We start from the raw sequence: 54,990 nt of genomic DNA on the forward strand, positions 1-54,990 counted from the left end.
CGAGAGTTACTCAGCCGTCAGCAGGTTTGCCACGGTACGAACGCCCAGGCCGGTCGCGCCTGCGGACCACTGCTCAACCGCCGCTTTACGGTAGGTTGCGGAACAGTCGATGTGCAGCCAGCCTTCGTGGTAGTTCTCAACGAAGTGCGACAGGAACCCGGCGGCGGTGCTTGCCCCCGCGGTATTCGCGCCCGCGGTGTTGTTCAGCTCAGCAAAGTTAGACGGCAGCTGGTGGCGGTGGATTTCGGCCAGCGGCAGACGCCAGAACGGTTCGTTTTCCGCGGCTGCGCTTGCCATCAGGCGGGCTGCCAGCTTGTCGTCGAAGGTGAACAGCGCGTGGTAGTCATTGCCGAGCGCCATTTTCGCCGCCCCGGTCAGGGTCGCCATGTCGATAATCAGCTCTGGCTTCTGCGCGCAGGCGTCGATCAGGCCATCGGCCAGCACCAGACGGCCTTCGGCGTCGGTGTTCATCACTTCAACGTTTTTGCCGTTGCGATAGCGAATGATGTCGCCCAGCTTGAACGCATTGCCGCTCACCATGTTGTCCGCGCAGCACAGGTAGAGCTTCACGCGCTTGTTCAGACCGCGGGTGATAGCGAACGCCAGCGCGCCGGTAATGGTTGCCGCGCCGCCCATGTCGGACTTCATGGAGTCCATAAACGCGCTCTGCTTGAGGCTGTAGCCGCCGGTATCGAAGGTGATGCCTTTACCCACCAGGCAGGCAAACACAGGGGCTTCTTTATCGCCGGTTGGGTTGTAGTCCAGCGCCAGCAGCACCGGAGGACGCTCGGAGCCACGGCCCACGGTGTGGAGCCCCATGTAGTTCTGCTCGCGCAGATCTTCGCCTTTGGTGATGCGGTAGGACATGTTGTCCCCCGCCACGCCGCACAGCAGGTCAACGGCGCGCTGCGCCAGCTGCTCAGGGCCCAATTCTTCCGCCGGGGCGTTGATGGTGTCGCGCACCCAGTCGATAATTTTCAGGCGGCTTTCCAGCTCTTTCTGACCGGCAGCGTCCAGGTTCGCCCACTCGATTTTGCGGGTGCCTTTCGGGCCTTTGTAACCCGTCCAGAACGCCCAGCTGCGGTCGGTATCCCAGCCTTCGCCGTCGAGTAACACATGCTTAATGCCCAGCCCGTCGATTTTACGCGCGGCGCGCTGGATCAGCCCCAAATCGTCTTTGCCCGTCAGGTGCAGGGTAATGCCGTCGTTGTTGATGCTGTAGGTGGCTTTCTCGCCCCAGCGTGCGTCTGCGGGCTGGTTCGAGAGCGTAATCTTCATCGCTTCGGTCATTTTATTTATCCTTATTAGCAACTAGCAAACGGGCCGCCTGAAGGCAGCCCGTTATGTTTTTTATTCTGCTTCATCTAACCAGACTAACAGAATCGCCTCCAGAATTTTTTCATTGGATGCGTTGGGATCGTCGTCAAAATCCTCTAAATCGCAGATCCACTGATGCATGTCGGTGAATCGTACGGTCTTCGGATCGAGATCCGGGTTCGCGTCGTAAAGCGCTTCGCCGATTTCACGGCTGTCTGTCCACTTCAGTCCCATATCAATGCTCGCGTGCGTGGTTGATGGTGTAGCGCGGGAATTCCACGACCAGATCTTCGTCGGTCACCAGCGCCTGGCAGCTTAAACGGCTGTCTGGCTCCAGACCCCACGCTTTATCCAGCATGTCGTCTTCGTCTTCGGTGCTCTCGGCAAGCGAGTCGAAACCTTCACGCACGACGCAGTGGCAGGTGGTGCAGGCACAGGATTTTTCACAGGCGTGTTCCACTTCGATACCGTTGCGCAGGGCAACGTCGAGAATGGTTTCACCGGTTTTGGCTTCCAGAACAGCGCCATCCGGACACAGGTCCGCATGAGGCAAAATAACAATCTTTGGCATATTAAACCTCGTCCACGGACTGGCCTTTCAGCGCGACGCGGACAGATTTGTCCATGCGGCGAGCAGCAAAGTCCTGGGTTTGTTTATCAACGTTTTTAATGGCTTCTTCTATTGCGTCAGCGTCATTGCCTTCCGCCACGGCGCTCAGGTGCGCGGCAGCCTCGTCAATAACCTGGCGCTCGGCGGCGCTTAACAGCGCGGCATCGGCAGCGAGCGCGCCGTTCAGGCTTTCTAGCACGCGTGCGGCTTCAACTTTTTGTTCCGCCAGCATACGCGCCTTCACATCCTGCTCGGCGTAGCTCATTGAATCCTGAATCATGGAGGCGATCTCGCCGTCGGTCAGGCCGTAGGACGGCTTCACCTGGATGGACGATTCAACCCCGGTCGATTTTTCCATCGCCGTGACGCTCAGCAGGCCGTCGGCATCCACCTGGAAGGTAACGCGAATATGCGCCCCGCCCGCCGGCAGCGCCGGAATACCGCGCAGCGCAAAACGTGCCAGGGAGCGGCAGTCCTGCACCAGCTCGCGCTCGCCCTGCATCACGTGGATGGACATCGCGGTCTGGCCGTCTTTGAAGGTGGTGAACTCCTGCGCGCGCGCCACCGGAATGGTGGTATTACGCGGGATCACTTTCTCCACCAGCCCGCCCATGGTTTCTAAACCGAGGGACAGCGGGATAACGTCCAGCAGCAGCATTTCGCTGTCCGGCTTGTTGCCGACCAGAATATCGGCCTGGATAGCAGCGCCCACGGCGACCACTTTGTCCGGGTCGATGGCGGTCAGCGGCGTGCGGCCAAAGAACTCGCCCACGCGCTCGCGCACCAGCGGCACGCGGGTTGAACCGCCGACCATGACCACTTCCAGCACGTCGCCTGCATCAACGCCCGCATCTTTCAATGCGCGACGACAGGCCAGCAGCGTGCGTTTAACCAGAGAGGCGATCAGGTCGTTGAACTGGTCGCGGGTGATGTCGCCCTGCCAGCCCGCCACGTTCACACGAACCGACTGCGCATCGCTGAGCGCAATCTTGGCGTCGATAGCCGCATCCAGCAGTTCGCGCTGTACGCGGGCATCGCTGCGGTCGGCAATGCCCGCCTGCTCGCGGATGAAGTCTGCCAGCAGATGGTCGAAGTCATCGCCGCCGAGCGCGGAATCCCCGCCCGTCGCGAGCACTTCGAACACCCCGCGGCTCAGGCGCAGGATGGAGATATCAAAGGTGCCGCCGCCGAGATCGTAAACCGCAATCACCCCTTCCTGACCGGAGTCGAGGCCGTAGGCAATGGCGGCAGCTGTCGGTTCGTTCAGCAGGCGCAGCACGTGCAGGCCCGCCAGACGCGCGGCGTCTTTGGTGCCCTGACGCTGTGCGTCGTCAAAGTAGGCCGGAACGGTGATCACCACGCCGTCCAGATCGCCGCCAAGCGTGGCGGTCGCACGAGCGGCGAGGGCTTTGAGGATATCGGCGGAGACGCGGATTGGGTTGAGCAAACCCGCCGCGGTAGCCATCATCGGCAGGCCGTTTTCACTGGCCTGCAGCTGATACGGCAGATGCGGGTAACGGGTCTGAATATCGCTCAGCGAGCGGCCCATCATGCGCTTAACAGAGCTAATGGTGTTGGCCGGATCGCGTGCCGCGTTGGCGCGCGCATCGTAGCCGACCACATGGCCCTGCTGCTGGTAGTGGACCACGGAAGGCAGCAGATGGCGCCCCTGCTCGTCAGCCAGCGTTTCCGCCTGGCCGCTGCGCACGGTCGCCACGAGGGAATTGGTGGTGCCAAGATCAATACCCACCGCCAGACGACGCTGGTGCGGTGCGGCACTTAAGCCAGGCTCACTAATTTGTAATAAGGCCATAATTGCTTCCGAAATTAAAAATCGAGCAGCTTTTCTTCGAGTTGTTCAGCACTGCTTCGCAGTTTATCGAGAAAACGGAGTTTGCGCACAGTGTCTGCGGCCACGTCCCAGGTCTCGTTGTTCAGTTGCTCCACCATCTGCTGATGGCGGGTATCGTACATGCCCTTCACGCGCTTGATGAAGCTTTCCAGACGCGCTTCGTATTTGGCCTGTTCAATCTCATCCAGCTCTTCACGCAGCTCAAGCTGCTCCATCAGGAAGGCGGTATCGCGCACGGTGTGCTGTTCGCTCGCCAGATCGAAGCCGTGGAGGGAGAGCAGGTATTCTGCGCGGGATAACGGATTACGCAGCGTTTGCCAGGCCTGGTTGATGGTCGCAGATTGCGATACCGCAGCCAACTGCTCTGACGGAGTACCGCTGGCGAATTTATCCGGATGGTACTGTCGCTGCAGATCCTGAAAACGAACCGTCAGCGCCTGGATATCAATCGGGTACTCGGCGGGTAAACCGAAGAGGGTGAAGTAATCCATAACAATCTCAGGGGTAGCCGATTAAAACAAACCCCACGCACAGGTTCCTGCGGTGGGGTTCATCGGATGACGCACGATCAAACGTGGAAGCTTTCGCCGCAACCGCACTCGTCTTTTACGTTCGGGTTCGTGAATTTGAACCCTTCGTTCAGGCCTTCTTTTACAAAGTCCAGCTGAGTGCCGTTGAGGAATTGCAGGCTTTTGCCATCGACCACCACCTTCACGCCCTTGTCTTCAAACACGGTATCGTCAGATGCCGGCTCGTCAACAAACTCCAGTACGTAAGCCATACCAGAACAGCCGGAGGTACGTACGCCCAGTCGCAGGCCAAAGCCTTTACCACGGTTCGCCAGAAAAGAGCTTACTCGCGCGGCAGCGCTGTCGCTAAGGGTAATCGACATACTCAAACCTCAATTATTTTGCTTCACGTTTACTTTTGTAATCCGCAATGGCGGCTTTGATCGCGTCTTCTGCCAGGATAGAGCAGTGAATTTTCACCGGCGGCAGTTCGAGTTCGTCAGCAATATCGGTGTTTTTGATTGCCTGTGCTTCGTCCAGAGACTTGCCCTTAACCCACTCGGTCACCAGGGAGCTGGACGCGATAGCAGAACCGCAGCCGTAGGTCTTGAAGCGCGCGTCTTCAATGATACCTTCATTGTTGACTTTAATCTGCAACTTCATCACGTCGCCACACGCCGGCGCACCGACCATGCCGCTACCTACAGATTCGTCGCTGTTGTCAAAAGAGCCAACGTTGCGCGGGTTCTCGTAGTGATCAATAACTTTTTCGCTGTATGCCATGATTGAATTCTCCTTATGTACCGATTAGTGATGTGACCATTCAATGCTGTTCAGATCCACGCCCTGCTTGAACATTTCCCACAGCGGAGAAAGGTCGCGCAGACGGCCGATGGAGTTACGAACCAGCTTGATGGTGTAGTCAATCTCTTCTTCGGTAGTGAAACGACCTAAAGAGAAACGGATAGAGCTGTGCGCCAGCTCGTCGGTCATGCCCAGCGCGCGCAGCACGTAGGATGGCTCGAGGCTTGCGGACGTACAGGCAGAACCAGATGAAACCGCCAGGTCTTTCAGGGCCATGATCAGCGATTCGCCTTCAACATAGTTGAAGCTGACGTTGAGGATGTTCGGTGCGCCCTGCTCCAGATCGCCGTTCAGATACACTTCTTCCATATCTTTCACGCCGTCCCACAGACGGTTACGCAGCGTGCGCAGGCGCGCCATCTCGGTTTCCATCTCTTCTTTTGCAATGCGGTAAGCTTCGCCCATGCCCACGATCTGGTGAACAGGCAGCGTACCGGAACGCATACCGCGCTCGTGACCGCCGCCGTGCATCTGTGCTTCGATGCGGATACGTGGCTTACGACGAACGTACAGCGCGCCGATGCCTTTCGGGCCATAGATTTTGTGGCCGGAGAAGGACATCAGGTCAACTTTCAGCTGGCTCAGGTCGATAGGCAGTTTGCCCACGCTCTGAGTGGCGTCAACGTGGTAGATGATGCCGCGCGCGCGGCACATTTCGCCGATGGTCGCGATATCTTGTACAACGCCGATTTCGTTGTTGACGTGCATGATGGAGACCAGAATGGTGTCGTCGCGCATTGCCGCTTCGAGCTCTTTCAGGTCGATGATCCCGTTGCTCTGAGGCGCCAGGTAGGTCACTTCAAACCCTTCGCGCTCCAGCTGGCGGCAGGTATCCAGCACGGCTTTGTGTTCGGTTTTGCTGGTGATGATGTGCTTGCCTTTTTTCTGATAAAAGTTGGCAGCACCTTTGATCGCCAGGTTGTCGGATTCGGTCGCACCGGAGGTGAAAACAATTTCACGCGGGTCGGCGCCAACCAGGTCGGCAATCTGATTGCGGGCGATATCGACCGCCTCTTCAGCATGCCAGCCAAAACGGTGTGAACGGGAAGCTGGGTTACCAAAGTTTCCGTCCAGGGTCAGACACTGCATCATTTTCTCGGCAACACGCGGGTCCACCGGCGTGGTTGCGGAGTAGTCGAGATAAATCGGTAATTTCATTGCTCTATAAACTCCGTACATCGCTTCAATGCAAGGAATCAGGCAACCGGCTGGATGTACGACCGAGTACACGGGGTGTTCCCACCCCGGCCTGATTCTGAAATTCTTATCGTTTTACTATGCGCGTAACTTAACGTCGATTGCGTCTTGCGCGCGGGTACTGCGCTGTGATTCATGGCTGTGCTGACGACCAGAAACATCCAGAACTTCCTGGTTATTGACCAGTTCACCCAGGGTGATGTTGTTCAGGAAGCCGGTCAGACGGTCGCTCAGATCGCGCCACAGCGCGTGGGTCAGGCACTTATCGCCGCCCTGGCAGCCGCCTTTACCCTGGCAACGGGTCGCGTCTACAGATTCATCAACCGCGCTGATGACTTCGCCAACCGCAATACTGCCCGCGTCTTTACCCAGCAGATATCCACCGCCCGGGCCGCGAACGCTGGAAACCAGTCCATTTTTACGCAGTCTGGAGAACAGCTGTTCCAGATAAGAGAGGGAGATCCCTTGTCGTTCAGAAATATCAGCCAACGGAACCGGGCCCGCTTCGGAGTTGAGCGCAACGTCCAGCATCGCGGTCACGGCATAACGCCCTTTAGATGTCAGTCTCATGTCTTACTTAACCTCAAACTCGCCCCTGCCCGGGGTTTTTATTGTAAAATTGGGGGTATTGCATAGCAGGGCCAAGTCTGACATTCCTGACTAAAATGGTCAACTATTTACTTGACTGTTTTAGTCAGGTATTTAACCTTCTGTGCCTTCATAACATGGGGCGGTCTGATGCCCTCACCCCGGCCCTCTCCCACAGGAGAGGGGGGAAAACAGACGGCGCTACTCTTTATTCTTCTGCTCAATCGACGCCAGAATTCCGCGCAGGATGTTCAGCTCCTGGCTTTCCGGGCGCGCGCGGGTGAACAGACGGCGCAGCTTATTCATGACCTGGCCCGGGTGGTCGGCGCGAATAAAGCCGGTGGCGAGCAGCGTCTGCTCCAGATGGCCGTAGAAACGCTCAAGGTCGTCCACCAGCGGGTAGGCGGCCTCTTCATGCGGCTCTGCGGTGCCTTTTTCCTGCGCGGCCAGCCATGCCATACGCACTTCGTAGGCGATCACCTGTACCGCCATCGCCAGGTTCAGCGAGCTGTATTCCGGGTTAGCGGCAATCGCGACGTGGTAGTGGCACTTTTGCAGTTCATCATTGGTCAGGCCAACGCGCTCGCGGCCAAACACCAGCGCCACCGGCGCCTGTTCAGCTTCTGACACGCTTTTCAGACCGCATTCGCGCGGGTCGAGCATCGGCCACGGCAGCGTGCGGGAGCGCGCGCTGGTGCCCACAACAAGGCTGCATCCTGCAAGGGCTTCGTCCAGGGTATCCACGATTTGCGCGTTGCCGATAACGTCGCTGGCACCCGCCGCGAGGGCGATGGCCTGAGAGTCAGGTTTGACCAGGGGATTTACCAGCCAGAGGTTGGTTAACCCCATGGTTTTCATAGCGCGGGCGACGGAGCCCATGTTGCCGGTGTGCGATGTTTCAACCAGTACGATTCGAATATTTTGCAGCATAGTTTTTTTGCGTCTGAGGTCAGTGTCGAAGAATATTCGGGCATATTATCATAAACGGGAGACATAATCCGATCCCGCTGCTATACTCTGCGCCGATTTTCCCGTTCTTTAACATCCAGTGAGAGAGACCGATGCATCCGATGCTGACCATCGCCGTGCGCGCAGCGCGCAAGGCGGGTAATGTAATTGCCAAACACTACGAAACCCCAGACTCCGTAGAAACCAGCCAGAAAGGCAGCAATGATTTCGTGACTAACGTCGATAAAGCCGCAGAAGCGATTATTATCGAAACAATCCGCAAATCTTACCCGCAGCACACCATCATCACCGAAGAAAGCGGTGAACATGAAGGTACAGACCAGGATGTTCAATGGGTTATCGATCCACTGGATGGCACCACCAACTTCGTTAAACGTCTGCCACACTTCTCCGTATCTATCGCAGTACGCATTAAAGGCCGTACTGAAGTCGCCGTGGTTTACGATCCAATGCGTAACGAACTCTTCACCGCAACCCGCGGTCAGGGCGCACAGCTGAACGGCTACCGTCTGCGCTGCAGCAATGCACGTGACTTGGACGGCACCATTCTGGCGACCGGCTTCCCGTTCAAGGCGAAGCAGCACGCACCAACCTACATTAAAATCCTGGGCAAACTGTTCACCGAATGCGCGGACTTCCGTCGCACCGGTTCTGCTGCGCTGGATCTGGCCTACGTGGCGACCGGTCGCGTTGACGGTTACTTCGAGCTGGCGCTTAAGCCGTGGGACTTTGCTGCGGGCGAGCTGATCGCACGTGAAGCAGGCGCGCTGGTGTGCGATTTCACCGGCGGTCACAACTACATGTCTACCGGCAACATCGTTGCGGGTAACCCGCGCGTTGTTAAAGCGATGCTGGCAAACATGCGTGACGAACTGAGCGATGCGCTGAAGCGTTAAGCCCGGTAATGCCCTCTCCCTGTGGGAGAGGGCATAATATTTAAAACGGCCTCAACCCTCTTCCCACCGGCACCGCGCTGACCCACATCGTCACCGCCGCCACCAGCAAAATCACGCCGCCTGCCAGCGCAAGCGTTGTCCACCCTACCTGCCGCCAGAGCACCGGCGCTTTGTTGCCGCTGAGTTTTACCGCCAGCTGACGGAAGCTGTGAACCAGCAGCGCCAGCGAGGAAATGGTCAGGGACGTTCCCGCCGCCATCGCCAGCGCCGACGCCATTCCCCAGCCAAATACCCCGATAACCTTACTGAACAGCAGCACCATGATTGCACCTGAACACGGGCGCATCCCCATCGACAGAATAATCATCAGACGCGCGCGCCAGTCGTCGCCGTTCTGGAGCTGCGCCTGCGTCGGCACATGCTGATGCCCGCAGCCGCAGTGGGCATCGTGCACGTGATGCAGGGTGAAGGTTTTGAACTTCGGCTTTTGCAGCAGGACGCGCAATTTTTTCAGCGCCCGCCAGCAAAGAATCAGCCCCAGCACGCCCACCAGCGCGTAGCTCCCCTTCTCCAGCCAGAAGCTGCTCATATGGAGCTGCCGGGCAGGAAGCTGCAGTAGCGACAGCACCACTACCACCAGCCCTATTGCCACCAGCCCTTGCAGCAGCGAGGACGCCAGCGTCAGGCCAATGCTCGATTTCAGCTTTGACGGATGCGTGGCAAGCCAGGTCGCGATCACAATCTTGCCGTGCCCGGGGCCCAGGGCGTGCAGCACGCCATAGATAAAGCTAAACGCCAGCAGCGACCCGCCCGCCTGGGCCGGGTTCTCTGCCACGGCTTTGAGCAGGCCGCTCATCTGCTGGTTAACGTCGCGCTGCCAGACAATGCTTTTCATCATGACCTGCGGCCAGGCCTGCCACAGCCAGAGCGCGCCGCCAGCCGCCAGCAGTAAAAAGAGCGCCAGCGGCCACAGGTGCAGCCAGCGGCGCGGTTTTCGGGTAGCGGACGCGATTACTGACATTGCAGCGTTACCTCCTGCGCAAACTGTTTACCCAGCTCCATGTCCTCCGGCGGCGCGTCTTCCTTATCGAGCGAGATGGCGAAGTTGAGCGTTTCATCGCTCGGTTTAGGAGTATGAACGGAGAGCGTGCAGCTCTTTTGCAGCGCGGGCGGAAGCTGCACGTCGCGGTCTTCTGCGTAGCTCATGTCCACGTAATAAGAGGGATCATAGGTTGAGAAGCGGTAGGTCTGCCCCGCCAGAGGCTGCGGATGGGCCAGCGGCAGGATAAACGTCAGCACCGCCTGATGCCCCTCGCGGGACATGCCGTACTCGGTCGGGCGATTCAGAAACTTAACCTTGTCTCCGTTGTGCCAGAACTCTGTGAAGTAGTGCTGGCCGAGCACGTTCGCCATCACCTCCGCGGCCAGTTTTTTCCAGATCTCGTCCCCGGGCTTTGCGTTTCCGGCATCGTAAAGCAGATCCGCTGACGTTATTTCGTCCATCGTCCAGCGCATTTTCAGGCCGCTGAGCTGCGTACCGTCCGTAACCAGCTCCGTTTTCAGGCTGATAAAACTGTGAGGATGGGCGTGGGCAGTAAAGGTGAAAACCGCCAAAAATAGCGCCCAGGCGCATTGTTTAACTATTTGCATCAATTCCTCACGTCAAAAATTCTGTGATGTTCGCCAGCAATCCTGAAGGAAAGCCCTTCCGCTGCGCTTTCTTGCGCACATCCTTTAGCTATTCTTACCAGACACTCACACTGGATACCCGACAGATGATGACGACGCTTGAAACCCCATCTGTGCTTTCCAGTTCGCAGCGCCGCTGCCAGGTGCTTTTGATGCTTTACCTGCCCGATGCTGCCGTCACCGCACAGAGCATAATGGCGATAAACGGGATGGACGCCGCCGTCGCACGGCAAGATATAGCCGAGACACGCGATGAAATCCAGCGCTATCATCGGCTTGATATCGTCACGCACCCTGATGGCCGCTACCGAATTGAAGGCACCGCCCTGAATCAGCGTTTATGCCTGCTGCACTGGCTGCGCCGGTCGCTTCGCCTTTGCCCGCATTTTGTTGCCCAACAGTTTACCCCGGCGCTTAAAACCGCGCTTAAACGCCACGGCATTGCGCGCCCGCTTTACGATGACACCAACCTGCGCGCGCTGATTAACTTCTGCTCGCGCCGCCTTCAGCGCAATTTCGAATGCCGCGACGTGCAGTTCCTGCAGCTGTTTTTGCAGTACTGCCTGATTCAGCACCATCAGGGCCAGACGCCGCAGTTTTCTCCCGTCCAGCGCAGCTGGGCGCAGTCGCGGGGCGAATACTTTACCGCCCAGGAAATTGTGCGCCACTGGAAACGCCGGGTGCCTCAGCCGCCGCATACCGATGAGCAGCTGTTTCTGGCGCTGCTGTTTATGATGCTGCGCACCCCGGATCCGGTGCTCGATAAGCACCAGCAGGATCAGCGCCTGCGGCGCACGATTGTGCGAATGATTGCCCGCTTCCGGGCGCAGACCGGGATGAACTTCAGCGACGAGCAGGGGCTGACCGATCAGCTTTATATCCATCTCGCGCAGGCGCTTGACCGCTCGCTGTTTGATATTGGCATCGACAACAGCCTGCCGGAAGAGATCCACCGTCTGTACCCGCGCCTGCTGCGCACCACCAAAGCCGCGCTGTTCGAGCTGGAGGCCGAGTTTGGCCTGCGTTTTTCCGATGAGGAGATGAGCCTGGTGGCGGTGATTTTTGGCGCGTGGCTGATGCAGGAAACCGATCTGCATGAAAAGCAGGTGGTGCTGCTGACGGGGGAGGATAAGGCCTGTGAAGAGGTGATTGAGCAGCAGCTTCGGGAGCTGACCCTGCTGCCGCTGAATATTCGCTATTTGGCGCTGCAAACGTTCCAGAAAGAGGGCGCGCCGCGCGAGGCCGCGCTGGTGATTACCCCCTACGCCACTGCCCTGCCGCTGTTCTCGCCGCCGCTGATCCACGCCGTTGAAGCGTTGAACGCGCAGCAGCAAGAACATATCCGCGCCATGCTGGAATCCTGATTACGCCCGCGCGGCCACTTTGGGACGAACGACGATCGCAGGCAGCGCCACCAGCGCCATCACCCAGAACACCCCGTGTCCCAGATGCTGATACAGGAAGCCCGCGAACACGGTCATCACCGCGATGCTACCGCCCATCGCCACGGCGGAATAGACCGCCTGCAGGCGGATAACGTCCCCGCCTTCGCGCGCGGCGATATAGCGCATGGCCGCCAGGTGGCACACGGTAAAGGTACCGCAGTGCAGGATCTGCGCCACGATCAGCCACGGCAGCTCGGTCGTCCAGCCCATAATGCCCCAGCGCGCCACGCCGCAGACCGCGGAAAGCAGCAGCAGGTCACGCGCGCCGAAGCGGCGGAACAGCTTTTTGCTGAGCGCAAAGATAACCACTTCGGCCACCACGCCGAGCGACCACAGATACCCCACCGCCGAGGCTGAATAGCCCGCTCCCTGCCAGTAAATCGCGCTAAAGCCGTAGTAGGCCGCGTGGGCGCCCTGAAGCAGACACACGCAGGCCAGAAAACGCCAGCTCTGCGCGACCAGTGAACGCCAGGCTGGCCAGCCGGCGCTTTCATGATGGCGACTTTCGCCCTGGGGCATGACCGATGGGCGCAGCAGCATTCCCAGCAGCATGGAGGCGATCCCGACGCTCAGCAGCGCAAGAATGGCCTCATAATCGTAAAGGGTGACCAACTTGCCCACCAGCGCCGAGCCAATCACAAAAGCCACCGATCCCCACAGGCGCACGCGGCCATAGTCCATGGTTATCTGCTTCTGCCAGGTATTCGCCAGCGCATCCGTCAGCGGCACCAGCGGCGAGAAGAACAGGTTGAAGCCGACCATCACCACCATCAGCCAGGCAAACTGCTGGCTGACCCAGAAGCAGGCGACAAACACCAGCGTGAGCAGGGCAAGAATACGTACCGCTTTAATCAATAAGGAGGGATCGCTGACGCGCGGCGCAATCAGTAAACTCCCCAGAAAACGCGCCACCAGGCCTGCGCCCAGCAGCACGCCGATAGACTCGGGCGTTAAACCAATTCCCTTGAGCCAGACGCTCCAGAAAGGCAAGAAAATGCCGTAGCTAAAAAAGTAGGTGAAATAGCTGAGCGCCAGCCAAAGCGTGGAATGCAAGACCATGAATCCCTCCTGAAATGGTGGCGATAGTCTGTCGGTAATCCCTGACTTTAGCAAGTCATTAGCGCGCTATAAATTAACGTAAAATTAACATCGCTGACGGCCGGACGGCGTATGGCGGGAGCGGCAAATCTGTATTACGTTTAAACTACATTGCCTGAAGAGGTTGTTTCCTATGAACAGCTTACGCTATTTCGATTTTGGCTCCTCACGCTCTTTTCTGTTATTGATTGCCCGTATTGCGATTGTTGCTCTGTTTATTATTTTTGGCTTTCCGAAAATAAGCGGCTTTAGCGGCACCGTTCAATATATGGCCTCCCTCGGCGCGCCGATGCCGACGCTGGCGGCCATTATTGCGGTGATTATGGAAGTGCCCGCCGCGATCCTGATTGTGCTGGGCTTCTTTACGCGCCCTCTCGCCGTGCTCTTTGCTTTATATACGCTGGGTACGGCGGTGATTGGCCACCACTACTGGAATATGACCGGGGATGCGGTGGTGCCTAATATGATTAACTTCTACAAGAACGTGAGTATCGCTGGCGCGTTTATTTTGCTGGCCATTGTCGGGCCGGGGGCAATATCCCTCGACAGGCGATAAGCCATAAAAAAAGGCCGCAAGCGCGGCCTTTTTTATTTCTGCAAAACAGAAGGATTATGCGTAAACCGGGAAGCGTGCGCAGATATCCAGAACTTTACCTTTAACGCGCTCGATAACCGCGTCGTCATTGATGTTGTCCAGAACGTCACACATCCAGCCAGCCAGCTCTTTCACTTCCGCTTCTTTGAAGCCGCGACGGGTTACCGCCGGAGAACCGATACGGATACCGGAGGTCACGAACGGGCTCTTCGGATCGTTAGGCACGCTGTTTTTGTTCACGGTGATGTTGGCGCGGCCCAGGGCTGCGTCAGCTTCTTTACCGGTCAGGTTCTTATCCACCAGATCCAGCAGGAACAGGTGGTTTTCAGTCCCGCCGGAAACCACTTTGTAGCCACGGTTCAGGAACACTTCCACCATCGCTTTGGCGTTCTTGGCAACCTGCTGCTGGTAAACCTTGAACTCAGGCTCCATTGCTTCTTTCAGCGCCACCGCTTTTGCCGCGATAACGTGCATCAGCGGGCCGCCCTGCGCGCTTGGGAACACGGCAGAGTTCAGTTTCTTATACAGATCTTCGTCACCGCCTTTCGCCAGGATCAGGCCGCCGCGCGGGCCCGCCAGGGTTTTGTGGGTGGTGGTGGTCACAACGTGAGCGTGTGGAACCGGGTTAGGGTAAACGCCCGCGGCGATCAGGCCCGCAACGTGTGCCATATCAACGAACAGGTACGCGCCGATGCTGTCTGCGATTTCACGCATTTTTGCCCAGTCAACGATACCGGAGTAAGCGGAGAAGCCGCCGATGATCATCTTCGGCTTGTGCTCTTTGGCCTGCTTAGCCATGTCTTCGTAGTCAATCTTGCCGGACTCATCAATACCGTAAGGGATGATGTTGTACAGCTTGCCGGAGAAGTTAACCGGGGAGCCGTGAGTCAGGTGGCCGCCCTGCGCCAGGTTCATGCCGAGAACGGTATCGCCCGGCTGCAGCAGCGCGGTGTACACCGCGAAGTTTGCCTGGGAGCCAGAGTGCGGCTGCACGTTTGCGTAGTCTGCGCCGAACAGCTCTTTTGCACGGTCAATCGCCAGTTGTTCAACGATATCAACGTACTCGCAGCCGCCGTAGTAGCGCTTGCCCGGGTAACCTTCCGCGTATTTGTTGGTCAGCTGAGAACCCTGCGCCTGCATTACGCGAGGGCTGGTGTAGTTCTCGGAGGCGATCAGTTCAATGTGCTCTTCCTGACGTACTTTTTCCTGCTCCATAGCCTGCCACAGTTCGGCATCATAATCGGCAATGTTCATTTCACGCTTTAACATCCGCATCTCCTGACTCAGCTAACAAGTAAATTTTTGCCCTGAAAAGGCAGTCCGGTTGGACAACGCGCAACAGTATAACTGAATCGTTCTGTGATAACAGGTCTTGACAAACGATTTTACGCAAACGTTTACCTCCACGCCACGCAAGGGTTTGAGGAATAAAGCTCTCCCCCGATTCAACGGAATTCTTTTCAGGTTTGTGATGCATATTTTTCAAGATGCAAAGAACCATTTACATTGCAGGGGTATTTTTATAAGATGCATTTAAAATACATCATTACAGTAACATTTTAAGGAAGATGCTATGTTAGACGCTCAAACCATCGCGACCGTTAAGGCAACCATTCCCCTGCTGGTTGAAACGGGCCCTAAGCTTACCGCCCATTTTTACGATCGCATGTTCACGCACAATCCGGAGCTCAAAGAGATTTTCAACATGAGCAACCAGCGCAACGGCGATCAGCGCGAAGCCCTGTTCAACGCGATTGCGGCCTACGCCAGCAATATCGACAACCTGGCGGCCCTGCTGCCTGCGGTAGAGAAAATCGCGCAGAAACATACCAGCTTCCAGATTAAACCCGAGCAGTACAACATCGTCGGCGCTCACCTGCTGGCGACGCTGGACGAGATGTTCAGCCCGGGTCAGGAGGTGCTGGACGCCTGGGGTAAAGCCTACGGCGTGCTGGCGAGCGTATTTATCAACCGTGAAGCGCAGATCTACAGCGAAAATGCGAGCAAGAACGGCGGCTGGGAAGGCACCCGCGCGTTCCGCATCGTCGCGAAAACCCCGCGCAGCGCGCTGATTACCAGCTTTGAATTCGAGCCTGTCGACGGCCAGCCGGTAGCGGACTATCAGCCGGGTCAGTATCTGGGCGTGTGGCTCAAGCCGGAAGGCTTCCCGCATCAGGAGATCCGCCAGTATTCCCTTACCCGCAAACCCGACGGTAAAGGCTACCGCATTGCGGTTAAACGCGAAGACGGCGGTCAGGTATCGACCTGGCTGCACAATGAGGCGAACGTGGGCGACGTGGTGCATCTGGCGGCGCCAGCGGGTGATTTCTTTATGGCGGTTGAGGCGAATACGCCGGTCACGCTGATTTCCGCGGGCGTGGGCCAAACGCCAATGCTGGCGATGCTGGACACGCTGGCGCACGCGCGCCACGGTGCGCAGGTGAACTGGTTCCACGCGGCGGAGAACGGCGACGTTCACGCGTTTGCCGATGAGGTGAAGGCGCTGGCGGGGAGCTTGCCGCGATTTAGCGCGCATACCTGGTATCGCCTGCCGACGGAGGCGGATCGCGCGGCGGCTCGCTTTGACAGCGAAGGGCTTATGGATTTACGCCAGCATGAAGGGGCGTTTAGCGCACCGGACATGCAGTTTTACGTCTGCGGGCCGGTGGCGTTTATGCAGTTTGCCGCGAAGCAGCTCGTGGAGCTTGGAGTGAATAAGGACAACATTCATTACGAATGCTTCGGCCCGCACAAGGTGCTGTAATAAAAAAGCCCCTCTTTGAGGGGCTTTTTTTTCGCCGGGAGGCCGCTGCGCCTTGCCCGGCCCGTAAAACCGCGGGCAATGTTAGATCGCGGCGTCGTCTTCTTCACCGGTACGGATACGAATGACCCGCGCCACGTCGAAGACGAAGATCTTGCCGTCGCCAATCTTACCGGTCTGCGCCGTGCGGATAATCGTATCCACGCAGGTATCCACAATATCGTCACTCACCACGATTTCGATTTTCACTTTTGGCAGAAAGTCGACCATATACTCTGCACCGCGGTACAGTTCGGTATGCCCTTTCTGGCGACCAAAACCTTTCACTTCCGTCACTGTCATCCCGGTGATGCCAACTTCTGCCAGCGCTTCACGTACATCATCCAGTTTGAAAGGTTTAATAATCGCATCAATCTTTTTCATGGTGGGTCCTTAAACTCTTGCCAGTAAGCTGCCTCGTAATCGGTTGCTCACAGTATCATATTCATTCTGATTTTGCGGTACTACTCTTTAAAATCGTTCGCTTCCAGCTCGTGGCGGGACAGCAGTTTGTAGAACTCGGTGCGGTTGCGCCCGGCCATCCGCGCGGCGTGGGTCACGTTGCCTTTGGTTATTTGCAGCAGCTTGCGCAGGTAGTTCAGCTCAAACTGGTTTCGCGCTTCGGCGAAGGTCGGCAGCGCGGTATTCTCCCCTTCCAGCGCCTGCTCCACCAGCGCATCGCTGATTACCGGCGAGGAGGTGAGCGCCACGCACTGCTCAATAACGTTCACCAGCTGGCGCACGTTCCCCGGCCAGCCGGCGGTCATCAGGCGCTTCATCGCATCCGTTGAGAAGGCGCGCACGAACGGCTTGTGGCGATCGGCGGCCTGGCGCAGCAGATGGTTCGCCAGCAGCGGGATATCTTCCGCACGCTCGGCAAGGGCCGGAATTTTCAGGTTCACCACGTTCAGGCGATAGTAAAGATCTTCGCGGAACTCGTTGCGCGCCATCACCTTCGGCAGATCCCGGTGGGTCGCAGATATGATTCGCACGTTGATGTCGATGTCGCGGTTGCTGCCGAGCGGGCGCACCTTGCGCTCCTGCAATACGCGCAGCAGCTTGACCTGCAGCGGCGCGGGCATATCGCCGATCTCATCCAGGAAGAGCGTGCCGCCCTCTGCCGCCTGGAACAGCCCTTCCCTGCTGCTCACCGCGCCGGTAAAGGCGCCGCGGGCGTGGCCGAAGAGTTCGGACTCCAGCAGCTGCTCCGGCAATGCCCCGCAGTTGATGGCGATAAAGGCATTTTTACTGCGCGGGCTGGCGTTGTGAATCGCCTGAGCGAGGATCTCTTTCCCCGTCCCGCTTTGGCCGTTAATCAGCACGCTGACGTCGGACTGCGCCACCATCCGCGCCTGTTCGAGCAGGCGCAGCATGATAGGGCTGCGGGTGACGATGGATTCGCGCCAGGCCTCGTCAGAGGAAGGGGCGGCGTGTTCCAGCGCGCTGTCGATCGCCTTGTAGAGCGCGTCTTTATCCACCGGCTTGGTGAGGAAACTGAACACCCCCTGCTGGGTCGCGGCGACCGCGTCCGGGATCGAGCCGTGGGCGGTGAGGATGATGACCGGCATTCCCGGCTGCTGCTTTTGGATCTCGGTAAACAGCTGCATCCCGTCCATCTCGTCCATGCGCAGGTCGCTGATCACAAGGTCGATCTTCTCGCGATTGAGCACCTTCAGCCCTTCCTGCCCGCTTTCGGCGGTCACAACGCTGTAGCCTTCGCTGACCAGACGCATCCCGAGCAGTTTTAATAATCCCGGATCGTCGTCCACCAGCAGGAGATGGGCAGGTTTGCGGCTTGTCATGGCTTCTCGTCCTCTTGTTTCTGCGCGTCCGCGTCCGGCGCCGGGGCGGCGCTGCCTTTCGATCCATCAGGCAGATAGTTGCCTGCCGGCTTACGCGTTGAGAGCTGTCTTTCGATATCGGTCAGGTTTTCCAGCTTGCGCGTGGTGGTGTCAAGCTGCGCGCGCAGGTGCTCCTGCTGCTGGCGAAGGGTATCCAGCTCGGCATCGGAAGACTGCTGCAGCTTGCTGTAGCGCGAGCGCTCCTCGGCCAGCTGAAGCTGCTGCACCTGTCCGTCGCGCCAGAGCTGATACACCGGGCGAACCTGCCCAGGGATGCTCGCGGCAAGCGCGTCCAGGCGCGACGTGTTGTTCCGGCGCTCAACGGGGGTGATTTTGGCGTCAGCCATTAATATCGCCCGCTTGAAAACAGCCTGCCAGGTTTCGTCGTCCCACATCGCCGCCTGCGCCCGGGCGGTGGCAGGCGAAAGACGCTTCGAGCAGTCCATGCCGCGCAGCCAGAACAGCGGGTTCGATTCAACGTCGTGTCCCGATAAATTCCAGATATCGTCGCAGCGGGTGGTCAGAAAATCGGCCAGCTGATTCTCAGGCCACGTGGCTTCTTTTTTGTCGCTAATTGCACTCGAGGGTGCATGGGTAACACAGCCTGCCAGCAGCAGAGCGGGCAAACCGAGGCGTAATTTTTTGCTGGAAAACACCGCGCGCGCTGCGCGGAAAAAGACGTGTGACATACTCACCAGACATAGATTCATTTCATTGATTTTTCCGGCTCAAGAGGCAGTTCGATACGGAAGCAGACGTCCGAGCGATCGTCACGGGCGATATGAAGCTCGCCCTGCATCCGTCTTATGCAGTCCCGGGCGATACTCAGGCCCAGACCGCTTCCTTTTACCGCACCTTTTCGCTGATGACTCCCCTGGAAAAATGGCTCAAATATCATCGCCTTTTCCTCATCAGGGATCGGGGTTCCCGTATTCGCTACATCTATTAACACCCGCGAGCCATGGGTATAGCTACGAATATAAATGTTACCGGATTCAGTACCATAGTGCACCGCATTGGAATAAAGATTATCCAGCACGCTCATCAGCAGCATCGGCTCTGCCAGGCAGGCGGGCTCGCTGAGTTCCACGTCGGTATGCATCATTTTAGCTCGTGCTGGCAGGCTATGGGCGGAGATCACCATATCCACCAGCGGTGCAATCTCGACTTTTTCCAGCACCACCGCGCCGTCCGCCAGCTTGCGGTTGTAATCCAGCAGCTGCTCAATGAGCTTTTGCAGATTGCGGCTGCTGGCGTCGAGGATCTCGACAATCTCTTTTTGCTCCGCCGACAGCGGCCCCGCCACCTCGTCCGCCAGAAGCTCCGTGCCTTCGCGCATGCTGGCGAGCGGCGTTTTCAGCTCGTGGGAGATATGGCGTAAAAACTGATGGCGCTGCGATTCCAGCCAGGCAAGGCGTTCTGACAGCCAGATAATGCGCTGCCCCACCGAGCGCAGCTCGCGCGGGCCTTTGAAGGTGACCGTATCGCCGAGGGATTTGCCCTCGCCCAGGCGGTTAATCATGCGCTGAATGCCCTTTACCGGGCCGATGATCATGCGGGTGAAGAGTAATACCAGCCCGAGGCTGACCAGGAACAGCACCAGCGCCTGCCAGCCGAAGAACTGGCCGCGTTCGGCAATCTCCTGCTGCAGCTGCTGTCCACGCGAAAAGACCACCGTGCGCGTGGCCTGCACCATGTCGGTATTGGCGTTGGCGAAGGCCTCAAGACGCGCGGCGGCGGCGGCATCCGGCCCGCTGTTTTTACACTGGAGCTGGGCAAGATCGTTCAGATCCTGACGCAGCGCCTGATAGAGCTTGTCGTCGGGCAGCACGCCCGCGTGCGCATCCAGCATTTCGCTGTAGCGCTTGCGCTGATTTTGATAGACCTTTTCCAGGGTGCGGTCGTCCAGCACGCAGTACTGGCGATAGCTGCGCTCCATCTCCAGCGCGGCGTTGGTCATCGCTTCGCTGCGCCTGGCGTCAATCAGCGTGGTGCGGTTGGTCAGCGCCGCCTGGGCGCTCAGCGCGTTCAGGCTTTGCCACGCCTGCCACGCCAGCACCAGCAGCGGGAGCAGGATCAGCAGGAACGCCATCATAACGAGCTGTCGCAGCGAGCGGGGGAAAACGGGCCAGCGTTTCAACACATTACTCTCTCAATGTGGGTTTCAGGAGAGCGTAACGAGTCTGCCCTTCAGATACAACAAAGCCGGGTAAAAACCCGGCTTTGCTATGGAATGAGGCGGTGCCTAACTCGACGTTTCGCCCGGGCCTGATAAGCATACGCTTTTATCAGTAGTTGGACGGCAGGCACCTTTTTGTGCGTCATTCGAAGTTTATGTAGCACGTCCCGAAGGGGCTGACATAAGAAGGTGAATGAGCCACTGCTCAGTATTATGCAACAGCTGTGCCACAATTGAAAACAAATAATTATCTTTATGATATTTAATGATTTTTATAGTAAATGACGTTAATTAGCGGTTGAACGATTTTCAGCCTAAGTGTCGCTAATCAGCAACACCTTAAAAGCAACTTAACCACTACTATACAAATCAATAACTTAAGTGTCTCCATTTAGAGACAGGGCAATTATCCGTTTGTCGCGTTTTTGCGACAGGCATAAAAAAGCCCGGCCAGCGCGAACGCTGACCGGGCCCGGGATCGCGGGGTAAGAACCTTAGCCCAGCTGCTTACGCGCGTTGCGGAAAATGCGCATCCACGGGCTGTCCTCGCCCCAGTTTTCCGGGTGCCAGGAGTTGCTCACCGTGCGGAACACGCGCTCCGGGTGAGGCATCATGATGGTGACGCGACCGCTTTCGGTGGTGACCGCCGTGATACCGTTCGCCGAGCCGTTCGGGTTCGCCGGATAGGTTTGCGTGACCTTACCGAAGTTATCGACAAAGCGCAGCGCCACCAGGCCTTTGCTTTCAAGCTCGGCCAGGTGTGCGGCGTTACGCACTTCAATCTGGCCTTCACCGTGGGACACCGCGATAGGCATCTGCGAGCCCATCATTCCCTGCAGCAGCAGAGAAGGGCTTTGCGTCACTTCCACCAGGCTGAAGCGAGCCTCGAAGCGGTCGGACTGGTTGCGCACGAAGCGCGGCCAGGCCTCGCTACCCGGGATCAGCTCGCGCAGGTTAGACATCATCTGGCAGCCGTTACACACGCCCAGCGCCAGCGTCTGCGGACGGTGGAAGAAGGTTTCGAACTCGTCGCGCACGCGGCTGTTGAACAGGATGGACTTCGCCCAGCCTTCACCCGCGCCCAGCACGTCACCGTAAGAGAAGCCGCCGCAGGCCACCAGCGCCTGGAAATCTTCCAGACCGGTACGCCCCGCCAGCAGGTCGCTCATGTGAACGTCGATGGCGTCAAAGCCCGCGCGGTGGAAGGCAGCCGCCATCTCAACGTGGGAGTTCACGCCCTGCTCGCGCAGAACCGCCACCTTCGGACGGGCGCCGGTCGCGATGTACGGCGCGGCGATGTCTTCGCTGATGTCGAAGGAGAGCTTCACGTTCAGGCCCGGATCGCTGTCGTTCGCCTTGGCGCTATGCTCCTGGTCGGCACATTCCGGGTTATCGCGCAGACGCTGCATCTGCCAGGTGGTTTCTGCCCACCACATGCGCAGCGTGGTGCGGCTTTCGCTGAAGACCGCATGGCCGTCCGCTTCAATCACGAAGCGATCGCCCTGCACCGCTTTACCCAGATAGTGCACGCAGTCGGCCAGGCCGTGCTGCGCCAGCAGCGCTTCCACCGCCTCACGATCCGCCGCACGCACCTGAATCACCGCGCCCAGCTCTTCGTTGAACAGCGCCGCCAGGCGGTCGTCGCCGAGCGTGGCAATGTTGGCTTCCACGCCGCAGTGGCCGGTGAAGGCCATTTCTGCCAGCGTCACCAGCAGGCCGCCGTCGGAGCGGTCGTGGTAGGCCAGCAGCTTGCGCTGCGCCACCAGCGCCTGGATCGCGTCGTAGAAGCCTTTCAGCTGCGCGACGTCGCGCACGTCGGCAGGCTTGTCGCCAAGCTGACGGTAAACCTGCGCCAGCGCGGTCGCCCCCAGCGCGTTGTGGCCCTTGCCGAGGTCAATCAGCAGCAGGGCGTTGTCTTCGGTAGACAGCTGCGGCGTGACGGTGTGGCGCACGTCTTCCACGCGCGCAAACGCGGTGATCACCAGCGACAGCGGAGAGGTCATCTCGCGCTGCTCGCTACCTTCCTGCCAGCGGGTTTTCATCGACATAGAGTCTTTACCCACCGGAATGGTCAGGCCGAGCGCAGGACACAGCTCTTCCCCTACCGCCTTCACGGCTTCGTACAGGCCAGCGTCTTCGCCCGGGTGACCGGCAGCGGCCATCCAGTTTGCGGAGAGCTTAATGCGTTTGATATCGCCAATCTGCGTGGCGGCAATGTTGGTCAGCGCTTCGCCCACGGCCAGACGCGCGGAGGCGGCGAAGTCCAGCAGCGCCACCGGGGTGCGTTCGCCGAGCGCCATCGCTTCGCCGTAGTAGCTGTCGAGGCTGGCGGTGGTCACGGCGCAGTTTGCCACCGGGATCTGCCACGGGCCGACCATCTGATCGCGCGACACCATGCCGGTAACGGTACGGTCGCCGATGGTCACGAGGAAGGTTTTCTCTGCCACCGCCGGGAGGTGCAGCACGCGGTTAACCGCGTCGGCCACGGTAATGTCCTGACGATCCAGCGCCTTGCCCGCCGCTTTGCGGGTGGTGACGTCGCGGGTCATCTTCGGCGTTTTGCCGAGCAGCACGTCCAGCGGCAGATCGATCGGCTGGTTGTCGAAATGGGTGTCGCTTAAGGAGAGATGCTGCTCTTCGGTGGCTTCACCGATCACCGCATACGGCGCGCGCTCGCGGCGGCACAGCTCGTCAAACAGCGGCAGCTGGTCAGCGGCAACCGCCAGCACGTAGCGCTCCTGGGATTCGTTACACCAGATTTCCAGCGGGCTCATGCCCGGCTCATCGCTCAGGATGTCGCGCAGGTTGAAGCGCCCGCCGCGCCCGCCGTCGCTCACCAGCTCCGGCATGGCGTTAGATAGCCCGCCCGCGCCCACGTCGTGAATAAACAGGATTGGGTTGGCATCGCCAAGCTGCCAGCAGCGGTCGATCACCTCCTGGCAACGACGCTCCATTTCCGGGTTGTCGCGCTGAACGGAGGCGAAGTCGAGATCGGCATCAGACTGGCCGGACGCCATAGACGACGCCGCGCCGCCGCCCAGGCCGATGTTCATCGCCGGGCCGCCGAGCACGATCAGCTTCGCGCCTACGACGATCTCGCCCTTTTGCACGTGATCTTCACGGATGTTGCCGATCCCGCCCGCCAGCATGATTGGCTTGTGGTAGCCGCGCAGCTCTTCGCCGTTGTGGCTGTCGACCTTCTCTTCGTAGGTACGGAAGTAGCCGTTCAGCGCCGGGCGACCAAATTCGTTGTTGAACGCCGCGCCGCCCAGCGGGCCTTCGGTCATGATGTCCAGCGCGGTCACGATGCGCTCCGGCTTGCCGAAGTCTTCTTCCCACGGCTGTTCGAAGCCCGGAATACGCAGGTTAGACACGGAGAAGCCCACCAACCCGGCTTTTGGTTTCGCACCGCGGCCCGTTGCTCCTTCGTCGCGGATTTCACCGCCGGAGCCCGTCGCCGCGCCCGGCCACGGAGAGATCGCCGTCGGGTGGTTGTGCGTTTCTACCTTCATCAGGATATGCGCAGGCTCCTGATGGAAGTCATAGCGCGCTGCTTCACGGTCGGCGAAGAAGCGGCCCACCTCGGAACCTTCCATCACCGCGGCGTTGTCTTTATAGGCAGACAGCACGTGGTCAGGGGTTTTCTCCATGGTGTTTTTGATCATTTTGAACAGCGACTTCGGCTGCTGTTCGCCGTCGATAATCCAGTCGGCGTTGAAAATCTTGTGGCGGCAGTGCTCGGAGTTGGCCTGCGCAAACATGTAGAGTTCGATGTCGTTCGGGTTGCGGTTCAGCTTAACGAACGCGTCCTGCAGGTAGTCGATTTCGTCTTCTGCCAGCGCCAGGCCCAGACGCAGGTTGGCGTCAATCAGCGCCTGACGGCCTTCACCCAGCAGATCCACGCTCTGTACCGGCGCAGGCTGGTGATGGGAGAAGAGCTTCTGCGCGTCGTCCAGAGAGGTGAACACGCTCTCCATCATGCGGTCGTGCAGCTCAGCGGCCACCGCCTGCCACTGTTCAGCCGTCAGCGTTGACGCTTCGACGTAGTACGCCACGCCGCGCTCCAGACGGGTAATCTGGTTCAGGCCGCAGTTGTGGGCGATGTCGGTGGCTTTAGAAGACCAGGGGGAGATGGTGCCAGGGCGAGGCGTCGCCAGGATCAGTTTGCCGGTCGCCGTATGGCTGCTCAGGCTTGGGCCGTACTTGAGAAGGCGTTCAAGCTGGACGCGTTCCTCTGCATTGAGCGGAGCATTCAGGTCAGCAAAATGGACATACTCAGCGTAAATATTGCTTACCGGAAGGTCGGCTGCCTGAAAACGTGCCAGCAGTTTGTTGATACGGAAGGCAGACAGTGCAGGCGAACCACGCAGAATTTCCATCATAAGTCTCTCGTCTTCGAAGCGCCGGGGCGCTTACAGTGTGCGCAAGGGGGGAAAACGGGCGTCATTATAGAGAATCCTGAGCGCCGACGAAACCGTTTGCGTCGAAATAAAATCTGCGGCGCCGTTTATCAATAGATGTGACCTGTCTCTCTTATTGGTTGCCAACTGGCGCAACTTTGCGCAAAATGCCGCACATTCAATGGCAAACCCTATTCTTAACATGGCTACAGCATACTGAGGCAACCGGCGTCGCAGAGAATTAACTAATTGAAAAAATTAAAGATTAATTATCTGCTCATCGGCATAGTGACGTTGCTGCTGGCAGTGGCCCTCTGGCCTTCTATCCCCTGGTTCGGCAAAGCCGAAAACCGCATCGCCGCCATTCAGGCGCGGGGAGAGCTGCGCGTCAGTACCCTGGTCTCCCCGCTGATTTACAGCGATATCAACGGCAAAGTGATTGGCCTGGACTACGAGCTGGCCCAGCAGTTTGCCGACTACCTGGGCGTGAAGCTCAAAATCACCGTTCGCCAGAACATCAGCCAGCTGTTCGACGATCTCGACAACGACGATGCCGATATCCTCGCCGCCGGGCTGGTCTATAACAACGAGCGCAGCAAAAACTACCAGCCGGGGCCGACCTACTACTCGGTGTCGCAGCAGCTGGTCTATCGGGTCGGCAGCCTGCGCCCGCGCACGCTTGCCGATATCACCGAACAGCAGCTCACCATCGCGCCGGGCAGCGTAGCGGTTGGCGACCTGAGCGCGCTTAAAGAGAAGAAATACCCCGACCTGAGCTGGAAGGTTGATCCAAAGCTTGGCACCACCGCCCTGCTGGAGCAGGTCAAAGACAAAAAACTGGCCTACACCATCGCGGACTCTGTGGCCATTAGCCTTTTCCAGCGCGTTCACCCGGAAATCGCCGTGGCGCTCGACGTGACCGACGAGCAGCCCGTAACCTGGTTTAGCCAGCTCGACGACGACCAAACCCTGTCAGCCGCGATGCTCGATTTCTTTAACATCATGAATGAAGACGGCACCCTGGCGCGCCTGGAGGAGAAATATCTGGGCCACGGGGATGACTTCGACTATGTCGATACCCGCAGCTTCCTGCGCGCGGTGGACAGCGTGCTGCCCGACCTTCAGCCGCTGTTTGAGAAATACGCCCAGGAGATCGACTGGCGTCTGCTGGCGGCCATCTCGTATCAGGAATCCCACTGGGATACCCAGGCCACCTCCCCGACCGGCGTGCGCGGCCTGATGATGCTGACCAAAAACACCGCCCAGAGCCTCGGCCTGACCGACCGCACCGACGCCGAGCAGAGCATCAGCGGCGGCGCGCGCTATTTACAGGACATGATGACCAAAGTACCGGACACGGTGCCGGAAGAAGAGCGCATCTGGTTTGCGCTGGCGGCCTATAACATGGGCTACGCGCACATGCTGGATGCCCGCGCCCTGACGGCAAAAACGAAGGGAAATCCCGACAGCTGGTCAGACGTAAAGCAGCGCCTGCCGCTGCTCAGCCAGAAGCCCTGGTACAACAAGCTGACCTACGGCTACGCGCGCGGGCACGAGGCCTATGCCTATGTGGAGAATATCCGTAAGTATCAGATAAGCCTGGTGGGGTATTTGCTGGAGAAAGAGAAGGAAGCCGCCGAGGCGCAGCAGCTGGCGCAGAGCTATCCGGTGGTGGCACCGGACGAGCTTAATCGCCCGCCTGCTTCAATTCTGCCTTTTGTTGCTTTTTCTGCTGCCGGCGCATTCGAAAGAAGTCACTCAATAGCCCCGAACACTCTGGTGCAAGCACCCCACCGATAGTCTTCACCTGGTGGTTCATTCCAGGATGCCCAAGCACGTCCATCAGCGACCCCGCCGCGCCGGTTTTTTCATCCCGCGCGCCGAAAACTAATGTTCCAATACGGCTGTGCACCATCGCGCCTGAGCACATTACGCAGGGCTCAAGGGTGACGTACAGCGTGGTGTCGAGCAGTCGGTAGTTTTGCAGCACCAGTCCGCCCTGACGCAGCGCCATGATCTCCGCGTGCGCGGTAGGATCGTGGCGGCCAATCGGGCGGTTCCACCCTTCCCCGATCACCTGATTGTTATGAACGAGAACCGCGCCCACGGGCACTTCGCCCTCTTCCCAGGCACGTTGAGCCAGCGTGAGCGCATGGCGCATCCAGTATTCATGATTCAGTTCGGGGATGGACAAGGGTTGATACTCCAGTCTAAAAGCGGGCGGCATTATACACATCCGCCCCTGATAAGACTATTCGAGCTGCTGAAGTTCCCCTGCGGGAGTAACGCGCCAGCGGTGCTGGCAGAAATAGAGCAGCGGGTTGTCCTGCTTGCTGTCGCTGTAGCCGCTGTACAGGCGCAGCGGCGTGCCGATACGCTTTTCCAGCTGCACCACCTTTTCATGCCCGAGGCAGCGCATCGTCAGCACCCAGCCGCCGTACCCGCGCGTGACCTGAGTGGCGATGAGGTTAACCCGCGGCAGCCAGGGCGTATCGAAATAGACCTGTTCCACCAGCGGCTGCGGCGAGCCGGTAATGAGCCAGATATCCGCATCGTTTTCGGAAAGGTAGTTGGTGAGCCTTTGCTGGACAACGGGAAACGCGGTCACGTGACCGCGAAACCACTGCACAAAATCCTGCTCCAGCTGCTTGAGGCGCGCCTCGCTGTGTCCGAAGGTGCAGCCCCACAGCAGGAGGCTCATCGGCCAGCGGGCGGCGCGGCCTTTAATCAGCAGCGCCAGGCCAATCGCGGGTAACAGAGGCAGTACGAGCAACGCATTCAGTGGCTGTCGCCGCAGCAGGTAACGCATAAACGTTCCGAACATATCCTGCTGGTGCAGCGTTCCATCCAGATCGAAAAAGACAACGCGACGCTCGTGATTAGCCAAACCTTACTCCTCTGGGTCGTTGAATCCTAACAGCCAGGTAAACATGAACCCGGCGATCACCGCTACCAAATAGCCTAACAGATAGAGCATGACTTTTCCGGTCACGATGGTTAATGCCAGCGGTAAACCGGAGATCCCGAAGGTAATAACCGTTGCCACTTTCCAGTAGCTGATCAGCGCACCGCCTACCGCGCCGCCAAGACAGGCCGCGAGGAACGGTTTACCGAGCGGCAGCGTCACGCCGAAAATCAGCGGTTCGCCAATGCCGAGTAATCCCACCGGCAGCGCACCTTTGATGACCTTTTTCAGCCGCGCGTTGCGGGTCTTCATCAGAACCGCAATCGCCGCGCCCACCTGCCCCACGCCCGCCATCGACAAAATCGGCAGCAGTGCGTTGTAGCCGTGCGCCTGCACCAGCTCGACGTGGATCGGCACCAGCCCCTGATGCAGCCCGGTCAGCACCAGCGGCAGGAAGGTGCCCGACAGCACCGCCCCCACCAGCAACCCGCCGCGATCGATCGCCAGGGACGCCCCGTGGGCAATCGCCTCGGAGATCCAGCCGCCCAGCGGCTGCAGGGCAACAATCGCCACGCTGCCGGTGATGAGCGTGGTAAGCAGCGGGTTGAGGATAAGCTCAATCGAGCCGGGCAGCAGGGTGCGCAGCTTTTTCTCAATCCAGCACATCAGGATCACCACCAGCAGCACCGCGATAACGCCGCCGCGGCCCGGCTGGAGCGCCTCGCCAAACAGCGTAATTTGCGCCAGCTGCGGGCTGGAGAGGATCCCCGCCATCACCCCGCCCATCGCCAGCGAGCCGCCAAACACCTTCGCGGCGTTGACCCCCACCAGAATGTTCATGATGGCAAACACCGCGCTGCCGAATATCCCGAGAATGCCCAGCATGTTCGGATACTGGGTGGCAAAATCCCCGACGATATCCGGGCGCTTGAGGATATTAATAATTCCGGTAATTAGCCCCGAGGCAATAAACGCCGGGATCAGCGGAATAAAGACGTTGGCCAGCTGTCGCAGCGCATCGCTCATCGGAGCCTTGTACTTTGCTTTAGCCTGGGCTTTGGTACGCTCGGCGTCGTCAAAGGTGGCCGCTGCTTCACCGCCCATCTGCGCGCGCATGGCATCTACCACCTGCGCGGCCTTGCCCGGGCCGACAATCAGCTGGTGCTGCTGCCCCTGCTTCACGTACCCGCTCACGCCGGGGAGCTGCTTCAGGCGAGCCAGATCGAGCTGGTCGTCGTCATGCACCTCGACGCGCACGCGCGTCATGCAATTCTCCAGACGCTGAATGTTCTTCTTCCCGCCGATCCCCTGCAAAATCCCGCTGGCGAGCGCTGCTGTTTTTTCCATAGACGCCTCTGTTTTAGTTTTCTAATGCCGCCCGTAAGAATCCCTGATGCGCATCGAGCTTCGCTTTCGCAGCGGCTGCATCCAGCCCGCTTAAGATCATCAGAATGGCCGGTTTTACGCTGTAATCGGTCTGTTTAAGTACGCTTTCGGCCTCGTCGCGGCTGGCACCCGTGGCTTCCACCACCATGCGGCAGGCGCGGTCCACCAGCTTGACGTTGGTGGCCTGCATGTCCACCATCAGGTTCTGGTACACCTTGCCGAATTTAACCATCGCGCCGGTTGAAATCATGTTGAGCACCAGCTTTTGCGCGGTGCCGGACTTCAGGCGCGTGGAGCCGGTCAGCGCCTCGGGCCCGACCACTGGGGAGATGGCAATTGCCGCCACCTGCGCAATCGGCGAGCCCGGGTTGCAGGAGATCGCAACAGTGGTACAGCCCGTACGGTTGGCGTACTCCAGGCCGCCAATCACGTAGGGCGTGCGCCCGGATGCCGCCAGCCCAACCACCAGATCCTGCGCGGTCAGGTTCAACGCCCGTAGATCGTCTTCACCGAGCTGTTTGTTGTCTTCCGCCCCCTCGACGGCTTTCAGCAGCGCGCCCGGGCCGCCGGCAATCAGGCCAATCACCAGACCGTGCGGCACGCCGAAGGTTGGCGGGCATTCGGATGCGTCCAGCACCCCAAGACGCCCGCTGGTGCCCGCGCCCATATAGATAATGCGACCGCCGGCTTTCAGCGCGGTTGCCGCGGCATCCACGGCTTTTGCCACATCCGGTAATGTCTCTTTCACTGCCTGCGCGACCAGCGTATCCTGTTGATTAAAACGGCTAACCAGCTCAAGGGTGGATAGCGCGTCCAGATCCATCGTTTGGGGATTACGCGTTTCAGAAACCAGGGAACCAAGATTCATCTTTTTTACCTCAAGAATTTTTAATTCATAATAATCACACTATAATGGAATATAAAATTCATTCAGGCGAGCAAAACTCTTATTTGCAGCAGCAATCACACTTTCGCCAGGAGAACGTATGAACTGTTTGATCCGCATTCGCCAGCGCTACGCAGGCTTTGCCCAGAGCGACAAAAAGCTGGCGGATTTTCTGCTGTCGCAGCCCGATCGTGCCCGCCATCTCAGCTCCCAGCAGCTGGCGAGCGAGGCCGGCGTAAGCCAGTCGAGCGTGGTGAAATTTGCCCAGAAGATTGGCTTTAAGGGCTTTCCGGCGCTGAAGCTGGCGCTGAGCGAAGCGCTGGTCAGCAACCCGAATCCCCAGTCAATGCCGGTGCATAACCAGATCCGCGGCGATGACCCGATGCGTCTGGTCGGCGAGAAGCTGATTAAAGAGAACGTGGCGGCGATGCACGCCACCCTCGACGTCAACACCGAAGAGAAGCTGCTCGAAAGCGTGGCGATGCTGCGCGGCGCGCGGCGCATCGTGCTGACCGGGATCGGCGCGTCCGGCCTGGTGGCGCGCAACTTTGGCTGGAAGCTGACCAAGATCGGCTATAACGCCATCGTCGAGCTGGATATGCACGCCCTGCTGGCAACGGTGCAGGCGATGGATCCTGACGATCTGCTGCTGGCTATCTCCTATACCGGCGAGCGCCGGGAGATCAACATGGCCACCGACGAAGCCCTGCGCGTGGGCGGGAAAATCCTCGCCATCACCGGGTTTACTCCGAATGCGCTGCAGCAGCGCGCGACGCGCTGCCTGTATACCATCGCAGAGGAGCAGGCCACCCGCAGCGCGGCGATTTCGTCCACCAGCGCGCAGATGATGCTGACGGATCTGCTGTTTATGGCGCTGGTTCAGCAGGATCTGGAACATGCCCCGGAACGCATTCGCCACAGCGAAGAGCTGGTAAAAAAGCTGGTTTGAGCAGGGATTGAGCGTATAATGCCCGCCCTGTTTGTGTTGTTTCTGAGAATTTCCCGATGGCGCTGTTAATCACCAAAAAATGCATCAATTGCGATATGTGCGAACCCGAATGCCCGAACCAGGCGATTTCGATGGGTGACAGCATTTATGAGATTAACAGCGACCGCTGTACGGAATGCATCGGCCATTACGAAACGCCGACCTGTCAGAAAGTGTGCCCGATCCCCAATACCATCCTGAAGGATCCGGCACATCCTGAAAACGAAGAGCAGCTGTGGGATAAGTTTGTGCTGCTGCACCACGCCGACAAACTCTAGCTTTCGATAATCACCGTCGCGCTGGCGTAGTGGCGCTCGTCGGCGATGGTGACGTGGATATGCGCCACGCCGAGTTTTTCCGCCAGCTTTTGCGCTTCGCCCCATAACCGCAGGCGCGGTTTGCCCAGCTCATCGTTAAACACTTCGAACTGATTAAACGCCAGACCGTTACGGATGCCGGTGCCAAAGGCCTTGGCTGCCGCCTCTTTTACCGCAAAGCGTTTTGCCAGAAAACGCACCGGCTGCTGATGCGTTTCCCAGATGGCCCATTCGTTGTCGCTCAATACGCGCCTTGCCAGGCGATCGCCGCTGCGGGCGATCACCGCTTCAATACGGGCTATTTCAACGATGTCCGTGCCTAAGCCCAGAATAGCCATTACTGACGCGCTTCCAGCATCAGGCGCTTCATCTCAGACACCGCCTCTTTCAGGCCGCTCATCACCGCACGGCCAATAATAGCGTGGCCGATATTCAGCTCGTGCATTTCCGGCAGCGCGGCAATGGCTTTGACGTTGTGGTAGGTCAGACCGTGTCCGGCGTTCACTTTCAGCCCCAGGCTGGCGGCGTAGGTCGCGGCTTTAGCAATACGCTCCAGCTCTTTGGCCTGAGTGGCTTCGTCTTCGGCGTCAGCGTAGCAGCCGGTGTGAATTTCGATATAAGGCGCGCCCACTTCCGCCGCAGCTTTGATTTGCTCAGCATCGGCGTCAATAAACAGGGAAACCAGAATGCCCGCATCGGCAAGACGCTTGCAGGCATCGCGCATTTTGTCGCGCTGACCGGCCACGTCCAGCCCGCCTTCGGTGGTCACTTCCTGACGCTTTTCCGGCACCAGGCAGCAGAAGTGCGGCTTCGTGTCGCAGGCAATCGTCAGCATCTCTTCGGTGACCGCCATCTCCAGATTCATGCGGGTATCCAGCGTCTGGCGCAGGATACGCACGTCGCGATCGGTGATGTGGCGACGATCTTCGCGCAGGTGAACGGTAATGCCGTCGGCGCCAGCCTGCTCGGCGATAAATGCCGCCTGAACCGGATCGGGATACGCCGTGCCGCGCGCGTTGCGCAGGGTGGCGATGTGATCAATGTTGACGCCTAACAGTAATTCAGCCATGACAGTCCTCGGTATTTTGGTTCGTTACCCTCCCGCCGGGGAGAGCGTTAATTCTTTGGTTTCGGCATAAACTGCCGGAATAATTCGCGGCTCTTTAAGGGCTTACCGCCAAGATACGGCTTGAGCGCAATTCGGGTAAAGCGTTTTGCCGCACGCAGGGTGTCCAGATCGGGAAACTCGCGCTCGTACAGCGCCCTGAGCTGGCGGCCGGTAAAGGTGTTGTTATCAATGACCACGCTGGCGATAAAGCCTTTTTCTTCCCGGTAGCGGTAGGTCATGGTGTCGTCCACCTCGTCGCCGCTGCCCGCGCAGTGCAGAAAATCCACGCCGTATCCCAGATGCCCCAGCAGGGCCAGTTCAAAACGGCGCAGCGCCGGTTCCGGCGTGCCCGTTGCGCCAGCAAGCGCCTGGATACAGTGCAGATAATCGAAGAAAAGTTCAGAGAAGCGAGTCTCATGTTCAAGAACGCGTGAGATAAGTTCGTTGACGTAAAGACCGCTGTAAAGCGTGATGCCGGAAAGGGGAAGTGCCAGAGAAACGGCTTCAGCGCTGCGCAGGGTTTTGACCTCCCCTCGCCCACCAAAGCGTACCAGCAGAGGCGTAAAAGGCTGCAGAGCGCCTTTCAGGTTAGAACGTTTGGAACGTGCGCCTTTAGCCACAAGGCGCACGCGACCCGACTCTTCCGTGAAGACGTCCAGCATCAGGCTGGTTTCGCTCCAGGGACGACTATGAAGAACGAAGGCGCGCTGCCAACCTTCCATCATATTCGCCGTCTTGAATTACTGATCTTCGCCGTAACCGAGGCTGCGCAGAGCACGCTCGTCATCGGCCCAGCCAGATTTCACCTTCACCCACAGCTCCAGGTGAACCGGCGCTTCAAACATCTCGATCATGTCTTTACGGGCTTCAATACCGATGGTTTTGATTTTGGCGCCTTTGTTGCCAATAACCATCTTCTTCTGCCCTTCGCGCTCAACGAGGATCAGGCCGTTGATGTCGTAACCGCCGCGCTCGTTGGCCTGGAAGCGTTCGATCTCAACGGTCACCGAGTACGGCAGCTCCGCCCCGAGGAAACGCATCAGTTTTTCACGGATGATTTCTGAGGCCATAAAGCGCTGGGAACGGTCGGTGATGTAGTCTTCCGGGAAGTGATGAATCGCTTCCGGCAGATGCTTACGCACGATGCCCGCGATGGTGTCGACGTTCAGGCCGGTCTCAGCAGACAGCGGCACGATATCGAGGAAATTCATCTGGCTGCCCAGCCACTGCAGGTGCGGCAGCAGGTCGGCTTTTTCCTGCACGTTGTCGACTTTGTTCACCGCCAGAATCACCGGGGTTTTGCCGTCGCGCAGTTTGTTCAGCACCATTTCGTCGTCCGGCGTCCAGCGGGTGCCTTCAACCACGAAAATCACCAGCTCAACGTCGCCGATGGAGCTGCTCGCCGCCTTGTTCATCAGGCGGTTAATGGCGCGTTTCTCTTCCATATGCAGGCCCGGGGTATCGACGTAAATCGCCTGATACGCGCCTTCGGTATGGATCCCCACGATGCGGTGACGCGTGGTCTGCGCCTTGCGTGAGGTGATCGAAATCTTCTGACCCAGCAGATTATTCAGCAGGGTGGATTTGCCGACGTTCGGACGTCCGACGATGGCAATAAATCCGCAATATGTCTTGTCGTTGCTCATTCCAGCTCCAGTATTTTTAACGCCTGTTCGGCGGCAGCCTGTTCCGCCTTGCGACGGCTAGAACCTGTGCCAACCACCGGTTCACTCAGGCCACTGACCTGGCAATGAATGGTAAATTCCTGATCGTGTGCTTCGCCACGCACCTGCACCACCAGATAAGACGGCAGCGGGAGATGACGACCCTGCAAATATTCCTGCAGGCGAGTTTTCGGATCTTTTTGCTTATCGCCCGGGCTGATTTCGTCCAGACGCGTCTGATACCAGTTCAGGATGAGCTTTTCTACGGTCTGGATATCGCTGTCCAGGAAAACGCCACCGATTAATGCTTCGACCGTATCGGCAAGAATAGATTCACGGCGGAAACCGCCGCTTTTCAGTTCGCCCGGCCCAAGACGCAGACATTCGCCCAGTTCAAATTCGCGCGCGATTTCCGCAAGGGTATTACCCCGAACCAGCGTGGCGCGCATGCGGCTCATATCACCTTCGTCCACACGCGGGAAACGATGGTAAAGCGCATTTGCAATCACGAAACTTAAAATCGAGTCGCCGAGAAATTCAAGACGTTCGTTATGTTTGCTGCTGGCACTGCGATGGGTTAATGCCTGTTGCAACAACTCCTGATGAGTAAAAGTGTAGCCCAGCTTCCGTTGAAGCCGATTAATTACGATGGGGTTCATGCGATACCAATAAATGAATGCGTCAAAAATGCAGCACACGAAACCGACCTGAGAAAACCAACGCGGTTTCGTGTGCCGTGGCACCCTTGCAGGGCCAACCTTAAACTTCGGGGGAATATTCTATACACAACGACAGGGGATGTCGTTAGTTCGAGGAGATTTATCGCTTAAATAATTCACGTAGCCACTAATTAAAGTGGCTACGCGTCTATTTAATGAGAATTAATGGATTCCGCCAATACGATTCAGGCGAACGCCGGTCGGCCATTCGCCTTCCTGCTTCTCAAAACTCATCCAGATTGCGGTCGCTTTACCCACCAGATTCGCTTCCGGCACAAAGCCCCAGTAACGGCTGTCCGCGGAGTTATCGCGGTTGTCACCCATCATGAAGTAGTGTCCCGGCGGCACAATCCAGCTCGCCAGCTGCTGGCCCGGCTGTTTGAAGTACATACCGACCTGATCCTGCGCAATCGGCACGGTCAGAATGCGGTGCGTGACGTCACCCAGCGTTTCTTTGCGCTCAACCAGACGAATGCCGTTATCTTTAGATTCGTCTTTCGGCACCTGGAAGAAACCGCTGGTCGCTTCGCCGCCGTTACGACGGGCAAAGGTCTGCACAAAATCACTTGGCTCGACGTTTGAGTAAGTGATTGGCAGCGCGTTTTCACACGCCGTGCCGGAGCTGCAGCCTGGCTGCACGGTCACTTCTTTCGCCACCGGATCGTAAGTGACTTTGTCACCCGGCAGACCGACAGCGCGCTTGATGTAGTCAAGGCGCGGATCTTCCGGATATTTAAAGACCACAATGTCACCGCGTTTCGGATGACCGGTTTCGATCAGCGTTTTCTGGTAGATCGGATCTTTAATGCCGTAGGCAAACTTCTCGACCAGAATAAAATCACCGATCAGCAGCGTTGGCATCATTGAACCTGACGGGATCTGGAAAGGTTCGTAAATGAACGAACGCACAACCAGCACAATCGCCAGCACCGGGAAGACCGATGCGCCCGTTTCCAGCCAGCCCGGTTTAGGGCCGACTTTTTTCAGGGTCTTCGCATCAATGCCGTCGCCCGTGGCTGCCTGGGCGGCAGCCTGACGTTCACGGCGCTTTGGCGCGAAAATAAACTTATCCAGACACCACAGCAGCCCCGTCACCAGGGTAGCGATGACCAGGATCAGGGCAAACATGTTCGCCATGCCAACTCCTTAAGGTTATTTGCCGTCTTTACCAACGTGAAGAATGGCAAGGAATGCTTCCTGCGGCAGCTCAACGTTACCGACCTGCTTCATACGCTTCTTACCTTCTTTCTGCTTCTGCAGCAGCTTTTTCTTACGGCTCACGTCACCGCCATAGCATTTCGCCAGAACGTTTTTACGCAGCTGTTTTACGGTAGAACGCGCGATGATGTGGTTGCCGATAGCCGCCTGAATCGCGATGTCGAACTGCTGACGCGGGATCAGCTCTTTCATCTTCTCAACCAGCTCACGGCCGCGGTACGGCGCGTTGTCGTTGTGGGTGATCAGCGCCAGCGCATCAACACGCTCGCCGTTGATCAGCACGTCCACGCGCACCATGTTGGAAGCCTGGAAGCGTTTGAAGTTGTAATCCAGCGACGCATAGCCGCGAGAGGTTGACTTCAGACGGTCGAAGAAGTCGAGCACCACTTCCGCCATCGGGATTTCGTAAGTCAGCGCAACCTGGTTACCGTGGTAAACCATGTTGGTCTGCACGCCGCGTTTTTCGATACACAGGGTGATCACGTTGCCGAGGAACTCCTGCGGCAGCAGCATGTGACACTCCGCGATAGGCTCGCGCAGCTCGTGGATGTTGTTCAGCGGCGGCAGCTTGGACGGGCTATCGACATAGATAACTTCTTTCGAGGTGGTTTCAACTTCGTACACTACCGTTGGCGCGGTGGTGATCAGATCCAGATCGTATTCACGCTCCAGACGCTCCTGAATGATCTCCATGTGCAGCAGGCCGAGGAAACCACAGCGGAAGCCGAAGCCCAGCGCCGTTGAACTTTCTGGCTCATAGAACAGGGAGGCATCGTTGAGACTCAGCTTGCCGAGGGCGTCACGGAAGTTCTCGTAATCGTCAGAGCTGACCGGGAACAGACCCGCGTAAACCTGCGGTTTCACCTTTTTAAAGCCAGGCAGCGCTTTGTCCGCCGGGTTACGCGCCAGCGTCAGGGTATCGCCTACCGGCGCGCCGAGGATGTCTTTGATTGCACACACCAGCCAGCCTACCTCGCCGCATTTCAGCTCGGTACGGTCAACCTGTTTTGGCGTGAAGATGCCCAGACGGTCAGCGTTGTAGACCTGCCCGGTGCTCATCACCTTAATCTTGTCGCCTTTACGCATGGTGCCGTTTTTAATACGCACCAGCGAGACTACGCCCAGGTAGTTATCAAACCAGGAGTCGATGATCAGCGCCTGCAGCGGTGCATCCGGGTCACCTTCCGGTGGCGGAATGTCACGCACCAGGCGTTCCAGCACATCGGGCACGCCCACGCCGGTCTTCGCCGAGCAGCGCACGGCGTCGGTCGCATCGATACCTACGATGTCTTCAATCTCTTCTGCAACGCGCTCAGGATCGGCTGCCGGCAGGTCGATTTTGTTCAGAACCGGAACCACTTCCAGATCCATTTCCATCGCGGTATAGCAGTTGGCCAGAGTCTGGGCTTCTACGCCCTGCCCGGCATCCACCACCAGCAGCGCGCCTTCACAGGCCGCCAGCGAGCGGGAAACTTCATAGGAGAAGTCAACGTGGCCTGGGGTGTCGATAAAGTTCAGTTGGTAGGTTTCACCATCGGAGGCTTTATAGTCGAGCGTCACGCTCTGGGCTTTGATGGTAATACCGCGTTCGCGTTCCAGGTCCATGGAGTCCAGAACCTGGGCTGCCATTTCACGATCAGACAGGCCACCGCAAATCTGGATAATACGGTCAGACAGCGTCGACTTACCGTGGTCAATGTGAGCAATGATCGAAAAGTTACGTATGTTCTTCATATAGTTAAATAATTATGCCTTACGAATTCCTGGAGGCCGCTGTTCTTAGCCTGACGTTTTTCAGTGCGAAAACGCAGCATTCTACACTACATCCCCGTAACCTGGAAATGCACTTAGAGGCAAGCATAGCGTGAAGAAACGGCGTTTTCTTACTGGAGATGTAAATAATGATAAAGCCCGGTGAAATCACCGGGCTTCTGAAGAGAGCGTTTCGACGCGAAGCTGGTCTGGCGCGAGCGCCACGCTGAGAATGACGGGCTGCCACTCTTCGCGTGCGGCAAGCTTGTGGGAAAACCCGCGCGCCAGCCCAAAGCCCCCCACGCCACCGAGTGCCGCGCCGCACATTGCGGCCAGGTCGGTGCCGAAAAGCATCTGGAAAACGCCGCCCATCACAAACAGACCCATCAGCGGAGAGAGATACACCAGCATGGCGGAAGTGAGGAGGCTGCCTTCAGTAATCCCCAGCTCGACCTTCTGCCCCGCCACCAGCGGCAGATCGCTTGGCACTGAAATGGTGTGCGAGGTCTGCGGCCCAAGCTTGTTCAGCACGCGGCTGCCGCAGCCGGCTCTGGATGCACAGCTATTGCACGAGGCTTTTACGTCGCAGCTCACCAGCGCGACGCCATCCTGCCACGAAACCACCGTGGCCCACTCTTTAATCATTGTGCAGCCTTGAATTTGATGCTGTCGGAAATGCGCTTCGCCGTTTGCGGCGGCAACTCACCGACAATGGTAATTTCTGCGTTATCGCGCACCGTGGTACTCACCGTGCGGCGCCCGGTACGAAGCATTTGCTCCGCGCTGTTCGCCGTTGCCCGGTTGATGTTTACCGAGAAGCTGAACAGACCATCGGAATAGAGGCGAGACTCCACCGGCGTTTCAATCGTCGGCAGCTGGCGGCGGCTGCTGGACACTTCGCTGAACCCTTGTGGGATCCAGGAAGGCACCCAGTTGAAGTTCACCGAATCACCCGCGGGCACGGACAGGAGCGGCGGCAGGCTGGCTTTCGCCAGATTCTGCATGCTGTTACCGACCTGATTGTTGACGGTGAAGGAGATCACGCGGAACTGTTCCAGCGTTTCGCCGTCACGGTCGAGCAGATCAACGCGCATCGGCAGCTTGGTTTCAGCATCGATCCAGACAATATAGCTGTAGCGCGTGCCATCGCGCGCCACGACGCGGATCACTTCGCACAGGCGGTCGGCAATGCGCGTCCGTCCTACCGAAATAAAATCGTAGAAAGGCGCAAGACGCTTAAAATCTGTGTAGATAAGCGACGGAAGGGAATCAACGATGTAGTCGCCATTAAGCGTGAAAGGCTCAAGACCAGGCTCGAAATAGCTGATTTCGTTGCCACGCTGAACCACTTCCCGGCGCGGGCCATCCATCTGTAAAAGCTGGGCAAGCGGCTGATTATCAAGGCGGGCATGGCGATAGCGTAATGACTCTACGCCCTGCTTATTGATGCTGATAAATGCCAACTCGTAATTGAGTGACTGGCTGGCCAGATTCATTTGCTGCAACAACGCCCCGGATGAAACATCAGCCGAGGCGTTGGCAGAGAAGAACAGGCTACCCGCCATCAGAGACATGGCGAACCAAAGTTGCTTCATTACTGCGATTGCGTTCCTAAAGTTTGGTTTCCTGGCACCTGCACAGCGGCTTGCTGGGTTTGTGCCTGCTCAAACTGAAGCTGTTCGGAGTGCAGACGACGCTGCAGCTCGTAGTCCTGCAGCATCGCATTAATGCGACGGCGCTGCTCCTGCACCTGCTGCTGTTGGCCGCCACTTGCGGACGCATCAGCCGGTACGCCCAGGCTAACCGGGCTGGCTTTACCCATCATCGGCAGTGTGTTAAACACTGGCGCTTCAGGCTGCTGATTGGCTTCAGACTGAGTGTTATAGTGCTGGACGCCAACAATAACTGCAAGCGATACACATGCAGCCACACCCATTTGGGTAAGTTGACTGGCCCAAGGACGCACTTTTTGCCAGAACGGCATTTTCTGCCACTGGTGCGGTGCAGGTTGAGCTTCAGGAATCAGCGGAGTGGTCTGATGAACAGGCTCATTCTCAATCGCCGCCATTACGCGCGCTGAGATGTCGAAATGGAGAACCTCTCCGGTATCACCACGCAGGGTGTCACGGATGAGATGATAACTCTCCCAGGTCTCTTGCATTTCGGGAGATTGAGACAGCTCGTTGAGCAGCTCAGTATCCAGCGTTTCACCATCCATTAAAGCGGAAAGTTTTTCTTTCTGCATGCCTAATACCTTTTCCAGTATCCCGCTATCGTCAACGCCTGATAAGCGGTTGAACTTTATTATCAATAGCTTCTCGCGCACGGAAGATTCGTGACCTTACCGTGCCGACCGGACAATCCATGATAGCGGCTATCTCTTCATAGCTCAGACCATCAAGCTCCCGTAACGTAATTGCCATGCGTAAATCTTCCGGGAGCGACTCGATCGTGCGAAAAACGATTTGTCTCAGTTCTTCTGACAACATTAAGTTCTCAGGGTTCGAAATTTCTTTCAATGCGCCGCCGCTTTCGAAGTTTTCGGCGTCGATTGCGTCCACGTCAGTAGAAGGTGGACGACGGCCCTGAGCGACCAGATAATTCTTTGCTGTATTCACTGCAATACGATACAGCCAGGTATAAAAAGCACTATCTCCCCGGAAAGAATCCAGCGCACGATAGGCCTTAATAAAAGACTCCTGTACTACATCAGGGACGTCCCCTGACGGTACATAGCGGGAAACCAGACTCGCCACTTTATGCTGGTAGCGCACCACCAGTAAGTTAAAGGCTTTCTGATCTCCCTTCTGGACCCGTTCAACCAGGACCTGGTCCGTTAACTGCTCGCTCATCCGAGGTAATGTCTCCCCAAACCTAAATTCCACGCGTTATCGAAACGCCACTCTACAACCATGCACTTTTGAGCAAGCACCGAGTTAGAGCGTCTGTTCTTCAATAAGTTCCGTAACGCCTTTGTTTTTGTTCATCGCGCCGCAGACTGGTCATTTTCTATCATTATAAGTCTGTTCACGATACGCACGCACGTTATGACAAGAATCTGCCTTTTTAACCGTCAGAAGAGTAACGCAACACAGGCTTTATTTCACCACAAAATCTGAAGCTAACGATCTGCTTCGCAAAATATTTTCATAGATTTACCCGCTTTTAACCCCGCAAACGAAGTTTAGTCATTGCAACACGAATTAAAAAAAACGTGCGACATCTCGCATCAGGGTGCTATTCTGACCAAACAATGTTTAGTAAATTAAACAAACATCATGAACACAACACCAGAACTGAATTGCGACGTCCTGATCATCGGTAGCGGTGCCGCCGGGTTATCGCTGGCCCTGCGCCTCGCTGAAAATCAGAAAGTTACCGTGCTCAGCAAAGGGCCAATGAGCGAAGGCTCAACCTTTTACGCGCAGGGCGGTATCGCCGCCGTTTTTGATGAAACTGACAGCATCGCCTCGCACGTGGAAGATACGCTGATTGCCGGGGCGGGAATTGTGGATAAACATGCCGCCGAGTTCGTCGCCAGCAATGCGCGGCATTGCGTGCAGTGGCTCATCGATCAGGGCGTGCTGTTTGATACCCAGATCCAGCCTAACGGCGAAGAGAGCTATCACCTGACCCGCGAAGGCGGGCACAGCCATCGCCGCATCCTTCACGCCGCGGATGCGACGGGGAAAGAGGTTGAAACCACGCTGGTCAGTAAGGCCCTTAGCCACCCGAATATCCAGGTGCTCGAACGCAGCAACGCGGTGGACTTGATCATTTCCGACAAAATTGGCCTGCCCGGCACGCGCCGCGTCGTGGGTGCCTGGGTCTGGAATCGCAATAAAGAGAAGGTTGAAACCTGCCGGGCAAAGGCCGTTGTGCTGGCCACCGGCGGCGCGTCAAAAGTGTATCAGTACACCACCAACCCGGACATCGCCTCGGGCGACGGTATTGCGATGGCCTGGCGCGCGGGCTGCCGCGTCGCTAACCTCGAATTCAATCAGTTCCATCCAACCGCCCTCTTCCACCCGCAGGCGCGCAACTTCTTATTGACCGAAGCCCTGCGCGGTGAAGGCGCTTATCTCAAGCGCCCGGACGGCTCGCGCTTTATGCCGGACTTTGACGAGCGCGGCGAGCTTGCCCCGCGCGATATCGTCGCCCGCGCCATCGACCACGAGATGAAGCGTCTTGGCGTTGACTGCATGTATCTGGACATCAGCCATAAGCCGGCAGAGTTCATTCGCCAGCACTTCCCGATGATTTACGAAAAGCTGCTCGGTCTGGGTATCGATTTAACCCGCGATCCGGTGCCGATTGTTCCCGCAGCGCACTATACCTGCGGCGGCGTAATGGTGGACGATCACGGGCGCACCGACGTTGACGGCCTGTATGCCATCGGTGAAGTGAGCTATACCGGGCTGCACGGCGCTAACCGCATGGCGTCGAACTCGCTGCTCGAGTGCCTGGTTTACGGCTGGTCAGCGGCAGAGGATATTGCGAAGCGGATGCCGTACGCCCGCGAGGCTGAGCATTTACCGGCGTGGGACGAGAGCCGCGTTGAAAATCCAGACGAGCTGGTCGTTATCCAGCACAACTGGCACGAGCTAAGGCTCTTTATGTGGGACTACGTCGGGATTGTGCGCACCACGCGGCGTCTTGAGCGCGCGTTGCGCCGCATCACCATGCTACAGCAGGAAATCGACGAGTATTACGCCAACTTCCGCGTGTCGAATAACCTGCTGGAGCTGCGAAACCTGGTGCAGGTGGCGGAACTGATCGTGCGCTGCGCGATGATGCGCAAAGAGAGCCGCGGCCTGCACTACACCCTGGATTACCCGGAGCAGCTGGCCGAGTCCGGCCCGTCAGTGCTCGCTCCGCTGGCTCACATAAACAGGTAAAACGCCTGGGTCAGGGCAGTGTAATCGTCTGAATAACGCTGGTCTGGCCCGCGGATCACCATCCGGTCGTTAAAGCATTCCCCCTCTTTGGGCGAAAGCGCCAGCAGCACGCGATGGGGCATTCGCCCTTCGGTATCCGCGATATCGGTACGCAAACGCAGCGACCAGCCAATCTCACGGGCAATGTCGATAAACCGATTGCCCGTGCTTTCAGGCAATACCACGCAGAAAAACCCTTCTTCAGAGATTAAATTTGCCGCGCTGGTTAACAGCGCACGATGGTCGAGCGACCCGGTATAGCGGGCCTGTTCGCGCTCGGGCGTGCCGCACTCTACGCCGGGTTCGAAATAGGGAGGGTTGCTGACGATAAGATCGTAACGCGCCGTCTGCTCAACAGCCCAGGTCAACACGTCCGCGCATTGCACCGTAATACGGTCAGCCCAGGGAGACTCCGCCGCGTTTTCACCAGCCTGCTCCGCCGCCTGTGCGTCCAGCTCAACGGCATCAATAGTGACGTGCTGCTCGGTGCGCTGGGCCAGCATCAGCGCCTGCAGCCCGCTTCCGGTGCCGATATCAAGAATGCGTTTTACGCCCGCAACCGGCGCCCAGGCACCCAGTAAAATGCCGTCAGTGCCGACTTTCATGGCGCAGCGGTCGTGAGCGACAAAGAATTGTTTAAAGGTGAAGCCATCGCGGCGCAGCTGCGCTTTGAGTTGAGACATGTGGGAGCAACCTTCTGAATGAAACTGGAGTAGCATAGGGGAAAGCGAAGTGGCCGAAAAGCGATATCCATACAAACAGATGAAGATTACAGCCGTAACGTCTATAATCAGCGCCCCACACAGAGGTAGAACATGACTGTAACGACTTTTTCCGAACTTGAACTCGATGAAAGCCTGCTCAATGCACTTGAGAGCAAAGGCTTTACACGCCCGACCGCCATTCAGGCAGCGGCCATTCCGCCTGCGCTTGAGGGCCGCGATGTGCTCGGTTCTGCGCCAACCGGCACCGGTAAAACAGCAGCCTACTTGCTGCCTGTCTTGCAGCATCTGATCGATTTCCCACGTAAAAAATCAGGCCCGCCGCGCATTTTGATCTTAACGCCAACGCGCGAGCTGGCGATGCAGGTTGCCGAACACGCGCGCGAGCTGGCGGCGAATACCCATCTGGATATCGCCACAATCACTGGCGGCGTTGCGTATATGAACCACGCCGAAGTGTTCAGCGAAAACCAGGATATCGTGGTCGCCACCACGGGCCGTCTGCTGCAATACATTAAAGAAGAGAACTTTGACTGCCGTGCGGTAGAAACCCTGATTCTCGACGAAGCCGACCGTATGCTGGATATGGGCTTCGCGCAGGATATCGAACACATTGCGGGCGAAACGCGCTGGCGTAACCAGACAATGCTGTTCTCCGCCACGCTGGAAGGGGACGCAATCAAAGACTTCGCCGAGCGCCTGCTGGAAGACCCGGTCGAAGTTTCTGCCACCCCGTCAACCCGCGAGCGCAAGAAGATCCACCAGTGGTATTACCGCGCGGATAACTTCGAGCACAAAGTTGAGCTGCTCAAGCACCTGCTGAAGCAGGAAGATGCTACCCGTACCATCGTCTTCGTGCGAAAGCGCGAGCGCGTGCACGAGCTGGCTGAGCTGCTGCGTAACGCCGGGATCAACAACTGCTACCTCGAAGGCGAGATGGCACAGATTAAGCGTACCGAAGGCATTAAGCGTCTGACCGAAGGCCGCGTCAACGTGCTGGTCGCAACGGACGTTGCGGCGCGCGGCATCGATATTCCGGACGTGAGCCATGTGATTAACTTCGACATGCCGCGCAGCGGGGATACCTATCTGCACCGTATCGGTCGTACCGGTCGTGCGGGCCGCAAAGGGACGGCGATTTCTCTGGTCGAAACGCATGACCATCTGCTGATGCTGAAAATTGGCCGCTACATCGAGGAGCCGCTGAAGTCGCGCGTTATCGCTGAGCTTCGCCCAACCACGCGTGCGCCAAGCGAAAAAATGACCGGCAAGCCGTCGAAGAAAGTGCTCGCGAAACGTGCCGAGAAGAAGAAAGAAGAGAAAGAGAAGCCGCGCGTTAAGCAACGCCACCGCGATACCAAGAACATTGGTAAGCGCCGTAAGCCAAGCGGAACGCCGCCAACGTCGCAAACTGAAGAGTAAAAAAAAGCCGGGTCTTAACCCGGCTTTTTTATTTCAGCTCCCGTGACTCAAAGCCTTACAGGCTTTCAGTAAAGGTACGCGCAATAACGTCGCGCTGCTGTTCTGGCGTCAGAGAGTTGAAGCGTACCGCGTAGCCAGACACACGAATGGTCAGCTGCGGGTATTTTTCAGGGTGCTCAACCGCATCCATCAGCGTTTCACGGCGCAGGACGTTTACGTTCAGGTGCTGACCACCTTCAACGCGAACTTCTGGTTTAACTTCCATCGGAATTTCACGGTATTCAATTTCGCCCAGCTTGTTGACCGGAACGATTTCGTCTTCTGCAAAACCCGCTTTTGCTACTACACAGCGCGCTTCGCCTTTCTCGCTGTCCAGCAGCCAGAAAGAGTTGAGCAGATCGTCGTTTGCAGCTTTAGTAATCTGGATACCTGTAATCATGTGATGCCTCCCTAGGCTACATTAACTGGTGTCGGCCTCACGCGGCCAATTGGTAAAACCATTGTTGCTTGTGTGTATATATATCAGTCAGGCACCCGGCATTCATTGATTTAAATCAACAAAAACACCAACCACATAAAGAGTGTGGTTTGAATTTATTGTTTTAGATCAATTTAACCCAGTCAGAATCTCAATCATTTTTGTATTTTTTCAAATTAAATTTAATGACTTAGGGACATTTTCCGCGAGGATTTTGCTCGCCGGGCGTAAACGGGTAAGCTAGGCGCAGATAAAATTCGCAGGAGAGCGAGATGACGACCCCTTTGACATGGCACGACGTGCTGGCCGATGAAAAACAGCAGCCCTACTTTGTAAATACGCTTAGCACCGTGGCTATGGAGCGCCAGTCAGGCCAGACGATTTACCCGCCGCAGAAAGATGTGTTCAACGCCTTCCGCTATACCGAACTGAATGACGTAAAAGTGGTTATCCTCGGGCAAGACCCCTATCACGGCCCGGGTCAGGCGCACGGTCTGGCGTTCTCCGTGCGTCCAGGCGTTGCGATCCCGCCCTCTCTGTTGAACATGTATAAAGAGCTGGAAGGCACCGTTCCCGGCTTTACCCGTCCAAACCACGGCTACCTTGAAAGCTGGGCGCGTCAGGGCGTGCTGCTGTTGAACACCGTGCTGACCGTGCGCGCAGGCCAGGCGCACTCTCACGCCAGCCTAGGCTGGGAAACTTTTACGGATAAAGTGATAAGCCTGATCAACGAGCACCGTGAAGGCGTGGTGTTCCTGCTGTGGGGATCTCACGCGCAGAAGAAAGGGGCGATCATCGACCGCCAGCGTCATCACGTGCTGAAAGCACCGCACCCGTCCCCGCTGTCTGCACACCGCGGTTTCTTTGGCAGTAATCATTTTGTTCTGGCGAATGAGTGGCTTGAAAAACGCGGCGAGACGCCGATTGACTGGATGCCCGTACTGCCGGCAGAGAGTGAGTAAAAAAAAGGCCGGGTCAGGCGATAGCGCCCCCCGGCCCGTTCAAGGCTTACGCCTTATTCTGACGCCACCATTCAGCCAGCAGTACGCCGGTTGCAACGGAAACGTTGAGACTTTCGACATTGCCCGTCCCGTCAATGGACACGCTCAGGTCGGCGCTCGACAGCGCTGCCTCAGACAGACCGTCGCGCTCCTGACCCAACACCAGCACCATCTTGCGCGGCAGCGTCGCTTTAAACAGCGGCGTACCTGCGTGGCTTGAGGTGGTGACGATGGAGTAGCCCGCTTTGCGGAACTGCTCGATGGCGTCCAGAACGCTCTCGCCGGTGATCGGCTGAACGTGCTCGGCACCGCCTTCCGCGGTACGGATAGCCGCACCGGATTCCAGCAGCGCAGCGTCCTGCAACAGCACGCCTTTCACGCCGAAGTGCGCGCAGCTGCGCATCATCGCGCCGAGGTTGTGCGGGTTACCGACGTCTTCCAGCGCCAGCACGCAGTCGTCGGCGTCCGCCTGGCTAACCCACTGCTGAACGGTGGTTCCGTTACGCTTTTTGATCAGGAAGCACACGCCGCCGTGGTGTTCGGTGCCGGACGCTTTGGTCAGTTCGGCATCATCAACCACGTGGTAGGCTTTGCGGTTTGCCGCCATCCAGCGCAGGGCTTCTTTGAAGCGCGGGGTGACGCTCTGAATAAACCAGGCGCGAACGATACACTCAGGACGGCTCTGGAACAGGGCCTGGCACGCATTCTCACCGTAAACGCGGGTCTCTTCCGCACGCTGACGACGCAGCACTTCAGGGTCGATAAAGCTCTTACCGCTGATACCGCCGTGATCGGCTTTTTCTGGCGTTTCGTCGCCCGGCGCGCGGGACACGGTACGCCATGGGGATGAACCCTCGCGTGAGAAGTCATCGCGTTTGCGATCGTCACGCTTACGGTCATCACGTTTGCGGTCATCACCGCGGTTATTTCTGTCATCGCGGGCGGGGCGACGGCCACCGTCTGCACGAGAAGAGGCCGGACGCCCGCCACCTTTTCCGGTACGCGGATTTTGGGTGCGTTTGTCGGAATCCTCATCACTGCGGACATACATCACTTTGACCTTGCCGCTTTTGTTTTTTAATTCGTCGTTCATGCTTTTCTCCACCAGCGCTGCGCGAAGCGCGCAGATTACCCGATGTGCAAGCTCATAGCCATTATTTCGTACAAAAGCCTGCGACTATTGTTCTCATTGAATAAAACGCATTGTCGTTTCAAACAGGCTCATTGATAATGTGTAACATATTGGAAACAAAATCGGCATAGTGCCGCTCTGTCCCACTGCTCTATCAGAGGTTAGTTATGAATACCGTATGTGCCAACTGTCAGGCTCTTAACCGCATTCCAGAGGACCGGATTGATGATGGTGCGAAATGCGGACGTTGCGGTCACGAGCTGTTCGACGGCGACGTTATTAACGCGACGGACGCTACGCTAGACAAACTCCTCAAGGACGATCTGCCGGTAGTGGTTGATTTCTGGGCGCCGTGGTGTGGCCCGTGCCGTAGCTTTGCGCCCATCTTCGAAGATGTCGCCGAAGAGCGCAGCGGTAAAATGCGTTTTGTAAAAGTGAACACCGAAGCCGAACGCGAGCTGAGCGCCCGTTTCCGCATCCGCAGCATTCCCACCATTATGATTTTCAAAAATGGTGAAGTGATAGACATGCTGAACGGCGCCGTGCCGAAAGCGCCGTTCGAAAGCTGGCTCAACGAATCTCTGTAACAATAACGGGGCGCATCTTGTGCCCCGTTCCTCCCTCTGCGAAAATGGCGTTTTTCCTGCATTTCGCCCATGACTGATAACGCCGTACTTAAATTACGCGCCGAACGCCTCGCGCGTGCGACCCGCCCTTTTCTTGCTCGCGGCAACCGCATTCGCCGCTGCCAGCGCTGCCTGCTGCCGCTGAAGGTGTGCCTGTGCGAAACGCTGGCTCCCGCCGACGCGCGTAGCCGCTTTTGCCTGGTCATGTTCGACACCGAGCCGATGAAGCCGAGCAATACCGGTCGTCTGATTGCCGATATTCTGCCGAATACCGCCGCATTTCAGTGGTCGCGCACCGAGCCGCCGCAGGCGCTGCTCGATCTGGTCGCCAGCGATGAGTATCAGCCGATGGTCGTTTTCCCGGCCTCCTACGCCGGCGAGAGCCGCCAGGTGCTTTCCGTGCCGCCATCGGGCAAACCGCCGCTGTTTATTATGCTGGACGGCACCTGGACCGAAGCACGGAAGATGTTCCGCAAAAGCCCTTATCTGGATGCGCTCCCGGTGATTTCTGTCGATCTTTCCCGCGTGTCGGCCTACCGCCTGCGTGAAGCCCACGCCGACGGCCAGTACTGCACGGCAGAGGTCGCTATTGCCCTGCTGGATTTGGCGGAAGATACCGCTGCCGCCGCCGCGCTGGGCAGCCATTTTTCCTGCTTCCGCGAACGTTACCTGGCAGGAAAAACGATTCATAAGGGTAGCGTCACAGCAGACGAAGCAGAAAGCGTTTAAAATCATCAGGTCACTCGCATTAACAGGAGACCTGCATGAGTCAGCGAGGCCTGGAAGCGCTACTGCGCCCTAAGTCCATTGCCGTAATCGGCGCGTCAATGAAACCCGATCGCGCAGGTTATCTGATGATGCGTAACCTGCTGGCCGGCGGGTTCAACGGCCCCGTGTTACCCGTCACGCCCTCCTGGAAAGCCGTTCAGGGCGTGCTGGCCTGGCCCGATGTTCAAAGCCTGCCCTTTGTGCCGGATCTCGCCGTGCTCTGCACCCATGCGAAACGCAATCTGGAGCTGCTTGAGTCGCTCGGGCAGAAGGGATGTAAAACCTGCATTATCCTCTCCTCGCCGCCTGAACAGCATTCCGACCTTCTTGCCTGCGCCAGCCGCTATCAGATGCGCATTCTCGGCCCTAACAGCCTCGGTTTACTTGCCCCCTGGCAGGGCCTGAACGCCAGCTTCTCTCCGGTGCCGATCCGTAAAGGCAAGCTGGCTTTTATCTCCCAGTCGGCCGCAGTATCCAACACGATTCTCGACTGGGCGCAGCAGCGCGAGATGGGCTTTTCGTACTTTATTGCGCTCGGCGACAGCCTGGATATCGATGTCGACGAGCTGCTGGATTTCCTGGCGCGAGACGGTAAAACCAGCGCAATCCTGCTCTATCTCGAACATTTAAGCGATGCGCGACGCTTCGTTTCTGCCGCGCGTAGCGCTTCGCGTAATAAGCCGATTCTGGTTATCAAGAGTGGCCGCAGCCCGGCGGCGCAGCGCCTTTTGCATTCTCATTCAGGCATGGATCCCGCCTGGGACGCCGCCATTCAGCGTGCGGGTCTGCTGCGCGTTCAGGACACGCATGAGCTTTTCTCCGCGGTGGAAACCCTGAGCCATATGCGCCCGCTGCGCGGCGAGAAACTGATGATCGTCAGCAACGGTGCAGCACCGGCGGCACTCGCCCTGGACGAGCTGTGGCTGCGCAACGGCAAGCTGGCGTCGCTCGGTGAAGAGACTCTCCAGCGGCTGCGGGACGCGCTGCCGCCCAGCGTTTCGCCCGGCAACCCGCTGGATTTGCGCGATGATGCCAGCATTGAGCGGTACATCAAAGCCATCACCCTGCTGCTGGACAGCCAGGATTTTGACGCGCTGATGATTATTCATTCACCGAGCGCCGCAGCGCCCGGAAGCGAGAGCGCGCGAGCGCTGATTGACGCGGTTCGCAATCATTCGCGCGGTAAATACGTCACCCTGTTAACCAACTGGTGCGGAGAATTTTCCTCGCAGGAGGCCCGGCGGCTTTTCAGCGAGGCGGGGCTTCCAACCTACCGCACGCCGGAAGGCACCATCACGGCGTTTATGCACATGGTGGAATATCGCCGCAACCAGAAGCAGCTTCGCGAAACGCCGGCCTTAGCCGTCAGCCAGACGGCAAACTCCGTGGATGTCCGTAGTCTCCTGCTGCGCGCAATCCAGGACGGCGCGACGTCCCTGGATACCCACGAGGTGCAGCCGATACTCGGCAGCTACGGGATGCAGACCTTGCCCACCTGGATTGCCAGCGACAGCGCCGAGGCCGTGCATATCGCCGAGCAAATTGGCTATCCGGTTGCCCTTAAGCTGCGCTCCCCGGATATCCCACACAAGTCGGACGTTCAAGGGGTGATGCTCTATTTGCGTACCGCCGCGGAAGTCCAGCAGGCGGCAGACGCGATTATCGATCGCGTGAAAATGGCCTGGCCGCAGGCGAGGATCCACGGGCTGCTGGTTCAGAGCATGGCCAATCGCGCCGGGGCGCAGGAGCTACGGGTGGTGGTTGAGCACGACCCGGTATTCGGCCCGCTTATCATGCTCGGAGAAGGCGGCGTTGAATGGCGCCCTGAAGAGCAGGCCGTCGTTGCCCTGCCGCCGCTGAACATGAACCTGGCGCGCTACCTCATTATTCAGGCGATTAAGAGCAAAAAAATCCGCGGGCGTAGCGCGCTTCGTCCGCTGGATATCGCCGGTCTCAGCCAGTTTTTAGTGCAGGTTTCAAACCTGATTGTCGATTGCGCTGAGATCCAGCGGCTGGATATTCATCCGCTGCTGGCCTCCGGGAATGAGTTTACGGCGCTGGACGTTACGCTGGATATTGCGCCCTTCGACGGTGACAACGAAAGCCGGCTGGCGATCCGCCCCTATCCTCTTCAGCTTGAAGAGTGGGTGGAGATGAAAAACGGTGAACGAGTGCTGTTTCGCCCTATCCTGCCGGAGGATGAGCCCCAGCTGCGGGTGTTTATCTCGCAGGTGACGAAAGAAGATCTCTATTATCGCTACTTCAGCGAAATCAACGAATTTACCCACGAAGATTTAGCCAACATGACCCAGATCGACTACGATCGTGAAATGGCGTTTGTTGCCGTGCGTCGCGCCGAAGCAGATGAAGAGATCCTGGGCGTGACGAGGGCGATTTCGGATCCCGATAACGTGGACGCTGAGTTTGCCGTGCTGGTTCGTTCCGATCTTAAAGGCCTGGGTCTGGGTCGGCGGCTGCTGGAAAAACTCATCACTTATACGCGCGATCACGGATTGTTACGTTTGAATGGCATTACTATGCCCAATAATCGCGGCATGGTGACGCTGGCGCGGAAACTTGGTTTTGACGTTGATATCCAGCTGGATGAAGGCATTGTTGCCCTGACGCTCAGCCTGAACCCAACGGATAAACACGAGTAAGCTACTGGAAATGTTAACCACTTTGGACGGCACTGGTGGTATCATTGTCCGCTTATGTTGTTTGCCTGGTACAGACAACCCTTCAATGAAACAGAGAAGAAACGCACTGTGATGTTGTCAAAATTTAAGCGTAATAAACATCAACAACACCTTGCTCAACTACCGAAGATTTCTCAGTCAGTTGATGATGTAGAGTTCTTTTACGCTCCCGCTCATTTTCGGGAGACGCTTCTGGAAAAGATTGCCAGCGCCACGCGACGCATCTGCATCGTGGCGCTTTATCTTGAACAAGATGAAGGCGGACGCGGGATCCTGAACGCGCTCTATGAAGCGAAACGTCTTCGTCCAGAGCTTGATGTACGCGTGCTGGTTGACTGGCACCGCGCGCAACGTGGACGTATTGGCGCAGCGGCGTCCAACACCAATGCTGACTGGTACTGCCGTACGGCCCAGGAAAACCCGGGCGTTGATATCCCGGTTTACGGCGTCCCCGTGAATACGCGTGAAGCGCTCGGCGTGCTCCATTTCAAAGGTTTCATCATCGATGACAGCGTCCTGTACAGCGGCGCCAGCCTGAATGATGTTTATCTGCATCAGCTCGATAAATACCGCTACGATCGCTACCACCTGATCCGCAATCCGCAGATGGCCGACATCATGTTCAACTGGGTGGATAAAAACCTGGTGCATGGTCGCGGGGTCAACCGTCTGGACGATCCGCACCGCCCGAAAAGCCCTGAGATTAAAAACGACGTGCGCCTTTTCCGCCAGGAGCTGCGCGACGCGGTTTATCATTTCCAGGGCGATGCCAGTAACGATCAGCTCTCCGTGACGCCGCTGGTTGGGCTGGGTAAATCGAGCCTGCTGAATAAAACCATCTTCCACCTGATGCCGTGTGCCGATGAGAAGCTGACGATCTGCACCCCTTACTTCAACCTGCCTGCGGTGCTGGTGCGTAATATCATCCAGCTGCTGCGCGACGGGAAGAAAGTGGAAATCATCGTGGGCGATAAAACGGCGAACGACTTCTACATCCCGGAAGATCAGCCTTTCAAGATCATCGGCGCGCTGCCATATCTCTATGAAATCAACCTCCGTCGCTTCCTGAGTCGCCTGCAGTATTACGTGAACACCGACCAGCTGGTTGTTCGCCTGTGGAAAGATGAGGACAATACCTATCATCTCAAAGGGATGTGGGTAGACGACGAGTGGATGCTGCTGACCGGGAATAACCTGAACCCTCGCGCCTGGCGTCTGGACCTGGAAAACGCCATTCTGATCCACGACCCGCAGCACGAGCTGGCGGCGAAGCGCGAGCGCGAACTGGATCTGATCCGCACGCATACCACCGTAGTGAAACATTATCGCGATCTGCAGAGCATTGCCGATTACCCGGTGAAGGTTCGCAAGCTGATTCGCCGTTTACGCCGGATCCGCATCGACCGTCTGATTAGCCGTATCCTTTAAGATCAAGCCCTGTCAGTGACAGGGCTTTTTTTATGGAGTAAACCGTGCGTATTCCACTTCTTCTGACCACCCTGTGCCTCACCGGATGTAGCCATATGGCTAACGATAGCTGGTATGGTCAGGACAAGGCTCAGCATTTTCTCGCCTCAGCCATGCTGTCTGCCGCAGGCAACGAGTACGCACAGCATCAGGGATACAGCCGGGATCGCAGTGCGGCAATCGGCTTTATGTTCTCTGTTAGCCTCGGCGCATCCAAAGAGCTTTGGGACAGCCGCCCGGCAGGCAGCGGCTGGAGCTGGAAAGACTTTGCGTGGGATGTCGCCGGAGCAACCACCGGCTATGCCGTGTGGCAGCTGGCGCATTACTAAAGTCGAATCCCCTTCCCTTTGCGGTGCAGCATCAGCGAAACAATAAATGCCAGCGCCCCCATTACGGTCACATACCAGAAGAAGGCTGTCTCACTGCCCAGTGATTTCAACGAGAGCGCGACGTACTCGGCGGATCCGCCAAACAGCGCGTTAGCCACGGCATAAGACAGCCCAACCCCAAGAGCGCGAACCTGTGCCGGGAACATCTCGGCTTTCAGGATCCCGCTAATTGAGGTGTAAAAGCTCACAATAACCATCGCCAGCATGACCAGCGCAAATGCCGCATACGGGGAAGAGACATGCTGAAGCGCGGACAAAATGGGTACGGTACAGACGGCGGACAGGCCGCCAAAAATCAGCATCGACGTGCGTCGACCAATTTTATCGGAGAGCGCCCCGATAAGCGGCTGAATGAGCATAAAGACGAACAGGGCAACGGTCATCACCACGCTGGCGACGTTTGCGTGCATCCCCGTCGTATTCACCAGATACTTTTGCATATAGGTGGTGAAGGTATAGAAGCTCAGCGAGCCGCCGGCAGTGAACCCCAGAACCATCAGGAAGGCTTTACGGTTACGCCACAATCCTTTTAACGAGCCAGCCTCTTTTAATGCCCGGACTTCTTTTTGCGAGGTTTCATCCAGTTGGCGACGCAGCCAAAGCGCGACGATTGCCAGCACAGCCCCCATCGCAAATGGAATGCGCCAGCCCCAGCTGTGAAGCTGTTCATCCGTCAGGATCTGTTGAAGAATGACGACGACAAGGATAGCCAGAAGCTGACCGCCGATGAGCGTGACGTACTGGAAAGAGGCGTAAAAACCCTTCTTCCCTTCCAGAGCAACTTCACTCATGTAGGTGGCGCTTGTTCCGTATTCGCCCCCGACCGACAGACCCTGGAACAGCCTGGCCAGCAACAGTAGCGCGGGTGCCCACGTGCCGATAGTTTCATAGCCCGGCAGGCAGGCGATCACTAACGATCCGAAGCACATCATGCACACTGAAATCAGCATTGACGTTTTGCGTCCGCGACGATCCGCGATGCGGCCAAACAGCCAGCCGCCAATAGGCCGCATCAGGAAACCTGCGGCGAATACCCCTGCCGTCTGCAGTAGCTGAGTGGTTGTATTTCCCGTTGGAAAAAAGATGTGTGCGAAATAGAGAGAACAGAAGGAATAGACATAGAAGTCAAACCATTCAACAAGATTCCCTGACGAGGCGCTAACGATGGCCCATACCCTACGGCGGGTATCACTGTTAGCCAGCGTCCCGTGTGTTGTGATGCTTTCTGTCATTTTAATAATGCTCCTGCCATAAACGCTGGCGTATCGGGCACGTATCGCCCAAATTGCTTCGTAAATGAAATGTTATATTTTTGTTATATTTAACATTGAGAGCAAGATCACAGATTTAATTAGCAGGATAAGGGATTAAGATAAAAGCCATAAATGCAAAAAACCCCGCACCTTCCGGTACGGGGTTTTTCTTGATTGATGCCTGGCAGTTCCCTACTCTCACATGGGGAGACCCCACACTACCATCGGCGCTACGGCGTTTCACTTCTGAGTTCGGCATGGGGTCAGGTGGGACCACCGCGCTAAAGCCGCCAGGCAAATTCTG

General features: G+C 57.6%; 54 protein-coding genes and 1 rRNA gene. 15 read left to right on the plus strand and 40 right to left on the minus strand.

From position 1 onward, the window contains the following. Positions 1–6 precede the first annotated feature (6 nt). The 10 genes from pepB to trmJ all read right to left on the minus strand — a co-directional run bounded on the left by pepB (position 7) and on the right by trmJ (position 7,867). Complete coding sequence (gene pepB, locus AB6V08_RS20935) at positions 7–1,290, minus strand: aminopeptidase PepB (RefSeq protein WP_368544724.1); 1,284 nt, start codon at positions 1,288–1,290, stop codon at positions 7–9. Between the two features lie 60 nt (positions 1,291–1,350). Continuing rightward, a complete protein-coding gene (gene iscX, locus AB6V08_RS20940) occupies positions 1,351–1,551 on the minus strand; it encodes a Fe-S cluster assembly protein IscX (protein ID WP_003860650.1) in 201 nt (66 codons plus the stop codon). Between the two features lies 1 nt (position 1,552). Beyond that, positions 1,553–1,888: an ISC system 2Fe-2S type ferredoxin gene (gene fdx / locus AB6V08_RS20945; protein ID WP_014071345.1), complete on the minus strand. Its 336-nt coding sequence runs from the start codon at positions 1,886–1,888 to the stop codon at positions 1,553–1,555. Between the two features lies 1 nt (position 1,889). Next, a complete protein-coding gene (hscA, locus tag AB6V08_RS20950; protein WP_368544725.1) occupies positions 1,890–3,740 on the minus strand; it encodes a Fe-S protein assembly chaperone HscA in 1,851 nt (616 codons plus the stop codon). 14 nt (positions 3,741–3,754) lie between these two features. Next, complete coding sequence (hscB, locus tag AB6V08_RS20955) at positions 3,755–4,270, minus strand: co-chaperone HscB (protein ID WP_368544727.1); 516 nt, start codon at positions 4,268–4,270, stop codon at positions 3,755–3,757. Positions 4,271–4,347: 77 nt separating this feature from the next. Next, a complete protein-coding gene (gene iscA / locus AB6V08_RS20960) occupies positions 4,348–4,671 on the minus strand; it encodes an iron-sulfur cluster assembly protein IscA (protein ID WP_003860659.1) in 324 nt (107 codons plus the stop codon). A gap of 13 nt (positions 4,672–4,684) precedes the next feature. Continuing rightward, positions 4,685–5,071, minus strand: a complete 387-nt coding sequence (gene iscU / locus AB6V08_RS20965) for a Fe-S cluster assembly scaffold IscU (protein WP_005120408.1) — start codon at positions 5,069–5,071, stop codon at positions 4,685–4,687. 24 nt (positions 5,072–5,095) lie between these two features. Continuing rightward, on the minus strand, positions 5,096–6,310 hold the full coding sequence (iscS, locus tag AB6V08_RS20970) for a cysteine desulfurase (protein ID WP_003860663.1): 1,215 nt from the start codon (positions 6,308–6,310) through the stop codon (positions 5,096–5,098). A gap of 117 nt (positions 6,311–6,427) precedes the next feature. After that, entirely contained in the window at positions 6,428–6,919 is a 492-nt protein-coding gene (gene iscR, locus AB6V08_RS20975; RefSeq protein ID WP_006176693.1) for a Fe-S cluster assembly transcriptional regulator IscR, read from the minus strand. A 219-nt stretch (positions 6,920–7,138) separates the two neighbouring features. After that, positions 7,139–7,867: a tRNA (cytosine(32)/uridine(32)-2'-O)-methyltransferase TrmJ gene (gene trmJ, locus AB6V08_RS20980; protein WP_368544730.1), complete on the minus strand. Its 729-nt coding sequence runs from the start codon at positions 7,865–7,867 to the stop codon at positions 7,139–7,141. 131 nt (positions 7,868–7,998) lie between these two features. Between trmJ and suhB the strand changes: the two genes are divergently transcribed. Beyond that, a complete protein-coding gene (suhB, locus tag AB6V08_RS20985; RefSeq protein ID WP_368544732.1) occupies positions 7,999–8,802 on the plus strand; it encodes an inositol-1-monophosphatase in 804 nt (267 codons plus the stop codon). A 40-nt stretch (positions 8,803–8,842) separates the two neighbouring features. Here suhB and AB6V08_RS20990 read toward each other — a convergent pair whose 3' ends face one another. Then, positions 8,843–9,823, minus strand: a complete 981-nt coding sequence (locus tag AB6V08_RS20990; RefSeq protein ID WP_368544734.1) for a nickel/cobalt transporter — start codon at positions 9,821–9,823, stop codon at positions 8,843–8,845. Beyond that, complete coding sequence (locus tag AB6V08_RS20995; protein WP_368544735.1) at positions 9,814–10,452, minus strand: DUF1007 family protein; 639 nt, start codon at positions 10,450–10,452, stop codon at positions 9,814–9,816. Before AB6V08_RS20995 ends, AB6V08_RS20990 begins: the two co-directional genes overlap by 10 nt. A 125-nt stretch (positions 10,453–10,577) precedes the next feature. On the opposite strand from AB6V08_RS20995, the gene csiE reads away from it, so the two are divergent. Then, a complete protein-coding gene (gene csiE, locus AB6V08_RS21000; RefSeq protein ID WP_368544736.1) occupies positions 10,578–11,855 on the plus strand; it encodes a stationary phase inducible protein CsiE in 1,278 nt (425 codons plus the stop codon). On the opposite strand, the gene AB6V08_RS21005 is transcribed toward csiE, so the two are convergent. Beyond that, positions 11,856–12,995 carry a 3-phenylpropionate MFS transporter gene (locus AB6V08_RS21005; RefSeq protein WP_368544737.1) on the minus strand — a complete coding sequence of 380 codons (1,140 nt, stop codon included), beginning with the start codon at positions 12,993–12,995 and terminating at the stop codon, positions 11,856–11,858. A 172-nt stretch (positions 12,996–13,167) separates the two neighbouring features. On the opposite strand from AB6V08_RS21005, the gene AB6V08_RS21010 reads away from it, so the two are divergent. Further along, positions 13,168–13,590: a DoxX family protein gene (locus tag AB6V08_RS21010; protein WP_368544738.1), complete on the plus strand. Its 423-nt coding sequence runs from the start codon at positions 13,168–13,170 to the stop codon at positions 13,588–13,590. 54 nt (positions 13,591–13,644) lie between these two features. On the opposite strand, the gene glyA is transcribed toward AB6V08_RS21010, so the two are convergent. Next, positions 13,645–14,898, minus strand: coding sequence for a serine hydroxymethyltransferase (gene glyA / locus AB6V08_RS21015; RefSeq protein WP_061097380.1), 1,254 nt, complete (start codon positions 14,896–14,898; stop codon positions 13,645–13,647). Positions 14,899–15,202: 304 nt separating this feature from the next. Between glyA and hmpA the strand changes: the two genes are divergently transcribed. Beyond that, positions 15,203–16,393 carry an NO-inducible flavohemoprotein gene (gene hmpA / locus AB6V08_RS21020; RefSeq protein WP_368544739.1) on the plus strand — a complete coding sequence of 397 codons (1,191 nt, stop codon included), beginning with the start codon at positions 15,203–15,205 and terminating at the stop codon, positions 16,391–16,393. Between the two features lie 81 nt (positions 16,394–16,474). On the opposite strand, the gene glnB is transcribed toward hmpA, so the two are convergent. From glnB to purL, 5 genes are all read right to left on the minus strand, one after another. Next, positions 16,475–16,813 (minus strand): nitrogen regulatory protein P-II, encoded by a 339-nt coding sequence (gene glnB / locus AB6V08_RS21025; RefSeq protein ID WP_003860685.1) that lies wholly within the window; start codon positions 16,811–16,813, stop codon positions 16,475–16,477. Between the two features lie 80 nt (positions 16,814–16,893). Further along, positions 16,894–18,231 carry a two-component system response regulator GlrR gene (glrR, locus tag AB6V08_RS21030; RefSeq protein WP_368544740.1) on the minus strand — a complete coding sequence of 446 codons (1,338 nt, stop codon included), beginning with the start codon at positions 18,229–18,231 and terminating at the stop codon, positions 16,894–16,896. After that, entirely contained in the window at positions 18,228–18,980 is a 753-nt protein-coding gene (gene qseG, locus AB6V08_RS21035; RefSeq protein ID WP_368544741.1) for a two-component system QseEF-associated lipoprotein QseG, read from the minus strand. Before qseG ends, glrR begins: the two co-directional genes overlap by 4 nt. Next, positions 18,977–20,410 carry a two component system sensor histidine kinase QseE/GlrK gene (gene qseE, locus AB6V08_RS21040; RefSeq protein WP_368544742.1) on the minus strand — a complete coding sequence of 478 codons (1,434 nt, stop codon included), beginning with the start codon at positions 20,408–20,410 and terminating at the stop codon, positions 18,977–18,979. The genes qseG and qseE overlap by 4 nt, the downstream gene beginning before the upstream one ends. A 533-nt stretch (positions 20,411–20,943) precedes the next feature. Beyond that, positions 20,944–24,831 carry a phosphoribosylformylglycinamidine synthase gene (gene purL, locus AB6V08_RS21045; protein WP_368544743.1) on the minus strand — a complete coding sequence of 1,296 codons (3,888 nt, stop codon included), beginning with the start codon at positions 24,829–24,831 and terminating at the stop codon, positions 20,944–20,946. A 267-nt stretch (positions 24,832–25,098) separates the two neighbouring features. On the opposite strand from purL, the gene mltF reads away from it, so the two are divergent. Next, positions 25,099–26,649 carry a membrane-bound lytic murein transglycosylase MltF gene (gene mltF / locus AB6V08_RS21050; protein WP_368544744.1) on the plus strand — a complete coding sequence of 517 codons (1,551 nt, stop codon included), beginning with the start codon at positions 25,099–25,101 and terminating at the stop codon, positions 26,647–26,649. Here mltF and tadA read toward each other — a convergent pair. The 4 genes from tadA to murQ are packed head-to-tail and all read right to left on the minus strand — an operon-like array spanning position 26,537 to position 30,008. Further along, positions 26,537–27,043, minus strand: coding sequence for a tRNA adenosine(34) deaminase TadA (gene tadA / locus AB6V08_RS21055; protein WP_368544745.1), 507 nt, complete (start codon positions 27,041–27,043; stop codon positions 26,537–26,539). The genes mltF and tadA overlap by 113 nt on opposite strands. A gap of 57 nt (positions 27,044–27,100) precedes the next feature. Further along, positions 27,101–27,736, minus strand: coding sequence for a phosphatidylglycerophosphatase C (gene yfhb, locus AB6V08_RS21060; RefSeq protein ID WP_368544746.1), 636 nt, complete (start codon positions 27,734–27,736; stop codon positions 27,101–27,103). A gap of 3 nt (positions 27,737–27,739) precedes the next feature. Further along, positions 27,740–29,101, minus strand: coding sequence for a PTS transporter subunit EIIC (locus tag AB6V08_RS21065; protein WP_368544747.1), 1,362 nt, complete (start codon positions 29,099–29,101; stop codon positions 27,740–27,742). A 13-nt stretch (positions 29,102–29,114) separates the two neighbouring features. Beyond that, the gene (gene murQ / locus AB6V08_RS21070) at positions 29,115–30,008 is read right to left on the minus strand and encodes an N-acetylmuramic acid 6-phosphate etherase (protein WP_368544748.1); all 894 of its coding nucleotides are present in this window, start codon (positions 30,006–30,008) and stop codon (positions 29,115–29,117) included. Between the two features lie 118 nt (positions 30,009–30,126). On the opposite strand from murQ, the gene AB6V08_RS21075 reads away from it, so the two are divergent. Continuing rightward, positions 30,127–30,975, plus strand: coding sequence for a MurR/RpiR family transcriptional regulator (locus AB6V08_RS21075; protein WP_368544749.1), 849 nt, complete (start codon positions 30,127–30,129; stop codon positions 30,973–30,975). A 56-nt stretch (positions 30,976–31,031) separates the two neighbouring features. Next, on the plus strand, positions 31,032–31,292 hold the full coding sequence (locus AB6V08_RS21080) for a YfhL family 4Fe-4S dicluster ferredoxin (protein WP_368544750.1): 261 nt from the start codon (positions 31,032–31,034) through the stop codon (positions 31,290–31,292). Here AB6V08_RS21080 and acpS read toward each other — a convergent pair. The 12 genes from acpS to rseD all read right to left on the minus strand — a co-directional run bounded on the left by acpS (position 31,289) and on the right by rseD (position 40,706). Continuing rightward, positions 31,289–31,669, minus strand: coding sequence for a holo-ACP synthase (acpS, locus tag AB6V08_RS21085; RefSeq protein WP_368544751.1), 381 nt, complete (start codon positions 31,667–31,669; stop codon positions 31,289–31,291). The genes AB6V08_RS21080 and acpS overlap by 4 nt on opposite strands. After that, a complete protein-coding gene (gene pdxJ / locus AB6V08_RS21090) occupies positions 31,669–32,400 on the minus strand; it encodes a pyridoxine 5'-phosphate synthase (protein WP_368544752.1) in 732 nt (243 codons plus the stop codon). Before pdxJ ends, acpS begins: the two co-directional genes overlap by 1 nt. 47 nt (positions 32,401–32,447) lie before the next feature. Then, positions 32,448–33,161: a DNA repair protein RecO gene (recO, locus tag AB6V08_RS21095; protein ID WP_368544771.1), complete on the minus strand. Its 714-nt coding sequence runs from the start codon at positions 33,159–33,161 to the stop codon at positions 32,448–32,450. Positions 33,162–33,179: 18 nt separating this feature from the next. Next, positions 33,180–34,085 (minus strand): GTPase Era, encoded by a 906-nt coding sequence (gene era / locus AB6V08_RS21100; RefSeq protein ID WP_368544753.1) that lies wholly within the window; start codon positions 34,083–34,085, stop codon positions 33,180–33,182. Next, positions 34,082–34,762 (minus strand): ribonuclease III, encoded by a 681-nt coding sequence (gene rnc / locus AB6V08_RS21105; RefSeq protein WP_368544754.1) that lies wholly within the window; start codon positions 34,760–34,762, stop codon positions 34,082–34,084. The genes era and rnc overlap by 4 nt, the downstream gene beginning before the upstream one ends. A gap of 222 nt (positions 34,763–34,984) precedes the next feature. Next, positions 34,985–35,959, minus strand: a complete 975-nt coding sequence (lepB, locus tag AB6V08_RS21110; protein WP_368544755.1) for a signal peptidase I — start codon at positions 35,957–35,959, stop codon at positions 34,985–34,987. Between the two features lie 15 nt (positions 35,960–35,974). After that, complete coding sequence (gene lepA / locus AB6V08_RS21115) at positions 35,975–37,774, minus strand: translation elongation factor 4 (protein ID WP_368544756.1); 1,800 nt, start codon at positions 37,772–37,774, stop codon at positions 35,975–35,977. Between the two features lie 186 nt (positions 37,775–37,960). Next, positions 37,961–38,437 (minus strand): SoxR-reducing system protein RseC, encoded by a 477-nt coding sequence (gene rseC / locus AB6V08_RS21120; protein ID WP_368544757.1) that lies wholly within the window; start codon positions 38,435–38,437, stop codon positions 37,961–37,963. Continuing rightward, complete coding sequence (rseB, locus tag AB6V08_RS21125; protein WP_368544758.1) at positions 38,434–39,387, minus strand: sigma-E factor regulatory protein RseB; 954 nt, start codon at positions 39,385–39,387, stop codon at positions 38,434–38,436. The genes rseC and rseB overlap by 4 nt, the downstream gene beginning before the upstream one ends. Beyond that, entirely contained in the window at positions 39,387–40,037 is a 651-nt protein-coding gene (gene rseA / locus AB6V08_RS21130; RefSeq protein WP_368544759.1) for an anti-sigma-E factor RseA, read from the minus strand. The genes rseB and rseA overlap by 1 nt, the downstream gene beginning before the upstream one ends. Before the next feature lie 31 nt (positions 40,038–40,068). Next, positions 40,069–40,644, minus strand: a complete 576-nt coding sequence (rpoE, locus tag AB6V08_RS21135) for an RNA polymerase sigma factor RpoE (RefSeq protein WP_059312568.1) — start codon at positions 40,642–40,644, stop codon at positions 40,069–40,071. Next, positions 40,641–40,706, minus strand: coding sequence for a rpoE leader peptide RseD (gene rseD, locus AB6V08_RS21140; protein ID WP_368544772.1), 66 nt, complete (start codon positions 40,704–40,706; stop codon positions 40,641–40,643). Before rseD ends, rpoE begins: the two co-directional genes overlap by 4 nt. A gap of 364 nt (positions 40,707–41,070) precedes the next feature. Between rseD and nadB the strand changes: the two genes are divergently transcribed. Next, complete coding sequence (nadB, locus tag AB6V08_RS21145; RefSeq protein WP_368544760.1) at positions 41,071–42,690, plus strand: L-aspartate oxidase; 1,620 nt, start codon at positions 41,071–41,073, stop codon at positions 42,688–42,690. Here nadB and trmN read toward each other — a convergent pair. Further along, complete coding sequence (trmN, locus tag AB6V08_RS21150) at positions 42,675–43,412, minus strand: tRNA(1)(Val) (adenine(37)-N(6))-methyltransferase TrmN (RefSeq protein ID WP_368544761.1); 738 nt, start codon at positions 43,410–43,412, stop codon at positions 42,675–42,677. The two genes, nadB and trmN, sit on opposite strands and share 16 nt — an antisense overlap. Positions 43,413–43,544: 132 nt before the next feature. Here trmN and srmB point away from each other — a divergent pair, with 132 nt between their 5' ends. Next, positions 43,545–44,873 carry an ATP-dependent RNA helicase SrmB gene (gene srmB, locus AB6V08_RS21155; protein ID WP_368544762.1) on the plus strand — a complete coding sequence of 443 codons (1,329 nt, stop codon included), beginning with the start codon at positions 43,545–43,547 and terminating at the stop codon, positions 44,871–44,873. Positions 44,874–44,928: 55 nt separating this feature from the next. On the opposite strand, the gene grcA is transcribed toward srmB, so the two are convergent. Further along, positions 44,929–45,312 carry an autonomous glycyl radical cofactor GrcA gene (gene grcA, locus AB6V08_RS21160; protein WP_234671410.1) on the minus strand — a complete coding sequence of 128 codons (384 nt, stop codon included), beginning with the start codon at positions 45,310–45,312 and terminating at the stop codon, positions 44,929–44,931. 311 nt (positions 45,313–45,623) lie between these two features. Between grcA and ung the strand changes: the two genes are divergently transcribed. After that, positions 45,624–46,313 (plus strand): uracil-DNA glycosylase, encoded by a 690-nt coding sequence (gene ung, locus AB6V08_RS21165; RefSeq protein ID WP_368544763.1) that lies wholly within the window; start codon positions 45,624–45,626, stop codon positions 46,311–46,313. Positions 46,314–46,359: 46 nt separating this feature from the next. On the opposite strand, the gene AB6V08_RS21170 is transcribed toward ung, so the two are convergent. Continuing rightward, positions 46,360–47,445, minus strand: a complete 1,086-nt coding sequence (locus AB6V08_RS21170; RefSeq protein WP_368544764.1) for a tRNA/rRNA methyltransferase — start codon at positions 47,443–47,445, stop codon at positions 46,360–46,362. A 206-nt stretch (positions 47,446–47,651) separates the two neighbouring features. Between AB6V08_RS21170 and trxC the strand changes: the two genes are divergently transcribed. From trxC to AB6V08_RS21195, 5 genes are all read left to right on the plus strand, one after another. Then, positions 47,652–48,071: a thioredoxin TrxC gene (gene trxC / locus AB6V08_RS21175; RefSeq protein WP_368544765.1), complete on the plus strand. Its 420-nt coding sequence runs from the start codon at positions 47,652–47,654 to the stop codon at positions 48,069–48,071. Positions 48,072–48,140: 69 nt separating this feature from the next. Continuing rightward, entirely contained in the window at positions 48,141–48,839 is a 699-nt protein-coding gene (locus AB6V08_RS21180; RefSeq protein WP_368544766.1) for a tRNA-uridine aminocarboxypropyltransferase, read from the plus strand. A gap of 35 nt (positions 48,840–48,874) precedes the next feature. Then, positions 48,875–51,538 (plus strand): bifunctional acetate--CoA ligase family protein/GNAT family N-acetyltransferase, encoded by a 2,664-nt coding sequence (locus AB6V08_RS21185; RefSeq protein ID WP_368544767.1) that lies wholly within the window; start codon positions 48,875–48,877, stop codon positions 51,536–51,538. A 111-nt stretch (positions 51,539–51,649) separates the two neighbouring features. Beyond that, positions 51,650–53,005, plus strand: coding sequence for a CDP-diacylglycerol--serine O-phosphatidyltransferase (gene pssA / locus AB6V08_RS21190; RefSeq protein ID WP_368544768.1), 1,356 nt, complete (start codon positions 51,650–51,652; stop codon positions 53,003–53,005). Between the two features lie 44 nt (positions 53,006–53,049). Further along, positions 53,050–53,373, plus strand: coding sequence for a YfiM family lipoprotein (locus AB6V08_RS21195; RefSeq protein WP_368544769.1), 324 nt, complete (start codon positions 53,050–53,052; stop codon positions 53,371–53,373). Here the strand turns inward: AB6V08_RS21195 and AB6V08_RS21200 are convergent. Then, positions 53,370–54,665 (minus strand): MFS transporter, encoded by a 1,296-nt coding sequence (locus AB6V08_RS21200; RefSeq protein ID WP_368544770.1) that lies wholly within the window; start codon positions 54,663–54,665, stop codon positions 53,370–53,372. The genes AB6V08_RS21195 and AB6V08_RS21200 overlap by 4 nt on opposite strands. A gap of 200 nt (positions 54,666–54,865) precedes the next feature. Beyond that, positions 54,866–54,981 (minus strand): 5S ribosomal RNA (gene rrf / locus AB6V08_RS21205). Between the last annotated feature and the right edge of the window lie 9 nt (positions 54,982–54,990).

The sequence above is a fragment of the Enterobacter soli genome (assembly GCF_964208575.1).
In the GTDB taxonomy this organism is placed as follows: Bacteria; Pseudomonadota; Gammaproteobacteria; order Enterobacterales; family Enterobacteriaceae; genus Enterobacter; species Enterobacter soli_A.

Bases quoted from the DNA above. Each gene is read 5' to 3' on its own strand.
- pepB (WP_368544724.1), bottom strand. From the start codon at position 1,290: ATGACCGAAGCGATGAAGATTACGCTCTCGAACCAGCCCGCAGACGCA.
- iscX (WP_003860650.1), bottom strand. From the start codon at position 1,551: ATGGGACTGAAGTGGACAGACAGCCGTGAAATCGGCGAAGCGCTTTAC.
- fdx (WP_014071345.1), bottom strand. From the start codon at position 1,888: ATGCCAAAGATTGTTATTTTGCCTCATGCGGACCTGTGTCCGGATGGC.
- hscA (WP_368544725.1), bottom strand. From the start codon at position 3,740: ATGGCCTTATTACAAATTAGTGAGCCTGGCTTAAGTGCCGCACCGCAC.
- hscB (WP_368544727.1), bottom strand. From the start codon at position 4,270: ATGGATTACTTCACCCTCTTCGGTTTACCCGCCGAGTACCCGATTGAT.
- iscA (WP_003860659.1), bottom strand. From the start codon at position 4,671: ATGTCGATTACCCTTAGCGACAGCGCTGCCGCGCGAGTAAGCTCTTTT.
- iscU (WP_005120408.1), bottom strand. From the start codon at position 5,071: ATGGCATACAGCGAAAAAGTTATTGATCACTACGAGAACCCGCGCAAC.
- iscS (WP_003860663.1), bottom strand. From the start codon at position 6,310: ATGAAATTACCGATTTATCTCGACTACTCCGCAACCACGCCGGTGGAC.
- iscR (WP_006176693.1), bottom strand. From the start codon at position 6,919: ATGAGACTGACATCTAAAGGGCGTTATGCCGTGACCGCGATGCTGGAC.
- trmJ (WP_368544730.1), bottom strand. From the start codon at position 7,867: ATGCTGCAAAATATTCGAATCGTACTGGTTGAAACATCGCACACCGGC.
- suhB (WP_368544732.1), top strand. From the start codon at position 7,999: ATGCATCCGATGCTGACCATCGCCGTGCGCGCAGCGCGCAAGGCGGGT.
- AB6V08_RS20990 (WP_368544734.1), bottom strand. From the start codon at position 9,823: ATGTCAGTAATCGCGTCCGCTACCCGAAAACCGCGCCGCTGGCTGCAC.
- AB6V08_RS20995 (WP_368544735.1), bottom strand. From the start codon at position 10,452: ATGCAAATAGTTAAACAATGCGCCTGGGCGCTATTTTTGGCGGTTTTC.
- csiE (WP_368544736.1), top strand. From the start codon at position 10,578: ATGATGACGACGCTTGAAACCCCATCTGTGCTTTCCAGTTCGCAGCGC.
- AB6V08_RS21005 (WP_368544737.1), bottom strand. From the start codon at position 12,995: ATGGTCTTGCATTCCACGCTTTGGCTGGCGCTCAGCTATTTCACCTAC.
- AB6V08_RS21010 (WP_368544738.1), top strand. From the start codon at position 13,168: ATGAACAGCTTACGCTATTTCGATTTTGGCTCCTCACGCTCTTTTCTG.
- glyA (WP_061097380.1), bottom strand. From the start codon at position 14,898: ATGTTAAAGCGTGAAATGAACATTGCCGATTATGATGCCGAACTGTGG.
- hmpA (WP_368544739.1), top strand. From the start codon at position 15,203: ATGTTAGACGCTCAAACCATCGCGACCGTTAAGGCAACCATTCCCCTG.
- glnB (WP_003860685.1), bottom strand. From the start codon at position 16,813: ATGAAAAAGATTGATGCGATTATTAAACCTTTCAAACTGGATGATGTA.
- glrR (WP_368544740.1), bottom strand. From the start codon at position 18,231: ATGACAAGCCGCAAACCTGCCCATCTCCTGCTGGTGGACGACGATCCG.
- qseG (WP_368544741.1), bottom strand. From the start codon at position 18,980: ATGAATCTATGTCTGGTGAGTATGTCACACGTCTTTTTCCGCGCAGCG.
- purL (WP_368544743.1), bottom strand. From the start codon at position 24,831: ATGATGGAAATTCTGCGTGGTTCGCCTGCACTGTCTGCCTTCCGTATC.
- AB6V08_RS21065 (WP_368544747.1), bottom strand. From the start codon at position 29,101: ATGGAAAAAACAGCAGCGCTCGCCAGCGGGATTTTGCAGGGGATCGGC.
- murQ (WP_368544748.1), bottom strand. From the start codon at position 30,008: ATGAATCTTGGTTCCCTGGTTTCTGAAACGCGTAATCCCCAAACGATG.
- AB6V08_RS21075 (WP_368544749.1), top strand. From the start codon at position 30,127: ATGAACTGTTTGATCCGCATTCGCCAGCGCTACGCAGGCTTTGCCCAG.
- AB6V08_RS21080 (WP_368544750.1), top strand. From the start codon at position 31,032: ATGGCGCTGTTAATCACCAAAAAATGCATCAATTGCGATATGTGCGAA.
- acpS (WP_368544751.1), bottom strand. From the start codon at position 31,669: ATGGCTATTCTGGGCTTAGGCACGGACATCGTTGAAATAGCCCGTATT.
- pdxJ (WP_368544752.1), bottom strand. From the start codon at position 32,400: ATGGCTGAATTACTGTTAGGCGTCAACATTGATCACATCGCCACCCTG.
- recO (WP_368544771.1), bottom strand. From the start codon at position 33,161: ATGGAAGGTTGGCAGCGCGCCTTCGTTCTTCATAGTCGTCCCTGGAGC.
- era (WP_368544753.1), bottom strand. From the start codon at position 34,085: ATGAGCAACGACAAGACATATTGCGGATTTATTGCCATCGTCGGACGT.
- rnc (WP_368544754.1), bottom strand. From the start codon at position 34,762: ATGAACCCCATCGTAATTAATCGGCTTCAACGGAAGCTGGGCTACACT.
- lepB (WP_368544755.1), bottom strand. From the start codon at position 35,959: ATGGCGAACATGTTTGCCCTGATCCTGGTCATCGCTACCCTGGTGACG.
- lepA (WP_368544756.1), bottom strand. From the start codon at position 37,774: ATGAAGAACATACGTAACTTTTCGATCATTGCTCACATTGACCACGGT.
- rseC (WP_368544757.1), bottom strand. From the start codon at position 38,437: ATGATTAAAGAGTGGGCCACGGTGGTTTCGTGGCAGGATGGCGTCGCG.
- rseB (WP_368544758.1), bottom strand. From the start codon at position 39,387: ATGAAGCAACTTTGGTTCGCCATGTCTCTGATGGCGGGTAGCCTGTTC.
- rseA (WP_368544759.1), bottom strand. From the start codon at position 40,037: ATGCAGAAAGAAAAACTTTCCGCTTTAATGGATGGTGAAACGCTGGAT.
- rpoE (WP_059312568.1), bottom strand. From the start codon at position 40,644: ATGAGCGAGCAGTTAACGGACCAGGTCCTGGTTGAACGGGTCCAGAAG.
- nadB (WP_368544760.1), top strand. From the start codon at position 41,071: ATGAACACAACACCAGAACTGAATTGCGACGTCCTGATCATCGGTAGC.
- trmN (WP_368544761.1), bottom strand. From the start codon at position 43,412: ATGTCTCAACTCAAAGCGCAGCTGCGCCGCGATGGCTTCACCTTTAAA.
- srmB (WP_368544762.1), top strand. From the start codon at position 43,545: ATGACTGTAACGACTTTTTCCGAACTTGAACTCGATGAAAGCCTGCTC.
- grcA (WP_234671410.1), bottom strand. From the start codon at position 45,312: ATGATTACAGGTATCCAGATTACTAAAGCTGCAAACGACGATCTGCTC.
- ung (WP_368544763.1), top strand. From the start codon at position 45,624: ATGACGACCCCTTTGACATGGCACGACGTGCTGGCCGATGAAAAACAG.
- AB6V08_RS21170 (WP_368544764.1), bottom strand. From the start codon at position 47,445: ATGAACGACGAATTAAAAAACAAAAGCGGCAAGGTCAAAGTGATGTAT.
- trxC (WP_368544765.1), top strand. From the start codon at position 47,652: ATGAATACCGTATGTGCCAACTGTCAGGCTCTTAACCGCATTCCAGAG.
- AB6V08_RS21180 (WP_368544766.1), top strand. From the start codon at position 48,141: ATGACTGATAACGCCGTACTTAAATTACGCGCCGAACGCCTCGCGCGT.
- AB6V08_RS21185 (WP_368544767.1), top strand. From the start codon at position 48,875: ATGAGTCAGCGAGGCCTGGAAGCGCTACTGCGCCCTAAGTCCATTGCC.
- pssA (WP_368544768.1), top strand. From the start codon at position 51,650: ATGTTGTCAAAATTTAAGCGTAATAAACATCAACAACACCTTGCTCAA.
- AB6V08_RS21200 (WP_368544770.1), bottom strand. From the start codon at position 54,665: ATGACAGAAAGCATCACAACACACGGGACGCTGGCTAACAGTGATACC.